At 55.0% G+C, this 46,571-nt stretch carries 42 protein-coding genes and 1 tRNA gene (1 of these 43 running past the window's edge); 23 read left to right on the forward strand and 20 right to left on the reverse strand.

What is annotated here, in order from left to right:
• The 4 genes from ACUN8H_RS15565 to ACUN8H_RS15580 all read right to left on the reverse strand — a co-directional run.
• Positions 1-621, reverse strand: the 5' portion of a protein-coding gene (locus tag ACUN8H_RS15565) for a response regulator transcription factor (protein ID WP_445532973.1). Its footprint begins 45 nt before the window's first position; the window shows 621 of its 666 coding nt (coding positions 1-621); its start codon is at positions 619-621; the stop codon falls past the left edge of the window.
• 14 nt (positions 622-635) lie between these two features.
• The gene (locus tag ACUN8H_RS15570) at positions 636-1,169 is read right to left on the reverse strand and encodes a cupredoxin domain-containing protein (RefSeq protein ID WP_445532974.1); all 534 of its coding nucleotides are present in this window, start codon (positions 1,167-1,169) and stop codon (positions 636-638) included.
• 281 nt (positions 1,170-1,450) lie between these two features.
• Positions 1,451-2,308, reverse strand: a complete 858-nt coding sequence (locus tag ACUN8H_RS15575) for a copper resistance D family protein (RefSeq protein ID WP_445532975.1) — start codon at positions 2,306-2,308, stop codon at positions 1,451-1,453.
• Between the two features lie 51 nt (positions 2,309-2,359).
• Positions 2,360-2,731, reverse strand: a complete 372-nt coding sequence (locus ACUN8H_RS15580; RefSeq protein ID WP_445532976.1) for a copper resistance CopC family protein — start codon at positions 2,729-2,731, stop codon at positions 2,360-2,362.
• Positions 2,732-3,307: 576 nt separating this feature from the next.
• Between ACUN8H_RS15580 and ACUN8H_RS15585 the strand changes: the two genes are divergently transcribed.
• Complete coding sequence (locus ACUN8H_RS15585; RefSeq protein ID WP_445533018.1) at positions 3,308-3,457, forward strand: hypothetical protein; 150 nt, start codon at positions 3,308-3,310, stop codon at positions 3,455-3,457.
• A gap of 401 nt (positions 3,458-3,858) precedes the next feature.
• On the opposite strand, the gene ACUN8H_RS15590 is transcribed toward ACUN8H_RS15585, so the two are convergent.
• On the reverse strand, positions 3,859-4,770 hold the full coding sequence (locus tag ACUN8H_RS15590) for a LysR family transcriptional regulator (protein WP_445532977.1): 912 nt from the start codon (positions 4,768-4,770) through the stop codon (positions 3,859-3,861).
• Positions 4,771-4,889: 119 nt separating this feature from the next.
• Here ACUN8H_RS15590 and ACUN8H_RS15595 point away from each other — a divergent pair, with 119 nt between their 5' ends.
• Genes ACUN8H_RS15595 through ACUN8H_RS15605 form a run of 3 tightly spaced genes read left to right on the forward strand, consistent with a single transcriptional unit; the run spans position 4,890 to position 7,675 of the window.
• Positions 4,890-5,876, forward strand: coding sequence for a zinc-dependent alcohol dehydrogenase family protein (locus tag ACUN8H_RS15595; RefSeq protein ID WP_445532978.1), 987 nt, complete (start codon positions 4,890-4,892; stop codon positions 5,874-5,876).
• Between the two features lie 3 nt (positions 5,877-5,879).
• Positions 5,880-6,851 carry an LLM class oxidoreductase gene (locus ACUN8H_RS15600; protein WP_445532979.1) on the forward strand — a complete coding sequence of 324 codons (972 nt, stop codon included), beginning with the start codon at positions 5,880-5,882 and terminating at the stop codon, positions 6,849-6,851.
• An 11-nt stretch (positions 6,852-6,862) separates the two neighbouring features.
• Complete coding sequence (locus ACUN8H_RS15605) at positions 6,863-7,675, forward strand: SDR family NAD(P)-dependent oxidoreductase (protein WP_445532980.1); 813 nt, start codon at positions 6,863-6,865, stop codon at positions 7,673-7,675.
• A gap of 617 nt (positions 7,676-8,292) precedes the next feature.
• Here ACUN8H_RS15605 and ACUN8H_RS15610 read toward each other — a convergent pair.
• A tRNA-Ser gene (locus ACUN8H_RS15610) sits at positions 8,293-8,383 on the reverse strand.
• Positions 8,384-8,432: 49 nt separating this feature from the next.
• A complete protein-coding gene (locus ACUN8H_RS15615; protein ID WP_445532981.1) occupies positions 8,433-10,139 on the reverse strand; it encodes a potassium/proton antiporter in 1,707 nt (568 codons plus the stop codon).
• 151 nt (positions 10,140-10,290) lie between these two features.
• On the opposite strand from ACUN8H_RS15615, the gene ACUN8H_RS15620 reads away from it, so the two are divergent.
• Together ACUN8H_RS15620 and ACUN8H_RS15625 are read left to right on the forward strand one after the other, a co-directional pair.
• Positions 10,291-11,421, forward strand: a complete 1,131-nt coding sequence (locus ACUN8H_RS15620) for an ABC transporter substrate-binding protein (RefSeq protein WP_445532982.1) — start codon at positions 10,291-10,293, stop codon at positions 11,419-11,421.
• A 97-nt stretch (positions 11,422-11,518) separates the two neighbouring features.
• The gene (locus ACUN8H_RS15625) at positions 11,519-12,922 is read left to right on the forward strand and encodes an exonuclease domain-containing protein (protein ID WP_445532983.1); all 1,404 of its coding nucleotides are present in this window, start codon (positions 11,519-11,521) and stop codon (positions 12,920-12,922) included.
• 4 nt (positions 12,923-12,926) lie between these two features.
• On the opposite strand, the gene ACUN8H_RS15630 is transcribed toward ACUN8H_RS15625, so the two are convergent.
• The 3 genes from ACUN8H_RS15630 to ACUN8H_RS15640 all read right to left on the reverse strand — a co-directional run bounded on the left by ACUN8H_RS15630 (position 12,927) and on the right by ACUN8H_RS15640 (position 16,639).
• On the reverse strand, positions 12,927-13,730 hold the full coding sequence (locus ACUN8H_RS15630) for an alpha/beta fold hydrolase (RefSeq protein WP_445532984.1): 804 nt from the start codon (positions 13,728-13,730) through the stop codon (positions 12,927-12,929).
• 39 nt (positions 13,731-13,769) lie between these two features.
• Positions 13,770-14,438, reverse strand: coding sequence for a 7-cyano-7-deazaguanine/7-aminomethyl-7-deazaguanine transporter (locus tag ACUN8H_RS15635; protein ID WP_445532985.1), 669 nt, complete (start codon positions 14,436-14,438; stop codon positions 13,770-13,772).
• A gap of 227 nt (positions 14,439-14,665) precedes the next feature.
• The gene (locus ACUN8H_RS15640) at positions 14,666-16,639 is read right to left on the reverse strand and encodes a propionyl-CoA synthetase (protein ID WP_445532986.1); all 1,974 of its coding nucleotides are present in this window, start codon (positions 16,637-16,639) and stop codon (positions 14,666-14,668) included.
• A gap of 256 nt (positions 16,640-16,895) precedes the next feature.
• Between ACUN8H_RS15640 and ACUN8H_RS15645 the strand changes: the two genes are divergently transcribed.
• On the forward strand, positions 16,896-17,216 hold the full coding sequence (locus tag ACUN8H_RS15645) for an ArsR/SmtB family transcription factor (RefSeq protein WP_445532987.1): 321 nt from the start codon (positions 16,896-16,898) through the stop codon (positions 17,214-17,216).
• 49 nt (positions 17,217-17,265) lie between these two features.
• On the opposite strand, the gene sohB is transcribed toward ACUN8H_RS15645, so the two are convergent.
• Positions 17,266-18,309, reverse strand: a complete 1,044-nt coding sequence (gene sohB, locus ACUN8H_RS15650) for a protease SohB (protein WP_445532988.1) — start codon at positions 18,307-18,309, stop codon at positions 17,266-17,268.
• Between the two features lie 184 nt (positions 18,310-18,493).
• On the opposite strand from sohB, the gene ACUN8H_RS15655 reads away from it, so the two are divergent.
• Positions 18,494-18,805, forward strand: a complete 312-nt coding sequence (locus ACUN8H_RS15655) for an SCP2 sterol-binding domain-containing protein (RefSeq protein WP_445532989.1) — start codon at positions 18,494-18,496, stop codon at positions 18,803-18,805.
• Between the two features lie 25 nt (positions 18,806-18,830).
• On the opposite strand, the gene nudC is transcribed toward ACUN8H_RS15655, so the two are convergent.
• From nudC to ACUN8H_RS15675, 4 genes are read right to left on the reverse strand one after another with little or no spacing between them, the layout of a single operon-like run.
• Complete coding sequence (nudC, locus tag ACUN8H_RS15660) at positions 18,831-19,610, reverse strand: NAD(+) diphosphatase (protein WP_445532990.1); 780 nt, start codon at positions 19,608-19,610, stop codon at positions 18,831-18,833.
• A complete protein-coding gene (dnaQ, locus tag ACUN8H_RS15665; RefSeq protein ID WP_445532991.1) occupies positions 19,603-20,340 on the reverse strand; it encodes a DNA polymerase III subunit epsilon in 738 nt (245 codons plus the stop codon). Before dnaQ ends, nudC begins: the two co-directional genes overlap by 8 nt.
• On the reverse strand, positions 20,340-20,810 hold the full coding sequence (rnhA, locus tag ACUN8H_RS15670; RefSeq protein ID WP_445532992.1) for a ribonuclease HI: 471 nt from the start codon (positions 20,808-20,810) through the stop codon (positions 20,340-20,342). Before rnhA ends, dnaQ begins: the two co-directional genes overlap by 1 nt.
• Positions 20,803-21,621, reverse strand: coding sequence for a class I SAM-dependent methyltransferase (locus tag ACUN8H_RS15675; protein ID WP_445532993.1), 819 nt, complete (start codon positions 21,619-21,621; stop codon positions 20,803-20,805). Before ACUN8H_RS15675 ends, rnhA begins: the two co-directional genes overlap by 8 nt.
• Before the next feature lie 154 nt (positions 21,622-21,775).
• Here ACUN8H_RS15675 and gloB point away from each other — a divergent pair, with 154 nt between their 5' ends.
• The 6 genes from gloB to ACUN8H_RS15705 all read left to right on the forward strand — a co-directional run bounded on the left by gloB (position 21,776) and on the right by ACUN8H_RS15705 (position 29,651).
• Positions 21,776-22,543: a hydroxyacylglutathione hydrolase gene (gene gloB / locus ACUN8H_RS15680; RefSeq protein ID WP_445532994.1), complete on the forward strand. Its 768-nt coding sequence runs from the start codon at positions 21,776-21,778 to the stop codon at positions 22,541-22,543.
• A gap of 30 nt (positions 22,544-22,573) precedes the next feature.
• Positions 22,574-23,803 (forward strand): transglycosylase SLT domain-containing protein, encoded by a 1,230-nt coding sequence (locus ACUN8H_RS15685; RefSeq protein ID WP_445532995.1) that lies wholly within the window; start codon positions 22,574-22,576, stop codon positions 23,801-23,803.
• 159 nt (positions 23,804-23,962) lie between these two features.
• Positions 23,963-25,897 (forward strand): extracellular solute-binding protein, encoded by a 1,935-nt coding sequence (locus ACUN8H_RS15690; RefSeq protein WP_445532996.1) that lies wholly within the window; start codon positions 23,963-23,965, stop codon positions 25,895-25,897.
• Positions 25,898-25,922: 25 nt separating this feature from the next.
• A complete protein-coding gene (locus tag ACUN8H_RS15695; protein WP_445532997.1) occupies positions 25,923-26,996 on the forward strand; it encodes a microcin C ABC transporter permease YejB in 1,074 nt (357 codons plus the stop codon).
• A 2-nt stretch (positions 26,997-26,998) separates the two neighbouring features.
• Positions 26,999-28,075 carry an ABC transporter permease gene (locus ACUN8H_RS15700; protein ID WP_445532998.1) on the forward strand — a complete coding sequence of 359 codons (1,077 nt, stop codon included), beginning with the start codon at positions 26,999-27,001 and terminating at the stop codon, positions 28,073-28,075.
• Positions 28,068-29,651 (forward strand): ABC transporter ATP-binding protein, encoded by a 1,584-nt coding sequence (locus ACUN8H_RS15705; protein WP_445532999.1) that lies wholly within the window; start codon positions 28,068-28,070, stop codon positions 29,649-29,651. Before ACUN8H_RS15700 ends, ACUN8H_RS15705 begins: the two co-directional genes overlap by 8 nt.
• Positions 29,652-29,893: 242 nt before the next feature.
• Here ACUN8H_RS15705 and ACUN8H_RS15710 read toward each other — a convergent pair whose 3' ends face one another.
• A complete protein-coding gene (locus ACUN8H_RS15710) occupies positions 29,894-30,598 on the reverse strand; it encodes a pseudouridine synthase (protein ID WP_445533019.1) in 705 nt (234 codons plus the stop codon).
• Positions 30,598-31,428, reverse strand: coding sequence for an amidohydrolase (locus tag ACUN8H_RS15715; protein ID WP_445533000.1), 831 nt, complete (start codon positions 31,426-31,428; stop codon positions 30,598-30,600). The genes ACUN8H_RS15710 and ACUN8H_RS15715 overlap by 1 nt, the downstream gene beginning before the upstream one ends.
• 72 nt (positions 31,429-31,500) lie before the next feature.
• Between ACUN8H_RS15715 and rarD the strand changes: the two genes are divergently transcribed.
• Entirely contained in the window at positions 31,501-32,409 is a 909-nt protein-coding gene (rarD, locus tag ACUN8H_RS15720; protein WP_445533001.1) for an EamA family transporter RarD, read from the forward strand.
• Here the strand turns inward: rarD and ACUN8H_RS15725 are convergent.
• Positions 32,380-34,041 carry a methyl-accepting chemotaxis protein gene (locus ACUN8H_RS15725; protein ID WP_445533002.1) on the reverse strand — a complete coding sequence of 554 codons (1,662 nt, stop codon included), beginning with the start codon at positions 34,039-34,041 and terminating at the stop codon, positions 32,380-32,382. The two genes, rarD and ACUN8H_RS15725, sit on opposite strands and share 30 nt — an antisense overlap.
• A gap of 242 nt (positions 34,042-34,283) precedes the next feature.
• Between ACUN8H_RS15725 and ACUN8H_RS15730 the strand changes: the two genes are divergently transcribed.
• The 8 genes from ACUN8H_RS15730 to ACUN8H_RS15765 all read left to right on the forward strand — a co-directional run bounded on the left by ACUN8H_RS15730 (position 34,284) and on the right by ACUN8H_RS15765 (position 45,324).
• Positions 34,284-35,984: a SulP family inorganic anion transporter gene (locus ACUN8H_RS15730; RefSeq protein WP_445533003.1), complete on the forward strand. Its 1,701-nt coding sequence runs from the start codon at positions 34,284-34,286 to the stop codon at positions 35,982-35,984.
• Positions 35,985-36,206: 222 nt separating this feature from the next.
• Positions 36,207-37,367, forward strand: coding sequence for a TAXI family TRAP transporter solute-binding subunit (locus ACUN8H_RS15735; protein ID WP_445533004.1), 1,161 nt, complete (start codon positions 36,207-36,209; stop codon positions 37,365-37,367).
• 49 nt (positions 37,368-37,416) lie between these two features.
• On the forward strand, positions 37,417-39,423 hold the full coding sequence (locus tag ACUN8H_RS15740; RefSeq protein WP_445533005.1) for a TRAP transporter permease: 2,007 nt from the start codon (positions 37,417-37,419) through the stop codon (positions 39,421-39,423).
• Positions 39,424-39,442: 19 nt separating this feature from the next.
• Positions 39,443-40,588, forward strand: a complete 1,146-nt coding sequence (locus ACUN8H_RS15745) for a TAXI family TRAP transporter solute-binding subunit (protein WP_445533006.1) — start codon at positions 39,443-39,445, stop codon at positions 40,586-40,588.
• 187 nt (positions 40,589-40,775) lie between these two features.
• A complete protein-coding gene (locus ACUN8H_RS15750; RefSeq protein WP_445533007.1) occupies positions 40,776-42,215 on the forward strand; it encodes an enoyl-CoA hydratase/isomerase family protein in 1,440 nt (479 codons plus the stop codon).
• Positions 42,212-43,405 (forward strand): acyl-CoA dehydrogenase family protein, encoded by a 1,194-nt coding sequence (locus ACUN8H_RS15755; protein WP_445533008.1) that lies wholly within the window; start codon positions 42,212-42,214, stop codon positions 43,403-43,405. Before ACUN8H_RS15750 ends, ACUN8H_RS15755 begins: the two co-directional genes overlap by 4 nt.
• Positions 43,406-43,415: 10 nt before the next feature.
• Positions 43,416-44,534, forward strand: a complete 1,119-nt coding sequence (locus ACUN8H_RS15760) for an acyl-CoA dehydrogenase family protein (protein ID WP_445533009.1) — start codon at positions 43,416-43,418, stop codon at positions 44,532-44,534.
• A gap of 10 nt (positions 44,535-44,544) precedes the next feature.
• The gene (locus ACUN8H_RS15765; protein WP_445533010.1) at positions 44,545-45,324 is read left to right on the forward strand and encodes an enoyl-CoA hydratase/isomerase family protein; all 780 of its coding nucleotides are present in this window, start codon (positions 44,545-44,547) and stop codon (positions 45,322-45,324) included.
• Here ACUN8H_RS15765 and ACUN8H_RS15770 read toward each other — a convergent pair.
• Both ACUN8H_RS15770 and ACUN8H_RS15775 read right to left on the reverse strand, forming a co-directional pair.
• Complete coding sequence (locus tag ACUN8H_RS15770; protein ID WP_445533011.1) at positions 45,306-46,265, reverse strand: NAD(P)H-dependent flavin oxidoreductase; 960 nt, start codon at positions 46,263-46,265, stop codon at positions 45,306-45,308. The two genes, ACUN8H_RS15765 and ACUN8H_RS15770, sit on opposite strands and share 19 nt — an antisense overlap.
• Positions 46,266-46,335: 70 nt before the next feature.
• The coding region (locus ACUN8H_RS15775; protein WP_445533012.1) for an FAD-binding protein at positions 46,336-46,571 on the reverse strand (236 nt) is incomplete at its 5' end.

Below are 46,571 nucleotides of genomic sequence, written 5' to 3' on the forward strand. Positions count from 1 at the left end.
CACCGATTTGCCGAGATAACGGCGCAGACGAGCGACATAGACTTCGACCAAGTTGGGAGCGGCGGCATCCTGCTCCAATGCGTAGAGCTGCTCTAGTAACTGCTCTTTCGAGTGAATGCGGTCTGGATGAAGCATTAAGTAGCGCAGTAACCGAAACTCCGTTGCCGTTAGCGAACGCCACGTTTCCCCTTCTAAGCACACTCGTTGACTCGCTTCATCCAACGAGACGCCGTTTAGCGCAATCACCTGCGATAATTGACCAGACTGCCTACGCAGCAAGGCCTTCAGCCGGGCCATCAGTTCGGCTTCGTGGAAGGGCTTGGTGAGATAGTCATCGGCCCCTGTTTCCAGGCCGACAACTTTATCCTCCCAGGTATCGCGGGCCGTCAGGATCAAAATAGGCGTGTCGCGTTTTTGCCTGCGCCACTGGGCGAGCAAATCCAGCCCCGACCCATCTGGCAAACCGACATCTAAGATCGCCAGCTCGTAATGCTCGGTTGCCATAAGCGACTTGGCCGCTTTTAATGAAGCGGCCAAATCAACCAGGTAACCGTTGTCTTTGAGACTTTCTGCCAAGCTTTCCGCTAGCAAATCATCATCTTCGAGTAGCAACAGTTTCATGGATATAGGTCAGATTAGAGAGAAAAATTGCCGTACATGCCGGATTCGTAATGGCCGGGAATGTTACATGCATACTCTAGCTCGTTAACATTATCAGGGACACTCCATAATAGAGTCCCGGTCTCGCCAGGCGCAATGGTGACGCCTGCCATGCTCATATTGGCCATATCGTGACCATCGCCGTTTGACATATTGGACATATCGTGGCCATCACCGTGTGCCATATTCGACATGTCATGGCCTCCGCCATTGGCCATGTTTAGCATCATCTGGCGATGTTCTTCTTGGGCTTCTTTGCTACCAATCACAAATTCGTGTTCTAGATTGCCGGTGTTAGTAATTTCAAATTTAACCACCTCCCCTGCCGCCATTTCTAGCGCTTCAGGGTCGAACCACATATCGCCAGCTTCAAGGCTGATCGTGCGGTCAACGTCAGCCTCGATTAGGCCATTGTCACCACTGCCTTGGCCGGGCGAAGCCCATGCCGCACTCGTTATCAAGCTTAGTGAAAGGGCAAACAAAGATGTTGTTAAGGAGATTTTGCGCATGGTCATTTACCTCAGAGGTTATTGTCACTTGTTCTTTATACGGTGTTAACCTGAAACGAGCCTGAACCTAACGTAAAAATATGACCTGCTGCACAAAAGCATTGCTAACATGATGATGGATCCTGACCCCCTGATTAGAGTCAACGCTGCAGCAATGACTTTTCGTCTTTTTGGTGCAATGCCTATGGCAGCCTCCGCCTATACCTCAGCGTAAGGCCCATAAGAAGGCGACCGTTAATTTCGAGCTCTGGAACGGCTCAACAAGGTGGTTGCCCTATTAGTCACCCATTCGGTGATGACACTCTTGTCAGCACTGCCGTGATCAACAAGATAACCGCGACCAGCACCATCTCCAGTGCAATACTTCTCTGTAACCGTCGTGGGGCTGTTGCGTCGCCGCTCTCAAAGGCCGGAACAAGCCGCCACTTGTTCGCGGCAGCAAATAACAGTAGTACCGCCACAATCAACACCTTGCCGATCAAGAACTGTCCATATGCCGTGGTGAGCAGTGGCGTGAGACCGCCTGTTAGTAGCGTGGCCAACGTAACACCCGCCAGTACCAACAAGCCAACTACGCCCATCGCGAGTTTTCCGAAACGGGTCAGAATGCGGGCGGTATTGTCCTGGTTGTGACCCCGTCCCACTAAATGGAATAGCGGCCACAGCGAGGCCACCCAAAATGCTGCCGCCATCAGGTGAACGATCAGCAAGCCAGCCAGAATGAGGCGTGGGGTGTTTACTGTATGCCCCACCTGTACGAATGCCAGCATCACCAATAACACGCCTATTAGGCTCAAGCTGTTGGCTGTTTTCGAGAGCGCTAAGTTATTAAGCTGAATCGCCTGGACTAGCAGCAAACCAGCTACCGCCAGTATTAGTCGGCCCCCGGACGCGCCATCGAACACGATCCCGAGCAACATTGGGTTGGTTGCAGCCGCTATATTGCCGCCCCCAAGGTAACCAGCTTCTAAAGACCACTGGAACAGAATCAGGGTGACCACCGCCCAGGCAGCAAGGACACCCATGCGGACGACGCCTCTCCGGTCTTGATCAGGGAGTTGGGGAAACGCTAGACGAAACAACACGGCCCCCGTCGCGACTAGGGCGTTAAGGTAAATCCCGGCCGCCACGAGAATCATCGCGACGGTCCAGACATCGAGGCTATTTACGGAGAACCACCATGCCACGGGTCAGGGGTCGACCGAGAAGTTAAAACCGTCGGACATCATGTGCCCGTCATCCGATAGGCCGCGCCAACTCACCTGGTACTCCCCAGCCGAAAGAATGTCACTGGGCTTTACGAAGTAGCGTTCGACCTGATCACCTTCTGGCTGACCACCAAGAGGAACGGGGCCGTCCGGGCCTGTCACTTCAAACTGGGTAATGCGCATCATGCCATTAAACTCGATGCCAATCTCTGCTGGGGAATCCTGAATGGTGACGTTATCCTTAGGCGAAGTGCTTGTACCCCCTTCATGTGCCAGCACTGGGATTGCGAGCGACAGCAACAGCGTTGCTAAGGTAGCGTGAATGATAGGGAGCGAAGTCGTCTTCTTTTGCATACCGAATCGCCCCAGGTTTACCGGAGACTCCATGTCTTAAGATGATGGGGTCATGGGGGTCATGAACTCACCAAAACGATATTGCCCGGAAATCCGGGAGCGGGCTTTTCGATTAGTCATTAAAAAGCAAGGCGGATAGCCGTCCAAGTGGGCGGCGATCTGCTCCATTGTCAGCAAGTAGGGCTGTACACCAGAGACCCTGAGAGCATGATAAAAACCTAGAGAAGGCTCGTAGGAAGACACCTTAGTTAACCTTTCAGAACGTGAACGATTCAAGCAGCCAGAGCGTGAAAATACCGAATTGAATCGCGCTAATGAAATTTTCAGTCAGGCAGCTGCATTTTTCGCTCAGTCGGAGCCCGAACGTAAACTCAATTGATGGTGTCGTCCATTGACGAGCATCGTGCTCAGCACAGGGTCGAGTTGAAGTATAGCCAGCTACCGGCGTATTACCGCTACAAGGCACTTGAGGCAAATCCTGAACGGGGGCCAGATCAATATTGGAAGGATGCTTTTCTTACGGCTGAGATTTAGCGGGTATAGGGGGGAAACTTCTGCGTTTAAGGTGCTCGTAAGATCTGGCGGCAACTCCGCCGTGGGTGCGTTAATGTTGTTCGTTGCACCGTAGAACGACTCATGCGCCGCCTGGGATTCGCGGCGTGGTGCGAGGCCAACGCCCTTCCACGACCCTCAGCGACCCCTCCCAGAAAAGGGCACCTGATCTAATGAAGTGTGATTTTACAGCCATGCGTCCTAACTAGCTTTGGATGTCCGATTTTATCTATGTCGCTACCTGAGCTGGCTTCTTCTACGCCGCATTTGTTATCGATGTTTATGCATGCTGTATCGCGGCGACGTCGATGAAATGTGACTGATCCTGGACGCCTTAGAGCAAGCTTTTGGGGCACGAAAACACAGATAAGAGTTGATCCACTATTAGTGATAACGTCAGCCAGTATGCTTCAGACAACTTCCAGCAGCTCATGATGCAACATGGCTATCGTTGCACCATGAGTCGTAAAGGAGACTGCTAGGACAATGCCCCGTCAGAAAGTTTCTCCCATAAGCTAAAGACGGAGCAGGTTCACCATTAAGACTTAAAAATACAATAAGAATCAATTAAATAGCTAACCCGCATTCAGCCAAGGTGGCTCCCGGCCTATTCTTGCCACTAGAAAATCAATGTACACCCGGACCTTTGCGGTTAAGACATTGGATTTCGGGTACACCAGCCATACTGCCGGCTCCGCGTCCATCCGGTAGTCGGGAAGCACCTGAACCAGTGAACCCACCTCAAGCTCTTGATGGACGCTCCACAGCGCATGCAAAGCAACTCCTGCCCCCTCCATGGTCGCAATCTTGTAACTCAAGCCGTCATCAATGATCAGTCTGTTTTGCGAGCTGCGAAGGTTTAACTGCTCTTTTTCTCCCTTGGGACCGACCAACGCAATCGTGGCCTGGGATTTGAAGGCGACCAACTGATGAGAATGCAAATCGTCCAGGTGTTTTGGCGTTCCCCATTTCGCGAGGTACTCGGGGGAGGCACAGAATATGCGTCGATCATCGGCGAGTTTCCGTGCTTTCAGATTGCTGTCCGGCAACACGGCATCCCTCAGAGCCAGGTCAAAACTGCCCTGAATGAGGTCCAGTTCCATATCGGATAATCGCAAGTCCAGATTGATACCTGGATACATCTCCAGAAACTCTGGTACCAAAGGCACGATATATTGTTGGGCGAAGGTGCTGGATGCGGTAAATCTCAGAGTGCCAGACACATGCTCATTGCCAAACCCCATCGCGGCCATCGCCGCGTTCTCTTGGGCCAGAATTTCCTTGGCAAAAGGCAGAAACTCCGCGCCTTCAGTAGACAGCGCCACTTTACGAGTTGAACGGCGCAGCAAGTCTGCCCCAACCGCTCTTTCAAGCTTGGCCAACCTGGCGCTGGCAACGGCTGGCGGCAGCCCCAGTTCCCGTCCGGCGGCGCTAATGTTGAGTTTTTCAGCAGCCAGCACAAACAGCTTTATTCCCTCGGTGTCCATGAATTTATATCCATTTTACGAATTCTGAATACCATTATTGGTCATTTATTCCGTTTTCTCGACCCTTTAATCTGTTCTTAGTCGCTTGGACAAATCAACTGCAAGATTGGAGTTACACAATGAAAGCAATGGTCCTTAATCAGTACGGCCCTGAGGCAGCGTTTGAGCAGGTCGACATGGCTGCACCTTCGGCACAGCCCGGCCAAGTCATCGTCCGCGTTGCGGCAACGAGCATCAACACCGTCGACACCATGATTCGCCAGATGGGCAAGAATCTCCCGTTGTCCCCGGACTTGCCGGCCGTGCTTGGCATGGACTTCGCTGGCACCATTGAAACCGTTGGTGAAGGTGTGACCGGTTTCGCGCCCGGTGACGAAGTATACGGATGTGCTGGTGGCCTAGCCGATCTGCAGGGAGCGCTCGCAAAGTTGATGCCCGCCGACGCACGGCTGATTGCGCACAAACCGAAGAGTCTGACGATGCGTGAAGCCGCCGCATTGCCTCTGGTTGGTATTACTGCGTTTGAGGGCCTGCAAAGAGCTGACGTGAAGGCCGGACAGAAAGTGCTGGTGCACGGTGGTACCGGGGGTGTGGGCCATGTTGCGGTTCAGCTGGCCAAGCACTTTGGTGCCGCTGTTTATTCAACGGCCTCCGGTGAACAGGCATTCGACATCCTCAAAGGCTACGGCGCTACGCCGATTGACTACAAGACTGAAACCGTCGCGGACTATGTTGAGGCCCATACAGGAGGTGTCGGGTTCGATGTGGTTTTCGATACGGTTGGCGGCGAAAATATGACCAACAGCTTTGACGCAGCTGCCCTAAATGGCCATGTGACGACCACTGTCGCCATGGTTGAACTTGATCTGACCACCGCTCACTTCAAAGGGCTTTCGATGCATGTGGTGTTCATGTTAATTCCCATGCTGCACAACCATCATCGGGAAGCGCACGGCGACATTCTGGGGCAACTGGCGCAGATTGTGGACCAGGGTAGCGTCACGCCGCTTCTGGATGAGCAGACATTCAGCCTTTCCGAAGCGGGCAAAGCCCATGATCGTCTGACCAGTGGCCAGGCCATCGGTAAGGTTGTCGTGGAGGTTTAAATAATGCCAGCACTGAACGAGAGCACAAAGACATTTGCCCGGATCAATCGTGGCTACAATCAGGTGTTTCAGCCAAACCGGTTGAGTATTGGTCTGGTTGCTCCGCTGGAGAGTTATACCAGGGGCCCTGTGCCGACGATGGAGCGCTACCTTGAACGCGTACGATTGGCGGAGAAGGCCGGTTTTTCTGCGGTATGGTTACGAGATGTCCCGTTTAATGTGCCCTCGTTTGGTGATGCCGGCCAAGTATTCGATCCGTTCGTTTACCTCGGTTTTCTGGCCGGGCAAACCGAACGGATCGCCCTGGGTGTCGCGAGTCTGATCTTACCGCTTCGGCACCCTGCTCACGTTGCGAAGGCCGCAGCAAGTGTCGATCAACTGTCGGGTAGTCGTTTGATACTCGGAATCGCATCCGGCGACCGGCCTGATGAATACCCCGCCCTCAACGAAAACTACGAAAACCGGGGTGAGCGGTTTCGGGACAGTTTCGACTACATCCGCAGGATGGCCGATAGCGCGCCAGCGTTCGAAAACCGTTATGGCCAGACCAACGGTGAGATGGACCTGCTGCCAAAGCCAATGGCAGGAAAGATTCCTATGCTGATTACCGGAGGTAGCCAACAGGCCCCTCAATGGGGCGCTCGCCATAGTGACGGGTTGATTACGTACCCGAGGAACATCGACGATCAGGCAAACGCTGTCAGATCCTGGCGTAACGGTATTCCTAGTGAAACAGGGTATTCAAAGCCCGTGATGCAATCCCTCTATATTGACCTTCTGACAGAGCCCAATGCACCGCCGCAGCCGATTCATCTGGGCTTCAGATCGGGCATAAAGTTCCTGAAGGCTTACCTGCAATCACTGGAAGAAATCGGCGTAAACCATGTAGCGCTGAACCTACGACTCAATCAGGCGAATATTGAAGAAACGCTCCTGTACCTCGCAGAAGACCTCCTCCCTGAATTTCCGGCATAAGGACACAAACTATGATCAAGAAAATTCTGATCACCGGCGCCACGGATGGCATCGGGCTAGAAACCGCGAAGCGTCTCTATTCCGAGGGCCACACATTGCTGTTGCATGGAAGGAGCGCAGAGAAGCTGGCGGCGACAGAGCAAATGTTGGCAAACGGTACGGGCGCCGGACGGATCTACACCTATATAGCCGATCTGTCGCGTCTGGCTGAAGTAGGTCCATTGGCAGACACGATCACCAGAGAACATGACCAGTTGGACGTGATCATCAACAACGCGGGTGTCCTGCGTGCTCCTGAAAACATCACCGGGGACAGACTGGATGTGCGGTTTGCGGTCAATACGGTCGCTCCCTATTTGCTGACCAAACGCCTTTTGCCACTCACGAGGCCAACTTCACGGGTGGTTAATCTGTCATCTGCGGTACAGGCTCCGGTAGAACTTGCCGCCCTGCGCGGGGAAAAGCGCCTTCTGGATGACATGTCGGCCTACGCCCAAAGCAAGCTGGCTTTGACGATGTGGAACAATGCACTGGCTGCGTCACTTGGCAGCCAAGGGCCCGTATTTGTTGCAGTTAATCCTGGCTCGTTATTGGCATCAAAGATGGTCAAGGAAGGCTTTGGCATTGCAGGTAAAAGCCTTTCTATTGGTGTGGAAGTACTCGTGCGTGCGGCACTATCGTCGGACTTCTCCGACGCTTCCGGCAGGTATTTCGATAATGATGAGGGGAACTTTGGGGCGCCACATCCTGATGCCATGGACTCGAAAAAACGCAAGGCTGTCGTGGATGCAATCGAAGAAGTAATTACATCCCACCGAGCCTGATGAATTGACTCAGGCAACAGTGGAGACAAATTTACTTCACCTCCTAATTGCTAGTCGAAAGGTTATGTACTGTCCTCTCTTCATCACTATCGAGCCTAATTTCGTGGTTAAACTGGCATATAACTTCCGGCGGTTATCTTGGCCAAAACTGAACAATAAGTGAGGGACACGAACGTTCGCTTTTGTTTAGGCCCGGATATTTTATTTTACTCGTAGCTGTCATTTGATGGCTCTAGCAGACAGTGCCTGTAGACCGCAATAGTGGCTACGTTTTTGGTGTACGAAATACCAATCCATCAATGTGAATCAACCCTATTTTCGTAGGCACTCAATGGCCGCTTTGGGTCGCAATCTGTCTATGGCAAATACTCATAATTCTTAAGACCACAATAACGATGTATGCCATCTGTGTCATCTTTGGAATAGCAGCTTAGGTCTTTCATGCGGGTAAAGCTTTGGGAGAGGATGCTCAGTGGCAAGCCTGTAGATGCTTGCTTGGATTGAAAAACTGTCCATAGGCGCCCCAGTCGTTTCGAAGAGAGCCAATTGCAAGGTGTGGGGTAAAAACCTTCATCCAACAAAAAAGCCGCTGAAATCAGCGGCTTATTCGTAATACGTGGCGGAGGGACAGGGATTCGAACCCTGGATAGGCTATTAACCTATGCCGGTTTTCAAGACCGGTGCATTCAACCGCTCTGCCATCCCTCCGGCTTATGGGTGCGTATACTAACAGCTTTCCCTTGGAAGTCAACGCCTTTTAGTACAAACGTAACCCGATGCGGGTAATATTCCCGCCTTCCATATCGCTGACGACCCAATGAATGCCGTGCCAGTCGACGTCGTCCCCGACGACTGGGTGCCCGCCCACGCGGAGGGCAATAAATTCCGCCAGCGTCATGTTTTGCTCACCTGGGCTTAGCGTCAGGCCATAGGCTTGTGCGACATCCTGCATTTGGGCACTGCCATCCAGGGTAAAAGTACCGAAGAAGGCCCGCTCCTGCTTAAGCTTCGCATCGCCATTAAACAGCCGATTAAGCGAATAAAGATCCTCCGAGCGTCCGATCACACAAATCACGTCGCCAAGCTTTAAGCGTGTGCTGCCCTTCGGGTGAAGCATGGTGTGATCGCGAAACAGCGCCGAGATAAGCGCCCCTGACGGAAAGCGCAGCAGCCGAATGGGCACGTCCTCCAGGTCCTGGTTCTCTACACCGTAAACGAACAGCTCAAAATCGTTCTCTGGCAAAATGCCTAGCGGGCCACGCCGGTTAGGCACGGTGCCTACCGGCACTTCCACCTTCAGCCACTTGGCCATTAGCGTCAGCGAGCCACCCTGGATAAGCAGCGACATCAACACCACGGCGAAAGCGACGTTAAAGTAGAGCGAGGCATTTTCGACCCCACCAATCACCGGGAAGATAGCCAGCACAATAGGTACCGCCCCTCTCAAGCCGACCCAGGCAATAAAGAAAGTCTCCCGCCAGCGAAATTTAAAAAACGGCTTGATGGTAATCAGCACAGCCAATGGGCGTGCAATAAAGATCAGCGCCAGCGCCACTAACCCTGCCGGGAGTGCCACCTCCCAAAGTTCACTCGGTGTGACCAGTAACCCAAGCACCAGGAACAAGCCAATTTGGCTAAGCCATGCGAGGCCATCGTGCACAGGGAGAATAAAGTTGAGGTGGCGGCCGGGCTGATTGCCAATCATCAAACCGGCCAAGTAAATAGCCAGGAAGCCACTGCCGCCCAGCACGCTGGTCAGGCCAAACACACTGAAACCAAGCGCCAATGCGAGCATGGCGTAAAGCCCCGGCGCCAAGTCCAGCCAGCGCAACAGTTTAGCGCTCAGCCAGCCGCCGCCTATACCGATAATTAAACCAATACCAAACTGAGCAATAAAAAACAGAAGGGTTTCGGTGGGGCCACCAATATCGCCAACGAGGAGTTCAACCAGCATCAGCGTTAGGAAAATCGCCATCGGGTCGTTGGTACCCGACTCAATTTCAAGCGTGGCGCCTACCCGCTCGTTAAGATTGACTCCGCGGCCGCTGAGCATGGAAAAAACCGCGGCGGCATCGGTGGAACCTACAATAGCGCCCACCAGCAGGCCCTGCACGATGGTGAGATCAAAAATCCACATCGCGATGACGCCAACGATGGCGCTGGTAATAAACACCCCAAAGGTCGCGAGAGAGAGTGCAGGTTTGAAACCAACCCGGAAGGTTTTGAGTCGAGTACGTAAGCCGCCATCTAACAGAATCATGGCCAGCGCAAAATGGCCGATGGCGAAAGCCATGGAGTAGTCATCAAATACGACGCCCAGCACGCCCTCTTCACCTGCCAGCATGCCTAGCCCGAGGAAAATCAGCAGCAGCGGCACACCCATCATTGACGATAGGCGGCTGGCCAGAATGCTCAGCGCCATCAGCGAACCGCCTACCAAAAAGAACGTATAAATTGCGTCCATGACTCTCCGTCTCTACATCAATACATCGCCATTATTACATGTAACCGTTGAATTTACTGTGTCTTCTCCGCACCTCCTTGTGCTTAAAGGGCTAGTCAGATGCTTTCATGGGCGGCTACACTTCGCCGTTACAACATTTGGAGTTCTGGCTATGTTGCGCTGCCTATCACGCTATCGGCACCTTGTTTTTCTTAGTCTTATTTTCATCTTATTAGTTTTTAATTCAGTCAGTTATGCAAATGAAGAAAACAGTCAAGAAAGCGCGCCCTTAACGCTGGATAGCGATGTAGAGGTGCCCACTGGCCTGTGGCGACCCGTTGAAAGTGAAAGCGATACCGAAGCAGCGCCCACCATGGCGCTTACTCCAGCACCGCCCCTTGAACCGCCACCGGTGAAACACCTAACACTGATGCTGGATTGGTACCTAAGCCCCCAGCACGCGGCATTAGTCATAGCGAAAGAGCGGAACTTGTATGCACGTCAGGGGCTCGAGGTTGATATTCAAACCCCGGCTGACCCTTCGATTGCCATTAAGCTGCTTACGGCAGGCGAAGTTGACCTGGCGCTAACACGCCAACCTCTGCTGCATCTTCAGGTGCATAGCGGCGCAGCCATTACCCGGATCGCGACCCTGATCGAAACATCGCTAACCGCGGTCATCGTCACGGGCGCAGAGCAGCCGGAAACCGAAAATACCTTGGCGGGATTGCATTATGGTTATACCACTGGAGAGGGTCGCTACCTGAGCATCCCGCGATTGCTGCCGCGCTCAGTGCAGCAAACCGATGATTTCGCAGCGCCGATTAACCTGCACTTCGACCCGATTCGAGCCATGCGAGAGGGTCAAATCGACGCCATTGCAGACGGCTTTTACCACTATCTGCCACAACAACTCGCAACCGAAGGCATCAATACACACGTCATCCGTTTCGATGAGCTGGATATCCCCCGTAATGACGGCTTAGTGGTGCTGGCGAATAGCGACACCCTTGCCCGCCGCGGTGATACCTGGTCACGCTTTGTGCTGGCCGTTGAACAAGCAAGCCATTGGATTATCGACAATCCTGATGCGGCCTGGGAAATGCTCATTAGCACTCACCCGGTACTCGACAATGAAATTAATGCAAGCGCCTGGGAGGATATCCTGCGCCGCATGGCACTCAACCCTGGGGCGCTGGACAACCGACGTTACGCGGCCTTTGAAGCCTTTTTACAGCAAGCTGGCATTACGAACGAGGTACTGCCCGTATCGCGTCTAGCGGTTGACCCGCACACTTTATAAGCTGATGGCGTTTGAAAGGGCATGTTGGATTTACTGCCCTTTGTTATATGAATTGATAGCCCTTTATCAATAGTTTTCCTCACTACCTTGGCGCTGAATGAACGAAACCACTTTAATTTTTGTCGACGTTGAAACGACGGGCACCCGCGCAACCCGTGACCGAATTACCGAAATAGCGGCCCTTAAAGTCGTCAATGGCCAACTGATCGATCGTTGGTCGAGCTTGATTTACCCCGATTGCAAAGTACCGGCACAAATCACCCAGCTCACTGGAATCCGTGACGATATGCTGGTAGCTGCGCCCCGTTTCTCGCAAATAGCTGAATCACTGCGCGAGTGGCTGGGCGACGGTCAATTAGTGGCCCACAACGCACGCTTTGACTACAGCTTTTTGCGTAACGAGTTTAAGCGCGCGGGGCTGGATTTTCGCGCCTCGTTAATCTGCACGCTGCGTTTATCGCGGCGAATAGCGCCCCAGGAGCGTCAGCACAACCTGAAAGCGCTCCTGAGCCGCTACGGCATTTCGCCTATTCGCCACCACCGCGCGGGTGACGATGTGGATGCCCTGTGGTCACTTTGGCAAACGTGGCAGGTCGAGCATAGCGACGAGGCTTGGCAAGGTCTTCTAAACGATGAGCAACGTCACAGGACACTGCCCGCCCATTTGGACAGCGCTCAGCTTGAAGGGCTGCCCGCCTGTCCCGGGGTGTATTTGTTTTACGGCCATAATCGATTGCCCTTGTATGTGGGCAAAAGCGTTAATCTACGCAGCCGCGTATTAGGTCACTTCCAGCGTGATCACCAGGACGATAAAGAGATGCGCCTTGCTCAGCAGGTGCAACATATCGAATGGGAAGAAACCGCGGGCGACTTAGGTGCCCAGTTGCGTGAAGCGCAGCTGGTGAAGTCGCTCATGCCGATTATGAACCGTCAACTACGCAAACAGCGCAAGCTGACCACCTGGTGGTGGGCGGAAGGTGCCAGCCAGCCGGAGCTGGTTAGCGGCGACGCGCTAGGCCAATCCTTGAGCCAGCCACTCGCTGTCACACTCTATGGTTTATTCCGCAATGCGCGCGAGGCTAAGAACACATTAAGCGCAATGGCTGAAGAGCAACAGCTGTGCCCACGCGTGCTGGGGCTCGAAAAGGGTAAGGGCCGCTGCTTTGGCAATCAGGTAGGTAAGTGCCGCGGTGCCTGCAATGGGCAGGAAACGATAGCACAGCACACACAACGGGCGCAGGCAACGCTTGCGCAGTTGCAGGTTAATGTGTGGCCGTGGCCAAGCAGTATTGCGATTGAAGAGCAGGCCGCGAACAGCACCGCGTCTGCTTGGCACGTGGTTCGCCAATGGTGCTACTTGGGCAGCGCGGCAAGCCTTGAAAAAGCCAAAACCCTTGCCGACACGCCCGCTAGTTTTGATATCGACAGCTACCGTATATTGAACCGTTTTTTGCGCTACCCCGACCAGCATGGTCTAACGGTCACACCGCTCTGCCAGTGACGCATTACTGCGCGGCAATAAACGCCATGACCGCCTGCTGGAAAGCGTCTGGTTGGTCGGCATGTAGCCAATGGCCAGCATTCTTTAAGGTGACCACACGAGCACGCGGCAACACTTCGCGCAACGTAGGCAGCATATCGTCGGCCACGTAATGGGAGTCGCTGCCGCGCAGCACGAGCGTCGGGCCCTCGTAGGGCTGCTCACCATCCGGCACGCCAATAATATCGTTATAACCCCGTTTGATGTGATCCAGTCCGACGCGAAGCGCCATCACGTTGTCTTCATTACGCACCAAGTTGGTGGCCAGAAATAAGCGCGTGGGGCGGGAATCGACATGTTCGCTCAAGAGGTCATCGGCTTCACGACGATTTTTAGGTTGCCCTTGCCGCACGTTGTCGAGTGCCGCAAATACGTCATCATGGCCATGCTCGTAAGCCACCGGGGCGATGTCGGCCACCATCAGCGATGCCACGCGCTCAGGCGCCAGCCGCGCCAGGCTGATGGCTACCTTGCCGCCCATTGAGTGGCCAAGCACATGGGCGCGTTCAATCGAGAGCTTATCGAGCAGCGCGATAACGTCTTCCACCATCGTCGCATAGCGCATCCCTTCGGCATGGGGCGAACGTCCATGATTGCGTAAATCAAGCGCAATCACTCGGCGGCCGCGCTGCCATACTTTCAAGTGCGAGCGCCAATTATCCGCACTCCCCAGCAAACCATGGATCACGACGAGCGGCATGGCGTCTGCCGCGCCATCGTCGGCGGGCATATCGATAAAGTGCAGATCTACCGTGGCAACGTTCGTCATGCTGGCTCCTGAGCCTGGGCAATTAAAGGGTGATAAACATTACGCCGTGCTCGGGGCGGCATCCACTTGGCCCGTCCACACCACCAAACGGCGCGTGAGCCAAGCGAGTAACAATCCATACAGCGGCAGAAAGAACAACAGGCTGATGGCGAGTTTGATGGCATAGTCGACGGCGGCAATTTCCATCCAATTGGCGGCCATAAACGGGTCAGGGCTGTTATAGAACGCCGCTGAAAAGAATGCAAAGGTGTCGGCCAGATTACCCAGCACGGTCGAGCAGACCGGCGCTACCCACCAGGCCCACTGGCGCAGGCGGTCAAATACCTGAACATCCAGCAGTTGGCCAATCACATAGGCCAAGAAACTCGCCAGTGCGATACGCGCGACAAACAAATTCCACTCAGAAAGTGCCTCGATACCTGCAAAGCTGCCACGGGGAAATACTACCGAGACCGCATAGGAGACCACGAGTGCAGGCAGCATAACGCGTAGGATGATCGATCGTGCCGGCCCTTTACCAAACAGGCGAACCGTTAGGTCGGTGGCGAGAAATATAAACGGAAAGCTAAACGCACCCCAGGTGGTGTGAAAACCCAACAGGGTGAACGGAAGCTGAACAAGGTAGTTACTGGCGGCAATAATGCCAATATGAAAAGCCACCATCACCAGTAGGCAACGGCGGTGCTGAGTCTCACTCAATGCAAACATGCGGGTCGGCCTTTTTTTAAAAGATAAGAGGGGTTAGGGAACCCTCAGGGTAGTCAGCAGATGGCTAAACCAGTTCTATCCAGCGGTCGCTAGTATGAGGACGGCATTATACGGCTTTTGTAGGGTATTTAAAGTCAGGGTATTTAAAGCCAGGGTATTAACATCAGCGCTCTAAAAACAGGTATTGAGGCCGCCCGCAAGGGTGGGCGGCCTGAGCTCACCAATCGTCAATCCAGCGGCGTCGCTTTGTCTGCAGCGCCTATCGAGCGCTCGCGCATGGCGGCATGCACATCCGCCAGGCTGGTGGGGTCATCAATGGTGGAAGGAATGCCATACGCTTTGCCATCAGCAATCGTGCGCAGCAGCTTGCGTAGAATTTTGCCCGAGCGGGTTTTGGGCAAGCGGTCGACGACTAACACCTGCTTGAAGCAGGCAATCGGGCCAATCTGCTCACGCACACGTGCAATCAACTCGGCTTCCAGAGTCGCTTCATCACCATCAAAACCATCTTTGGGAATCACCAAGCCTATTGGCAACTGTCCTTTCAGGTCATCATGGATACCAATGACCGCACACTCGGCAACGGCAGGGTGAGCGCCAACGACCTCTTCCATTTCACCGGTGGAAAGCCGGTGCCCTGCCACGTTAATCACATCATCAGTGCGGCCCATGATGAAGAGATAGCCCTGCTCATCGAAATAGCCGCCATCTCCGGTTAAGTAATAGCCGGGAAAGGCGGCCATATAAGCGCTATGGAAACGCTGAGGGTCACTCCACACACCCGTTAAACAACCGGGCGGCATGGGTTGTTTGATGACGACACTGCCCTGCTCCATGGCGCTGGCCTGCTCTCCATCGCGATCGAGTACCTGCACATTGAAGCCCGGCACCGGAAACGTCGCCGAACCCGCTTTGGTCGCCATGGGTTCGATACCTGGCAAGTTAGCCGCAATCGGCCAGCCGGTTTCCGTTTGCCACCAGTGATCGATCACCGGCACGTCGAGCAGATCATCCAACCAGTGAAACGTTGGCGGGTCCAACCGCTCCCCGGCCACATAAAGATGCTTGAGGCTGCTGATATCGTATTTCTGCAGCAACTTGGCGTCAGGATCCTCTTTCTTGATTGCCCGAAAAGCAGTAGGCGCAGTGAAGAAACTCGTTACCTGATACTCCTCTATCAAGCGCCAGAAGCTACCCGCATCGGGTGTTTTCACCGGTTTACCTTCGTATACCACGCTGGTGCAGCCCATTAGTAACGGGGCATAAACAATATAAGAGTGCCCAACCACCCAGCCCACATCCGAGGCAGTAAAGAACACCTCACCCGGCTCCATGGCGTAGATCACCTGCATTGAATAAGCCAGCGCCACCGCATAACCGCCGGTGTCTCGCATGACGCCTTTAGGCTTTCCGGTAGTGCCAGAGGTATAGAGGATATACAGCGGATCGGTGCCTTTTACCGGTACACAGTCGGCAAAAGGCGCCTTGGCGACGAGCGCCTCCCAATCATAGTCCGAGGTACCGTCATGAGTGTCCAGCTCAGCCCGGTGCGCTTCACGCTGGTAAACGATACAGGAAGCCGGCTTATAGGCGCTCAGTGCAATGGCTTGATCCACCATGGGCTTATACGGCAACACCTTGCCCAGTTCGATACCGCAGGAAGCCGCCACCACTACTTTGGGTTCGGCGTCTTCAATACGGGCTGCCAGTTCGTAAGGCGCAAAACCGCCAAACACCACGGAGTGGATGGCGCCTAGCCGAGCGCAGGCGTACATGGCCACCAGCGCCTCAGGAATCATGGGCATGTAGATCACCACGCGATCGCCCTTCTCAACCCCTAACTGCGTCAACGCTCCCGCAAAGTAAGCGACGCGGTCGCGCAGTTCACGGTAGCTGATGGTTCGTTTGGCCTGGGCAGCGGGCGAATCCCAGTAAATAGCCGCTTGGTCGCCGCGGCCATTGTCAACGTGGTAATCCAGGGCGGCATAGCAGAGGTTCATTTCACCGTCGCTAAACCATCGAGCATGCTGCTGCTCATCGTAACGGAGGATGGTTTTAGGCGGTGTGTACCAAGGAATGCGTTTGGCTTGCTCTGCCCAGAATGCTTCTGGGTGCTCTATCGACTGCTGAAAAGTAGATGGGTAGCGGCTCATGATGTCTCTTTCTTTATTGTAATGGCGGTACGACAAGATTGTTGACACTGTATTAAGTAAAGCGCCTCTTTGCCCTCATACTATGGGCTAAAAATCGACCAAAGCAGCAGCCTGCCCAGTAACATTGTCGACAAGGGAATGGCCACCTGCCTACCATTGATTAATCGTTAAACGAAGACTTGGACAAAACACGCTAAATTACTGATCATTAAACAACTTGATCCTCGCGACGCGACGATGCCACGACAACTTATAACAATGCTCATAAAAACGCTGAAGTTACAGTGTAGGCAAGGAGATCATTATGTCTGCTTCTACAAGCGCCGCTACACGCCTGCTTGAACATAACTGTCGCGCGATCGAGGCAGGGACTAACCTGCTAAAGGCGCTAGCCAATGAGAAACGGCTGCAAATACTCTGCCTTTTGGCCGAGAAAGAGCTATCTGTGACACAGATTAATCAGCAACTTGCCTTAAGCCAATCGGCACTATCCCAACATTTAGCCATTTTAAGGCGTGATGAGCTCGTCGATACCCGGCGCGAGTCACAAACCATCTACTACTCGCTAAGCAGTGAGAGTGCCAAGGCTGTGATTAATACCCTGGCGCACCACTACGCAGCTTGAGCGTGCTAAAGCGAAAATCCTCGCTTCTAGCGCTTGTTCACATCGTTACTCAGCGCCGCTGCCATCCAGCGGCGTCAATCAATCCAAGTGCTTTGAGCGCTGCTTTTTCAACGCCTTCAGATACAGCCAAACCCAGCTTGCGAGTCACGGTTTTGGGTGGTTCCAGCTTGACAGTAAACACACGTGCTTCGGCCATTCGCTCGACTAGATAAGCTTCGCTAGTACCCACACTGTCAATGAGCAACTGGGGCAAGGCTTCGCTGCCGTACCAAATTTCACCTGTCGCAATCGTTTCAATGTCCATGGCGGGACGCCGTTCAGCCACGTAGTTTTTGAACAAGTGGTGCGTGTTCTCTAAATCTTCCAAGAACTTGGCTTTACCCTCTTCGGTATTTTCACCCAATACGGTCAAGGTGCGCTTGTATTTACCGGCGGTCAAAAGCTCTACATCGATGTCGTGGCGTTTTAACAAACGATGGATATTAGGCACTTGCGCAACGACACCGATAGAGCCGATCACCGCGAAGGGTGCCGCCTTGATATGCTGGGCCGTGCAAGCCATCAGGTAGCCACCGCTAGCCGCCACTTTATCAATGCATACGGTAGTGGTTAGCCCTGCCGTACGCAAACGGTCTAACTGTGCAGCCGCCAAACCATAGGCGTGCACTAGCCCGCCGGCGGATTCCAGGCGCACCACCACTTCGTCATTTTCGGCGGCAACATCAATGATGGCAGACACTTCCTGACCAAACCGCTCCGTCTGCGACGCCTTGAGATCTCCATGAAAATCAAGTACCCATACACTTGCCCCGTCAGCCGTTTCTTGGCTAGATTTTTGCGCTTTGTGACGTTTTTTATCCTCGTGACGAAATGCTTTTAGCAGCTTTTTCCGGGCACCTGGCAAGGTAGCCACCAACCGTAAGCGGCGAGCACGCCGCTTACGCTGATCATTGAGCGGCTCAATATAAAGTTTTAAATCGCTCTGTTTGTCTTGCTTCGTACGCGCTATCAGAATCAAACCAAGACCTATCAGTGACATAACGATAGTGGTTTGCACAACAAACGTACCTATTTCCGCTATCCATTCATTCATCGACGTTCTCCATTGGGAATTGGGCTCTTTTAGGGCGAGGCTCTGCCCAGCGTTAAGGGTAGCGAGGTATGACCAAGGCGCTTGATTGAAACGCTTGTATGAAATAACCTCGCTTACCTTATGTTTGTTTCTTTGGGCTATTATCGCTAGCCTGGGTCTGATTTACCTAATTGAGAGAAATTCTATGTCGAACAATACCCTTGAGAAGCTGAAAGCGCGCTTCAATCCTGAAGCGGCCGAGGGCATGAACGAAGTTTTCCAGTTCCACTTCTCGGATGCGGGGAATTACTACTTGCACATTCAGGATGGCACGCTGGATGTGCAAGAGGGCGAGCACGATGACCCATCTGTCAGCTTGAGCCTAACGACGGACACCCTAAAAGGCATCATGAGTGGTGAGATCAATGGCATGACGGCCTTTATGACCGGCAAGCTTAAAGCAACTGGCAATGTCATGCTGGCGACCAAGCTGACCAGCTTGTTTCCTAGCGAGTAATCCATAGGTCGGCACGCGGCGTTGATTAGCGCCAGCGTGCCAAATGGGTTTCGATGAGTTCGCGAGAAATTGAGTAAGGGGGCGGTAGTGATGGCAGTTGGCGGGGTGAAAACCAGGCAGCATCACTGATCTCAACGCCATCGATACGGATTCGCCGGGTGGTCGCTTCAGCAAAGTAGCCAAACATTAGCGAATGAGGAAATGGCCACGCCTGGCTCTGGTGGTAACGTAACTGGTCAATATGCACGCCCACTTCTTCAAACACTTCCCGGTGTACCGCCTCTTCTGCTGACTCGCCTGGCTCGATAAAGCCAGCCAAGGTCGAGTAACGGCCTGGCGGAAAACGTGGGCTACGCGCTAGCAGCATCGCCTCCCCGCTCGTCACCAGCGTAATGATACAGGGCGAAATACGTGGATAGTTGCGATGCCCGCAAGCGTCGCAATGCATGGCAAACTCCGCGGTCAGCTTGGTGGCGGGTGAGCCACAACGACCACAGAATCGATGGTTTTCTAACCAAGCGCCCACCTGCAACGCTGTTGAAAGCAGACTAAACCAAGCGGTTGAGAGCTCGCTCATCCATTGGCGGCCATCGATCCAACCACTCTCCGCCTGCGGCTCGACCAGCAACGCGACCGGCTCATCATCCCAGTAACACAGCGGCTGCATCTGCTCTGTCCAGGGCTGAAAGGGTTGCAGTGGGTTTAGCTCTTCGCTACCGCTTAACGGTGCTGGCGCCAACATGCTGCGCGACAGCCGAATAACCCGCCCAGCCTGTTCATGGTGGGGAATTTCTCGCCTAAGCATCGCTAGCTGCACCTTCAAACCAATTCAACTGATTCGCTTCACACTTGGCTTTATGAGCCACCTGCTCTTCTTCGGTGGGACGCACGACACGCAGCTGGCCGGGCGTAAGCGACAGGCGTAGTACCGACAAGCCTTCATTCGACGTGTCCGCTTTTTCTTGTTCTGAAGCGGAGGTGGCATCCAGCGTTAGCGCGGTTTGCCCGCCGGTCATCGCCAAATACACTTCAGCGAGAATTTCAGAGTCTAATAACGCCCCATGAAGTACCCGGTGGCCGTTATCGATATCATAACGTTTGCACAAGGCATCAAGGCTATTGCGCTGACCGGGATGCATGGCCCGCGCCATCGTTAAAGTATCCAATACGGCGCAGTGATCACGCACAGGACCCAACATCGGCGTTTTACGTCGCTGGTTGAGCATGCCCAATTCGTGGTCAATAAAGCCCACATCGAACGGTGCGTTATGAATGACCAGCTCGGCACCTTCGATAAAGGCCCAGAACTCATCGGCTATTTGAGCGAATACTGGTTCATTGGCGACGCGAGCGTCATCAATTCCGTGAACGGCCACGACTTCCGCATCAATATGGCGTTCGGGATTGATATATTGGTGGTAAGTGCGGCCAGTGAAGCGACGGTTGACCATTTCAATCGCGCCTATTTCGACGAGACGATGGCCATCTTTAGGGTCGATACCCGTGGTTTCAGTATCTAGGATTACCTGGCGCATCACGCCCTCCTTTTCTGGTGCTCGTCGATGGCTTCATTCGCCAAGGCGTCGGCCCGTTCGTTGCCGGGGTGACCGCTATGCCCTTTCACCCAATGCCACTCTATTTGGTGCCGCTGGGACTCTTCGTGGAGGGTTTTCCATAGCTCAGCGTTTTTCACCGGCTGCTTGGCGGCGGTTTTCCAGCCGCGCTTCAACCAATTATGAATCCACTGGGTGATGCCCTGGCGAACATACTGTGAGTCGGTCCAAAGCGCCACTTCACACGGGGTGTTCAAGGTACGCAGTGCCATGATGGCCGCCATCAACTCCATACGATTATTCGTTGTATCCGACTCATAACCTTTCAAGGTCTTTTCATGCTGGCCGCTCGCCAGCACCACACCCCATCCGCCGGGGCCTGGGTTGCCCCGGCAAGCCCCATCGGTATACACCGTTACTCGAGGCAGATGCCCGACAGCCTCTTTAGTCACTCTCTTGATCCTTTGGTTGTTGTGCCTGAGCTTGTCTTGAGCGCTCTTGATAAGACTGGTAGTGAGCCGATGAGCCTGAGCGGGTGACGCCTAACGAAGCCGGCGAAACAGGTGCTTCCAATCCAAACTTCAAGCGCTGAACAGGTGCGTGGCGTTGCCGCCGACGGGCTTGAATCATATAACTCTCGCCTAACGGCAGGTTGTGCCGACGCCCCAGCGACTCCCAGTATTCACCACACTTGGCATTCATTCGGCCACGAAAACAGCAATAGTCTACGCGTTCCACCTCAAAGTCGACAAACGCTAACCAGTCGCGCAGACGACTGGCTGAACGCCAGGTGCCATTCCAAGGAAATTGCTGCTGGCGTTTGCGCCACTGGCGGGTAAGGCCACTCAAACCAATAGGGTTAAAGCCAAACAGTACCAAAATGCCGTTATCAGCGGTCACTCGTGCGGCTTCCTGAAGCGTGAAGTGGGCGTCCGGCAAATACTCCAGCCAGTGGTGGATCACCATCACATCCAGGCAGCGATCCGGCAGCGCTAATTGATCCGGCGGGCATACCAACGTGCTATCGCTCTCCGCCAGCTGGCGAGTGGGAGACCAGCGGATGGGATGCGGAATCGCCGACATGGTCATTAGTGGTGGGCCCATGCCCAATTCCAAGCTGTGACCGCCCACTCGGGTTTCAACCACCGGCCCTAAACAGGCCCGCTGAGTTTCCCAAAGCGAACGTCCCGCTTCTGACTGCCAATACGGCTGGCTACTTGTCAAGCGCTTGGCGAGTGTCGTGGCCGTGGTCGAATTTGACATGAACAGCGCTTCCCTCCACAGTAACGGCTTTTAAAAGCCTTGTTTACACTGATTTAGTGCCACTTAATTTCTAAAATTAAGAAGCGCGTTGTTTAGCGTGCTTATGCATATTGGTTAGTCAATTCTGTATCTTCGAAATTAAAGGATCTCGCCGATGATGAGCGTGACACCGATCCCAGCGCTAAGCGACAACTATATTTGGCTATTGAGACAAGATACCAGCCAAAGCGTTTGCGTTGTGGATCCCGGTGAAGCGGCCCCCGTAATCGAGTTTCTTGAGCGTGAGTCGCTAAGCCTCGAAAGCATACTGATTACGCATCACCATCACGATCATACGGGTGGTGTAGCAGAATTAATTAAACGCTACTCCCCTCACGTCATTGGCCCCGCCAATCCCACTATCGAAGGGATTGACGAAACTGTGGGTGACGGCGATGAAGTCCGTATTATGGGCCGCTTGTTTGATGTCATGGCGACACCGGGTCATACGCTGGATCATATTAGCTATTTCACCGCAGGTATCCCCGCGCTTCTATTTTGTGGCGATACGCTTTTTTGCGCCGGTTGTGGCCGTTTATTTGAAGGCACACCAGAGCAGATGTTCAACGCGTTGAACAAATTTGCGGAACTACCTGAAGATACACTGGTCTTTGCAGCTCATGAGTATACACATGCGAACCTTGAGTTTGCTCGTGCTGCGGACCCTGAAAATGAAGACGTTAAACACGCCTTGCAGGAGTGTGAAAAGGCGCGGGCATTGGATCGCCCCACCTTACCCAGCACGATAGGACGCGAGCTGAAAATTAATCCCTACCTTCGCGTGGGCACAGATAGCGTGCGCCAAGCAGCAGGTACTCAAGGTATTAATGATAATGATCTCGCTACGTTCACCACTCTACGCGAGTGGAAGAACCGTTTCTAAGAACGCTATCGAAACCAAACGAATGTAACTATGACCTATAGAACGATTCGCCAGCGTTTGTTGCTGAGCGCTGGCAGTACCGTAATAATGGGCCTAATGTTAGCCGCTGCGGCAAACTCGCAAGCCTCTGCTCCAGCCTATGAAACCTCCGCAGGTACGACTACAACGTCGTCTAACGCAGGTCAAACGGCGTCGCCAATCGACAAAATGCCCTATCCTACACCTTTCCAGACCCATTTTTGGGAGGCGCTAGAGCTTGAACCCCAGGATGCCTGGACGACACTACGTAATAGTTTTCAGTGGCAAGAGAAAACATTGCCAGCAGAAGCTCAGGCGCGTGTGGATGAATGGATTGAGCATTACCGTTCAAGCCCTGAAAACATTGCCACGATCACCGAGCGCGCCACTCCCTGGCTTGCCTGGATTACTCAGCAAGTAAGCGAGCGTGGGCTACCGGGAGAGGTTGCGTTAATTCCTTTTGTTGAGAGCTCTTTTGATCCCGGTGCACGAAGCCACCGCGGCGCGGCAGGTTTGTGGCAGTTTATGCCCGGCACCGGCGATGCCTTGGGTCTGGTACGTAACGGTAATTATGATGGCCGTTTAGATGTGGTGACCTCTACCGAGGCCGCGCTGGACTACCTGGAAATGCAGGCTGACCAGTGGTACGAAGGCGATCTCATGCTGTCACTCGCCGCCTACAATGCTGGCGCGGGAACGGTTAACAACGCTCAGCGCCAGGTGCAAAGCCAGGGCTTGAGCGGCGAATACTGGGATCTCTCCCTTCCCTATGAAACCATGCAATACGTGCCTAAATTAAAAGCGATCGCCACGATCATTAACGACCCGGAACAATACGGCGTGAGTCTACCCGAGATTCATATCGACCCCGCTTTCGCGAAAGTTCAGTTGGCTCATGCCGTGAGCCTGACAGAAGCGTCGCAAATGCTGGATGTCAGCAAAACGGCGTTAGCGGAACTTAACCCAGGCCTGCTAAACGGCAGCATCGACCCACGCAGCGCTCAGACCCTGTTGGTGCCTGAAGAAGTAGATAAACAGGTACTGGCGCAACTGTCACAAGGCAATAGCCAGGCACTTGCGCAAAATAACGGCGCCGATACGCATCGCGTTGAAAGGGGTGATAGCCTCTCAGCGATTGCAGCCCGTTATAATATCAATCAGCAAGACCTAATACGCTGGAATGCCATCGACCGCCCCAGTGCTTTACAGCCAGGTCAGCTACTGACGCTGTCAGGTCGCTGAACTCTAACTGGCCGTTAGCGCATTGTGGCAATTTTGCTAGAACAGTGTGGCTAGCAGCGATATCGATAGAGGCAGATGTTTTTAAAAGGGTATTAATAACCGGATCATCGAAATTTTGATGGGTTAACGAGTTGGCTTTGTTTACATGGGATGTCACCAATGCCGCGTGGTGTGTTATTTGCAAAAGTGCTTCTACTCATTAGTGGCCTATTAGTAACCGTATCGATATTGGCTTCACAAGCAACGATTACGCCTGACGCGTCCAATCGCCCTTCCGGCAATGATGTGGTAGGCGATTTAAATACCGACGCAAACAATGTGGTGCCTGTCGAAACGGTTCACGGGCTATCGCTTTATGATAGCCCTGAACTACCGGCAGATTTTCCTTACTTCCCTCACGTCAACCCACAAGCCCCCAAGGGCGGTACGATTACCCATACCGCCGTGGGTGGTAGTTTTGACTCCACCAACCCCTTTATTATCCGCGGCACGCCGGCCACCGGCATTTCACAAATTTACGATACCTTGATGGCAAGTAATCCCAATGAGCCCTTTAGCCTCTATGGCTTATTGGCGGAAGGCGTGCGGCTGGACCCTGACCGGGAATGGATCGAGTTTGACCTTCGCCCTGAGGCGCGCTTTCAAGACGGCGAACCGGTCACTGCCTATGACGTGGTGTTCTCGCTAGATCTGCTGCGCGAAGAGGGCAATCCTTTTTACGCGAGTTACTACGCAGGCGTCGAAGAAGCTATCGCGCTTAATGAGCAGCAAGTGCGCTTTACCTTCAATGACACTAACTCCCGAGAACTCCCGCTCATCGTTGCCCAGTTGCCTATACTCCCCCGCCACTACTGGGAACCACGCGAGTTCACATCGCCCACCCTGGCGGCGCATCCCGGCTCGGGGCCGTATCGCATTAGCGAGGTTGACCCTGGCAGGCGCATCGTTTACCAGCGTGATGACGACTACTGGGGCAAAGATTTACCCGTCAATGTCGGGCGCTATAACATCGATCGCGTCGTTTACGACTACTACCGCGATCGCGATATTGCCTGGGAAGCCTTTAAAGCAGGCCTAACCGATTTCCGCACTGATGCCCGTGCGGCTACTTGGGCGATTGGCTATGATTTTCCGGCCTATGAAGAGGGCTTGGTGAAGCGACTGACCGTGCCCGATGTCAACCCTTCAATGATGCAGGCGTTTGTTTTCAACCTGCGTAAAGAGAAGTTTCAAGATCCCCGTGTTCGCGAAGCCCTGAGCCTTATGTTCGACTTCCCCTGGCTCAATACCAATATTTTTTATGATACCTACCGCCGCACCGAAAGCTTCTTCCAAAACTCTGAGATGGAGGCCACCGGGCTGCCTTCAGAGGAAGAGTTGGCGCTGCTTGAGCCATTTAGAGACGAGTTAATCGCCTCCCACGGCTCTGATCGGCTGTTCACCGAACCGCTTCCCATTGACCAGCCCACCGACCTGCGTGAGCGGCTGCGTAAAGCGCTGGATCTTTTGCGCGAAGCGGGCTATCGCGTTGAGGACGGCGTACTGGTTAATCAACAAACTGGACGGCCTTTAAGCCTGGAAGTATTACTCTACGATTCAGGTCTTGAAAGGGTAGTACAGCCCATGTTGCGCAACATGGCCCGCTTGGGGGTGCAAACCTCGCTGCGCATCGTTGATATCAATCAGTATTTAAACCGGCAGCGTAATTACGACTATGACATAGTGATTAGTCATTTCCCCCAGTCGAACAACCCGGGGAATGAGCAGCGCGACTTCTGGACCAGCGCCGCCGCTGAAGCACCACAGAGTCGTAACCGCATGTCGCTCGCCCACCCAGCGGTAGATGCCCTGGTCGAAGCCATCATCCGTGCCAATGGCCGTGAAGCGTTGGATACCGCCACGCGGGCACTGGATCGGGTGCTGCGCTGGGGATTTTATGTCATTCCCCACTACCACTCTGGGGAAACCCGAATTGCGATCTGGGACAAGTTTGGCTATCCCGAACCCTTTCCTCAATATGCAATGGATCTGGATGCGTGGTGGGTAGATACCGAGCGAGAAGCAGAATTGCAGCGCCGTCAACGACGTCGCTGATCCTTTAAGAACGATGGAGTGCTCTGTGGCACGCTATACTCTACGCCGACTGCTGCTAATGATTCCCACCCTTTTCGGGATCATGCTACTCAATTTCATCATTGTTCAGGCGGCGCCGGGTGGGCCGATTGATCAGATGCTGGCACGCTTTGAAGGCGCCGATGCCATGGCCAGTACTCGCCTGGACATGGGCGGTGCCGACGTCCAAGTAAGCGACGATTCGCGCGGCGCCCGGGGCATTGATCCCCGCTTCATCGAACAGCTCGAAGCACAATTTGGTTTTGACAAACCTGCTCATGAGCGATTTATCGGCATGATGGCGGATTACCTCACGCTCGATTTCGGTACCAGTTTCTTTCGCGACCGGCCAGTGACCGAACTGATGATCGAACGACTGCCTGTTTCCATTTCGCTGGGGCTTTGGACCACGCTGCTGGTCTATCTGATTTCGATTCCACTGGGTATAAAAAAAGCACTTCGCCACGGTTCCCGCTTCGATGTCTGGTCGTCGGGGTTGGTTATCGTTGGCTACGCCATTCCGGGCTTTCTGTTTGCGATACTGCTGATCGTGCTATTTGCCGGTGGCACCTACTGGGACCTATTTCCCCTGCGTGGCCTGACCTCGCCCGACTTTGAGCAATTATCGGCCTGGGGGAAGGTCAAGGACTATTTTTGGCATATCACGCTGCCGGTCATTGCAGCTTCTATTGGCAGCTTTGCTACTCTTACGATGCTGACCAAAAACAGCTTTCTGGATGAAATTCACAAGCAGTATGTCATTACCGCTCGCGCTAAAGGCGCCGATGAGGGGCGCGTGCTTTATGGCCATGTGTTTCGTAATGCCATGCTGATTATTATCGCTGGCCTGCCTGCCGCTATGATCGGCATTTTCTTTACCGGCGCACTGCTGATCGAAGTCATTTTCTCTTTGGATGGCCTGGGCCTGCTCGGGTTCGAAGCGGTCATGCAGCGCGATTACCCGGTTATTTTTGGCACGCTATTTCTGTATACCGTGATCGGGCTGATCCTCAAGCTGATTTCCGATTTGACCTACGTGTGGGTTGACCCGCGTATCGACTTTTCGACCCGGGAGTCCTGAAAATGGCCACGCCAACCTCCCGCTTATCGCCCATTACCCGGCGTCGATTGGCGGCCTTCAAGGCCAACCGCCGCGCCCGTGTATCGCTTTGGCTATTTACCGCACTGTTTGTGTTGAGTCTGTTTGCCGAACTGATCGCCAACGACAAGCCTATCGTTATGCAGTATGACGGGCAGTGGTATGTGCCGCTGCTGGTGGATTACCCAGAAACCGAGTTTGACGGCTTTTTACCGACGCGCACCGATTACCTCGATCCGTTCATTCAGCAACAGATAAAGGATCACGGCTGGGCGTTGTGGCCTGCCATTCCTTACTCTTACCAAACCCTGGACATGAACATGACGCGCCCTTCTCCGGCACCACCGGACAGCCGCCACTGGCTGGGCACCGATGATCAGGGCCGCGATGTATTGGCCCGAGTCATTTATGGCTTTCGTCTGTCGGTTGCGTTTGCATTGGTGCTAACCGTGGGCTCGTTGGTCATTGGCGTCGTGGTTGGCGGCGTACAAGGCTACTTTGGCGGCAAGATAGATTTGATTGGCCAGCGTGTGACTGAAATCTGGTCGGGCCTGCCGGTGCTGTTTCTGCTGATCATTCTGGCCAGTTTCGTCCAGCCGGGCTTCTGGTGGCTGCTGGGGATCATGCTGCTGTTTTCATGGCTGGGGCTGGTGGATATCGTCCGCGCGGAATTTTTGCGCGCGCGTAATCTTGAGTATGTGCGTGCTGCCAAAGCGATGGGCTTACCCTCGCGCCTGATCATGTGGCGCCATGTGCTGCCTAACGCGATGGTCGCGACGCTGACGTTTATTCCGTTTCTGTTTACCGGGGCTATCGGCACCTTGACCGCGCTGGATTTTCTCGGCTTTGGCCTCCCCCCAGGCGCCCCTTCACTTGGCGAATTGGCAGCGCAAGGTAAAAATAACCTTCATGCCCCTTGGCTGGGCATCACGGCATTCATGACACTCGCGATCATGCTTTCGCTACTGGTCTTTATTGGCGAAGGCCTACGCGACGCCTTCGACCCCCGCCACGTTCAGCAGCGCCAGACCTCACCTGCCCAAGAGACACACCATGCCTAACCCGCTCCTGCGCATTGAAAAATTAAACGTCGCCTTTGATGACGTTTCTGTAGTGCACGCGCTGTCGCTCACTCTCAATGCGGGTGAGACCCTGGCCATTGTTGGCGAGTCCGGGTCGGGGAAATCGGTGTCCGCGCTCGGCATGGTCAACCTGCTGCCCAGCAACGCCACTGTTCAGGGCGAACGTTGGTTGGGCGATACCGACCTCTCGACCTTGACCCAGGCGCAGTGGAACGGGGTACGCGGCAATCGGATCGGGTTCATTTTTCAAGAACCAATGACCTCGCTCAACCCGCTCCACCGAATTGGCAAGCAGATTGGCGAAGCGTTACGCTTGCACCAGGGCTTACGCGGCCAGGCTGCCCGCCAGCGCAGCAAAGCACTACTCGAACAGGTGCAGCTACCGCGCCCCGAAGAGCTGCTGGATGCCTGGCCCCACCAACTTTCCGGTGGTCAGCGTCAGCGGGTGATGATTGCCATGGCGATTGCCAACAACCCCGCGCTGCTGATTGCCGATGAGCCCACTACCGCGCTGGATGTGACGGTTCAGCAGGAGATACTGACCCTGCTGCGCGAGCTGCGTGACAATCATGGCATGGGCATGCTGTTTATCAGCCATGACTTGAACCTAGTGCGCCGCCATGCTGACCGCATTTGTGTCATGTACCAGGGGCGTATTCAGGAGATCGGGCCAGTCGAGCAAGTCTTTCAACACCCGCAAAGCGATTACACCAAAGCATTACTTGCCGCCGAACCGGAAGGCCGGCCTCAGCCAATTGAGCCATCGCCTCCTTTGTTGTCTGCTCACCAACTGAGCGTGAGCTTCAAACGCCCCAAAACCGGTTTATTCAAGCGCCAGCCCCCTGCTTTCGTTGCGGTTCATCCGACCGATTTCCATATCGCGCCCGGCGAAACGTTAGGCATCGTAGGAGAGTCCGGGTCAGGCAAAACCACGCTAGCCTCGGCAGTAATGCGGCTGGTCAGCAGTCAGGGGGATATCACCCTGGGCGACGACCAACTAAGCAGCCTCACCGGCAATGACTTGCGGCGTCAACGCCATCGTTTACAGATGGTATTTCAGGACCCCTATGGCGCCCTTTCGCCACGCATGCCGGTATTCGATATTGTCAGCGAGGGGTTACGCTTTCATTACCCGCACTTGAGCCACGAAGAAGTCACCCAACGGGTGAACCAAACCCTTCAAGAAGTGGGTTTGCCCGAGAGCTGTGCAGCGCGCTACCCCCACGAGTTTTCCGGCGGCCAGCGCCAGCGCATTGCCGTGGCTCGGGCGATCATTTTGGAGCCAGAACTACTGGTGCTCGATGAACCCACTTCTGCGTTAGACCGCACGGTGCAGAAACAGCTCGTCACCTTGCTGCGCGATCTGCAGGCCCGCAGGCAGTTGAGCTACCTGTTCATTAGCCATGATTTAGCCGTTATTCGTGCCATGGCACACCGCATCATGGTGCTCAAAGATGGCGAAGTGGTCGAACAAGGCCCCTGTCTAGACGTGCTTTCTGCACCACAACACGCCTACACCCAAGCACTGATTGCGGCTGCTCACTTAGCACTTTAAAGCCTGATATTTTAAATACATAGCCTCTTAAAACTTGGCACTTTAAAACTAGCGCCTTGAAATTCGGCAACCGCTAACCGCACGCGCGGACGGCCGTTCCAACTGGCAGCCTTCTATTTGGTAGGCACAAAATTTCGGAGTTTTATTGTGTATGAGCACATGAGATAACGGTATAAATATTCATACAAAATAAAGCCGCTCAACCCTTGTGGGGAGCGGCTAAAGAGTACTTACCGGAGTATTCAGAACAGCGCAATTTCGTCGTCAGTCAGCTCACGCCACTCGCCGGGAGCAAGCTTGGCATCCAAGGCTAAATCGCCGATGGCGCTACGATGCAGTGAATTCACATGATTACCCAAGGCGGCAAACATGCGTTTTACCTGATGGTAGCGCCCTTCGGTAATGGTTAGCTCCGCCTGGGTGGGCGACAGCAGCCTTAGCGTGGCGGGCTGAGTCGGGGTCTCTTCACCATCTAGCATCAGGCCATCCGCCACTTGGCCAATCGCCCACTCTGCCGTAGCGCCTTCCATGGGTTCGGCAAGCTCAGCGATATAGACCTTGGCGCAGCGGTGGCGCGGTGAAGTAACCCGGTGCGACCACTGGCCGTCATCGGTCAACAGCAGCAGACCTGTGGTATCCACATCTAAGCGCCCCACCGGCTGTAAGCGGTCTGCTTTGGGTAGATCGATCAAGTCAATCGCTCGCTGGTACAGGCCGCGGCGGGCATTGCACTCAACGTCGACGGGCTTATGCAGCATAATGTAGCGCACGCCTACCAGCGCCAGCCGCTCGCCATTAAGGACAACCGCATCGTTATCGGTATCGATTTGGATAGCCGATTGCTTGATCGGCTCACCATTCAGGGTGACTTCGCCATTTTTCAGCGCCCGCTTGGCCAAGCTACGGGTTAACGGTGTGGTTTCACTCAGGAAACGATCAAGACGCATCATTGACCGACTCCAGGCAGCAGTTCGAAACGGTCGGCATCTTGCCAGGCAGGAAATTTTTCACGAAAAGCATCAAGGGCAGTTTTATCCAGCGTGCCCGTTTCTATGAACGGGGTATGGGCAGGTTGATCAATCAGCGGTTCGCCTTTGAAGTCGACCAATAAGGAGTCGCCGCTGTAGGCAAGCCCTTTAGCATCTTCTCCAACGCGGTTAACGCCAATGACATAGCTTAGGTTTTCTACCGCACGGGCCTGCAGCAACGTGCGCCATGGTTGGCGCCGCGGTGCTGGCCAATTGGCGATACATAGCAGCGCATCATACTCGAAATGCTCGCCCTTTGCTGGCTGCTGGCGCATCCAGACCGGAAAGCGCAGATCGTAGCAAACGCTCAGCAGCAGTTTAAATCCATTAAGCTCGACCACCTTACGCTCACTGCCCATGCCGTAGCGTTCATGCTCACCGGCCATACGAAAAAGATGGCGTTTGTCGTAGTGGGTTAAATCACCCTCAGGCGTCGCCCAAATCAAGCGGTTAAAATATTCTCCGTCCTCTTTGATCGCGACACTGCCGGTTATTACACAGTCGCGCGCTTTTGCTTGGGCCTGTAACCAGGCAACGCTCTGGCTGTCAGCCATTGGCTGGGCCATTTCACGCGAGTTCATCGTGAACCCGGTGGCGAACATTTCAGGCAGCACAATCAGATCTGTAGCGCGGCTGTCCAGCTCACCAAGAAGTTGTTCGAGGTACGCATGGTTGGCTTGTGGATCTTCCCAACGCAAATCGCACTGCACGAGACTGGCTCTTAGGCTGCTGCTTTTCGGTTCGCTCATTGAACACCTCCTTTCTGCCAGTGTTATCGCAACGTTTATGCTAGATTAGCATCTTTAAATAATGAGGCGGCTATGCTTCCTACTTCAACACGCGATCCTGAAGCCGTCAAAGGCGTTATGTTTGGGCTGACCGCCTATACCATGTGGGGCTGTTTTCCGCTTTTTTTTGCCTTATTCGAGGGTGTTCCCGCCTTCGAAATATTGATTCACCGCATCATTTGGGCTTGTCTTTTTCTGGTCGGCCTAATCACGTTGCTTCGTCGCTGGTCACCGGTTGCCGCAGCCCTGGGTGAACCCAAAAAGCTTGGCCGCGTGCTGGCCTGCGCACTGTTGATCGCTTTCAATTGGGGTATCTACATTTATGCGGTGGAGTCCAAGCAGGTATTGCAGGCGAGCCTGGGCTATTTCCTGACGCCCTTGGTCAACGTTGCACTGGGCATGCTGGTATTACGTGAAGTGATGGCAAAGTTGCAGCTAGTGGCATTGGGGCTGGCAAGTGTCGCGATCGCCATCCAGTTTATAATGCTCGGCGAATTGCCCTGGATCAGCTTGCTGCTGGCATTGAGTTTCGGCAGTTACGGCCTGTTTCGCAAGCAAGTGCCATTGGATGGTTTGTCTGGGCTGTTTGTGGAAACACTGCTGCTGTTCCCCCTCGCCCTGATAGCCCTGTCGTGGCTCAGCTGGAACGGCAGTTCACATTTTTCACAGGCCCCTTCAACGACCAGCCTGCTGATCGCCAGCGGTGCATTGACGGCACTGCCCCTGATGGCCTTTGCGGGCGCCGCCCGGCGGCTGCGATTAGCGACACTGGGCTTTCTGATGTACATCAACCCCAGTATTCAGTTCCTAATCGCGCTGACCGTATTCGGTGAGCCCCTAGGGCTTATTCAATTGGCGACGTTTGTGCTTATCTGGATTGGGCTTGCGCTCTACTCCTGGTCAGCATGGCAGTCACGCCCGCGCTACGCCGCGGCGGGTTAACGCAAGGGGTGCCGATGAGCTTGCAGCAGCTTCCAGTTTGGGGGGTGAGGCGCTCTCGCGCTCAGGTTGGTAGCCAACGCGGAAGCCTCCCCAATGTTTACCCTTAACATACACCGGCACTGACAGGTCGTGCATGATTTCTCCGGTATCACGCTTGTAGGTTTGTAGCAGTAGCGGTTTTTCGTGAGCACCGCAGCGGCGTCCCGTTGGGTCATCAAAAATTCGCTTACTGCGGCAGAACTTCAAATCGTGAGCATAGTCGCCTGTCGGCTCAAGACTCACCGCCTGATTATGGGTGGGCACATAGCCTTTGCGGTCGCAGGCAATGGCGTAACTCAGCCCTAGCTGTTTAAGCAGCGGTTCCTGCAAGTTGGCGAGATGCTTGTCGGTGAAGGCATCAAAGCCGGTTTTATAAAGCGGCGGCTGGGTACCGGGAACCTGCTCATAATGGGGTTGGAAAAGCGTGGCTTCTGCTACCTCTCCGCTGGCAATCGCTTTTTCGAGCAGCTTGCCTATCGTATCCGCCGTTGACCGCGCCGCGTGGAACACTGCTTGATGGCGTCCCTTCAGGTGCTGCTGAGCGAGCTCTCCATCGACCCCTTCCGCTGCCTCCATCAACGCCCTTGCCTGCTCGGCCAGGTCATGCATGTTGCGATTGCCTTCATCAACATCATCTTCCAATTGCTGCAGGCTGTCTGCGACGGTTTGACTGTGTTGGCGTGTGTTCTCCATGGCATCGGCAACGCGGTTGATTTCACTTTGCACCCGATCAAACTCCTGGGTCATCGTTCCCAGGCTGCTGCCGACCCCTTGTAACCCCTTAGACCGTTCGCTGATACGCGTCATTAAGTGGCCTATCGTCGCGACGACCGATTGCCCGCTTTCGTGCATGTCTTTGACCAACTCGTCGATACTTTGCGTCGCGGTGGAGGTTTTCAATGCCAGATTGCGTACCTCGCCAGCGACCACGGCAAAGCCGCGTCCGTGCTCTCCTGCCCGGGCTGCCTCGATGGAGGCATTGAGCGAAAGTAGGTGGGTCTGTTCGGCGATACCTTCAATCATCGAAGTAACGCTGCGAACACGCTCGATTTTGTCGTTGAGTGCGGTGAGCATTTCCAGCGCCTGGTGGGAGCGTTCCGACACATCGTTCATATCCTGGATGATATCGTCCAGTTCGGCATGGTTATGATGGCTGGCATCCCTGGCGCTCGCGGCTAATGTTGCCACTTGGCTAGCGCTCTCGCTGACCTGCATAATAGCCGCGTTTATGGATGTCATGCTGGAGGAGGCCTCTCGTGCCATCGTCTCTTGCTGGTTAAGACGTTGATCCATTAGATCGGCGTAGTGGGAGACTTCCGCCGAGGCAATCGCCGTGCTGCTGGCCCGGTTCATCAACCGGTAAGCCATGGCGCGCAGAGCGCGGTAATCCCGCTGGGGCTTGAAGCCGTAGTGACGCTGTTCAAGATGATGTTGCTCGGCGCGATAGATCATCGCAAACATCCCTAGCAGCAAGGCTGCGCCAGCAAACGCCGCCAAAATGACGGCTGCATAAACCCAACTTCCGCCGTGAGTGGCAGCCCCTACAGATAATGCCATCAACAGCACTGGAACCAGCAATTGCAGTACACGCATGAGTAGTACTCTTTTATTGGTGTTATTGAGTCACAAACAACCAAGCAACAAGGCTTAATTCACCTTTGCGTCTAATCTTAACGGTTTACACAATCGAAGGAAGTAGCACTTTGGGGGCAGACAGCAGGCGCTAATGTTCTACGCAGCATGTTTTAGTGAAGAACTAATGAATATAAGCGCTGAAACTGAATGGAATATCCCTTACCCTTTCTCTTCGGCAATCCCCTCGACACCAGGAACTCATGCTCAAGCGCTATTTGCCTATCCTGACATGGCTCCCCCATTACCATAAACGCCTATTGGGAGCTGATTTACTGGCAGGGCTGATCGTCACCGTGATGGTCATACCCCAGTCACTCGCCTATGCGCTGCTGGCCGGGCTGCCCGCAGTAGTAGGCTTATATGCCAGCATACTGCCACAGCTGGTTTACACGCTGTTTGGCACTAGCAAAACCCTGGCGGTCGGGCCAGTGGCCATTATCGCCTTGATGACGGGGGCGGCACTATCGTCGGTCGCAGCAACCGGAACGGAGACGTATTTACAGGCTGCCTTAATACTCTCACTGATTTCCGGCGGGATGCTGGTTGTCATGGGTCTATTGAAAATGGGCTTTTTCAGTAACTTCTTAAGCCACCCGGTCATCTCAGGCTTTTTAACGGCCTCAGGCATTCTGATTGCCGCCAGTCAACTGGGTAGTTTGCTTGGCGTCGACAGCAGTGGTTTTACGCTGGTGGAACGTTTGATCACCCTGGTGCCCAACTTACCCACCTACCATTTACACACAGTGCTGATAGGGGCCGGTACGCTGGTGTTCCTGATTACTTTGCGGCGTCACGGCAAAGCATTTCTGCATAAAACAGGCATGCCGCTCTTTCTAGCTGACTTGATCGCTAAAGCCGGGCCTGTCTTTGCAGTGGTCGTCACCACCGGGGCGACTTGGTACTGGCAGTTGGCGGAAAAAGGCGTCAACGTGGTTGGCCGGGTACCCGGCGGCCTGCCCGCGCTGAGTTTTCCCTGGGGCGATTACTCGTTATGGCGCTCACTTCTGGTTCCTGCGCTACTCATCAGCCTGGTCGGGTTTGTAGAGTCGGTTTCGATGGGGCAGATGCTGGCCGCTAAACGGCGCCAGCGCATTTCCCCCAATCAGGAGTTGGTGGGGCTGGGCGCCAGCAACTTGGCCGCCGGTTTTTCCAGCGGCATGCCGGTCACCGGGGGTCTATCGCGTACCGTTATTAATTTCGACGCGGGCGCCCAGACACCTGCCGCAGGCACTTTTGCGGCCCTGGGTATCGCACTGGTAACGCTCTCCTTCACCGGCTGGCTTTACTACCTGCCGATTGCCACCCTGGCCGCCACCATCACGGTATCTATTCTGACGTTGGTGGATATCCCTATGCTGAGGCAAACCTGGCGCTACTCGCGTAGCGACTTTGCCGCGATGGCAGTGACGATTTTACTTACACTATGCGAAGGGGTGGAAGCAGGCATCATCAGCGGTGTTACGCTATCGATTGCACTGTTTTTGTACCGAACCAGCCGCCCTCACAGCGCCTTGGTAGGTCGTGTTCCAGGCACCGAACACTTTCGCAATACTACCCGTCATGATGTAGAGACGGTTTCCAATGTAGCTCTGCTGCGCATTGATGAAAGCCTCTATTTTGCCAATGCTCGCTATTTGGAAGACACCGTTTATAACTTGGTGGCGAGCCATCCAGAACTAGAGCATGTGGTGTTGATTTGTTCGGCAGTCAATCTGATCGATGCATCAGCTCTGGAGAGTCTAGACGCCATCAACGCGCGCTTAAAGGACTCCGAAGTCAAACTACACTTGTCCGAAGTAAAGGGACCCGTCATGGACCAACTCAAAAAGAGTGATTTTTTGGAGGCATTAACGGGACGTGTTTTTCTCAGCACTTACGCCGCTTGGCGTGAATTTTCCTAGCCAACTAAATCAGCAACTCATTGATAAACCAGGCCATTGCCTGGTTTTTTTGTGTCTGTCGCTCACTAAAGAGAGCAGGCTCTAACAACAACATTGACAGCTACCCAGCGGCTTCTCTACTATCAATCGACCACTTAGCAAAACAAGATACCGCATAGCAAAACACAAAGTAACGAAACGTAACTGCCAGCATCATCACAACCACAACAAAGGAGCATCAAAATGCGCCCATTTGCTCATCGACTACTTATTGCCGCTCTCCCGCTAACCCTACTTGGCGCCGCGGTCAGTCACGCCAGTGAGATTGAATTACCCGGCACGATGGCCTGGACAGCCTATGGCACCAACTCGAGCGGCTACGCTCAGGCCGTGGCCATCGGCAACATGCTGCAAAACAAATACGATTCATCGGTACGCATCCTGCCGGGCGACAACGATGTCTCGCGCATGACACCGCTGAAACAAGGCCGTGTCGATCTTTGCGCCTGCGGTATTGCCAGCTACTACGGTGCGGAAGGCGTGTTGATGTTCGCTGACCGTGACTGGGGCCCACAGCCGCTGCGTGTCATCACTACATCGACTGCTTCGTTTGGGCTTTCACTGGCCGTTGCGGGTGATCTAGGCGTTGAAACGCCAGCGGACTTGGCAGGCAAGCGCATCGCCTATATCCGCGGCGACGACGCACTGAATAAGGGCACCGAGGCCTATCTCGCGTTCGGTGGGTTAACCTGGGATGACGTGGAGCGGGTTGATTACCCCGGCTATGGCCGCTCATTCGACGGCATTATCGCTGGTGATGTAGATGCCTCCTTCACCACTACCGTGACTCCACCCGCCCAGCAGTTAGCGAGTAGCCCACGGGGTATCAGTTGGCCAGTGCTAGACCCCAACGATGAAGCGGGCTGGGAGCGGATGGCGGCAGTTGCACCCTACTTCCGCCCCCATGAAGTGACCGCCGGCGCAGGTGACATAAGCGCTGAAAACCCGGTTCCCAGTGCCAGCTACCCCTACCCGATCGTGGTCGCCAATCAAGACCTAGCGGATAACGTCGCTTACGGCTTGATCAAAGCCATGCAAGAAAATTTCGATGACTATAAAGATAATGCACCGGGTGCATCAGGTTACGCATTGGAACAACAGGATCTCCAGTGGGTCGTCCCGTTCCACGATGCGGTGGTGGAGTACTACAAAGAGATCAATGTATGGACCGATGAAATGCAATCGCATCAGGACAAACTCGTCGAGCGCCAGAACGTGCTGATGAGTGCCTGGGAGGGCTTTATGCAGGATGCCCCCAGTGATGACGAGGCATTCACTACCCAATGGATGGAAGCCCGTGCCTCTGCACTGAACGATGCCGGCTTCGAACCGATCTTCGAGTAACACGCCACGGGGCGGCGCTCGCCGCCCCTGCTGATTGACGGAACGCCCAATGAACACCGAAACCTCGCCTGCCAATAAAAAGCAGGTTAAAGAAAAAATTAGCCAAATTCGTGAGTTACCTTCCGCGTTACGCTGGGTGCCAGCCACTGTCACTGTCATTTTGATGCTGATGACACTGGATTACCTGTTTAATTTAGGGCTGCTCACTTTTGTCACCGGGCTCGAGACGCAATTCTATTACGCCGTGGTCGCGTTGTTGCTGCCGCTAGTATTCTTGCTCTGGCCCATGCGCGACAGCCAGCAAGAGCAGCCTATTCCCTGGTATGACTACCTGCTCAGCGCGACCACCTTGCTGGTGGGCGGTTACTTCGTCTATAACGCCGTGCCTATTCTGGAGCGCGGCTGGGCATTTTCTGCCCCGGAAATGGCTATTTACGCCAGCTATGCCTACTGGGTGTTGATTATCGAAGCCGCGCGCCGGGCAGGCGGTTTACCGATTGCGATTATTGCCGGTTTATTTTCTCTTTACCCGCTTGTGGCGGATATCGTCCCCGGCCCTATCCAGGCGTTCCCTTCTACCCTGGAACAGACCGCCATGTATCATACGATGAGCACCGAGAGCATCATGGGCGTGCCCTTGCAGGCTTTTGCGGGTCTGGTCATAGGCTTCTTGGTATTCGGCGTGGTGCTACAGAAAAGTGGTGGCGGCAAGTTTTTCATTAATCTCGCCTTTGCGCTGCTGGGTCATGTACGCGGCGGCCCCGCCAAGGTAGCGATATTCTCAAGTGGGCTGATGGGGTCAATGAGCGGCAGTGTCATTAGTAACGTATTGACTACCGGTGTTTTATCTATCCCTGCCATGCGTCGTATCGGCATGAGCCGTTCCTTTGCGGGCGGCGTGGAGGCCTGTGCTTCTACCGGGGGTGTATTGATGCCCCCCGTGATGGGTGCTACCGCCTTCGTCATGGCAATGTTTCTAGACATTCCCTATTCTGCGGTTGCTCTTGCCGCTGTCATCCCCTCTGTCTTGTATTTCCTTGGCCTATTCATCCAAATCGATGCTTACGCCGCTCGTAATGATATCAAGGGCTTACCGGCTATAGAGCTGCCCTCTATTAAGCAAACGCTTAAGGAAGGCTGGTACTTTATTTTTGTCTTCGGCCTGCTGGTGTGGATGCTGCTGGTCATGCAGCGCGAAGCGGTGGCTCCCTTCTACGCCACCGCCCTGCTGCTGGTACTCAACCAGCTCTCCAAACACAACCGCTGGGGCTGGAAGGACGTTACCGAGACGCTGTCATCAGCGGCCAAGCTGTTTGCTGAACTCATCGCCATTCTGGCGGGTGTGGGCATGCTGGTAGGCGCGCTCTCCATGACTGGCCTATCGGGCACTATTGCCAACGACTTTATCAATATTGCCGGTGGCAGCGTGCCGTTGCTGCTGATTATGGGCGCGGTAACAAGCTTTGTACTAGGTATTGGCATGACCGTAACGGCCGCTTATATCTTTCTGGCGGTGGCGCTAGCCCCTGCGTTGATTCAAGGCGGTGGCCTGGACCCCATGGCGGTGCACATGTTCATTCTCTACTGGGGCATGCTGAGCTTCATTACCCCGCCCGTGGCGCTAGGTGCCTTTGCGGCAGCCACTGTGGCCGGTGCCCGTCCCATGGAAACCGGCCTCCAGGCCATGCGTTTGGGCAGCGTGATTTACTTTATTCCGTTTCTGTTCGTTCTTAACCCGGCGCTCATTATGCAGGGCGCGCCGCTGATGATTATCGCCGTGTTTATTCAGGCGATCATTGGCATCATCCTGTTTGCCTCGGCGATGCAAGGCTACTTAATGGGTGTGGGGCGGCTAGGCTATGGCGCGCTACAAGAGATCGTGATTCGCGCCCTCGTCTTGATCGCCGGTCTACTGCTAGCACTGCCTGGCGGTGGCATGGTGCCATTCAGTCAGTGGGAGTTGATCGGCCTCGCTGCAGTAGCACTGGTGCCGGGCGTGTTAATGGCGCGTTTAAGCCAACGTCACCATCGGCGTTCGCTAACGGCCAACACTTAATTCAAATACCGAGGAATTCATGCGCACAAAAACAACACTCTCCCTCGTCATAAGCAGCTTAGCGGCTGGCCTGCTCATCACCAGTCAGACCAGCGCTATGCCACCCACCCTGAATTGGACCGCTTACGGCACCGGCACCAGCGGCAATGCGCAAATCATGGCGATCAGCCAATTGCTACAAGCCGAGCATGGCACGCAGTCCAGGGTCATCCCGGGTGAAAATGACACCATGCGCATGACGCCCCTTAAGACAGGCCGCGTGGACCTATGCGCCTGCGGCATCGCCAGCTACTACGGCTCAGAGGGTGTGATGATGTTTGCCCGCCCTGATTGGGGGCCGCAACCGATTCGCGTTATTTCAACCTCCTTGGCCAGCTTTGGCTTGGGCATGGCCGTGGCGGGGGATGTCGAACTTGACGGCATCGCCGACCTGGAAGGCAAACGACTGGCCTACCTGCGTGGCGACGACGCGCTGAATAAAGCCGCCGAAGCCTACCTGGCATTTGCAGGCTTGACCTGGGATGACGTGGAGCGTGTCGATTTCCCCGGCTACAACGCCGCCTTCGACGGGATTATCAGCGGCCGCGCCGACGCAGCGATTACCACCACGGTCACACCCGCCGCCCAACGATTGGCCGCCAGCCCCCGCGGTCTGCAGTGGCCAGAGCTGCCCACCGATGATGAAGCAGGCTGGGCACGCATGCTTGAAACAGCCCCCTACTTTCAGCCTCATGCCGTCACGTCCGGGGCGGGGGTTGACGCAGACCAGCCGCTTGCCAGCGCTAGCTACCCTTACCCCATCATGGTCAGCAACGCTGACTTGGCACCCGAAACCGTGCGCGGATTAATCACCACATTGGTCGAGTCCTTCGATGCTTATAAGGACAACGCACCAGGAGCCAAGGGGTATGCTCTGGAAAATCAGGACATGACCTGGGTCGTCCCTTTCCATGATGAAGTCGTCGACTACTACCGCGACAAAGGAATTTGGACTGAGGCCATGGACGCGCATCAAAGCGCCCTGGTTGAGCGCCAGGCCCTGCTAAAGGCTACCTGGGACGCCTATGAAGCAGATGCGCCAGATGAGGAAGCAGCGTTTATCGACGGCTGGATGGAGGCGCGACGGGCCGCGCTGGACGACGCGGGGTTTAACCCCGTTTTTTAATCCACTAGGCCAAACGGTAGAGAGCCGAACTGGTTAAGGTCGCCTTAGTGCGGCCTTTTGTTTAGCCAATCAGTTTCGCATTGCAGAACATCATTTTGCTTTATTGACTCTATGGGCAACTTTCGCCATCATCGGCCTATTCCAAATAACAAATTGCTATTTCACACTGCGAAACACGGGAGCCACTATGAGTGTTCACTACCAGCGACATGGCGAAGTCGGCGTCATCAGCATCGCTAACCCGCCCGTCAACGCCTTGGGCCAAGCGGTGCGAAGTGGTTTGATCGGCGCCCTTGAAGAGGGGTTGGCCGACCAACAGGCCAAAGCGCTGGTGGTGATGGCAGAGGGACGCACCTTTATCGCCGGGGCCGATATACGGGAATTTGGCAAGCCACCCCAAGTGCCGCTACTGCCCGACGTGATTGTACAGCTGGAAGCGTGCTCTAAACCGTTAATTGCATCGCTACACGGCACCGCGCTTGGAGGCGGCCTGGAAGTTGCGCTGGGCTGCCACTATCGCGTCGCCCTGACAGGCACCCGCGTTGGCTTACCGGAAGTGAAGCTTGGCTTACTGCCCGGCGCAGGCGGCACCCAGCGACTACCCCGTTTGGTAGGTTTAGAAAGATCTTTAGAAATCATTACCAGCGGGCGCTTTGTAGAAGCCGATGAAGCGCTTGAGATCGGCATTATCGATGCGATCAGCGATGAGCAAACGCCCCTGGAGGCAGGGTTAGCAGCGGCTCAAGCGGTCTTAGCGGGACAACAGCAGACACGTATCACCGGACGAATACCTGCCCCAGAGTCTAATCCCCAAGCCATTGCCTTCATGCAAGAACAGCTTGAAACCAACGCACCCGAACTCTTTTCACCGTTTCGCATTGTGGAAGCAATCGATTTCTGCACGAAAGCGGCGTCGCTTGAAGAGGGTTTGCGCCGCGAGCGGGAGTTGTTTCTTGCCTGCATGGACTCCCCGCAGCGCGCTGGACTGATTCACCTCTTTTTTGCCGCCAGAAATCCGCACGTGGTGCCCGGCGTAGACAACGCTGAGCCTTTTAAGAATATCGCCCTCATCGGTGAACACCCGCTATTCGACAAGTGGCAGCATGCTACCCAGCGCGCCGAACTAACGCTGACCCAAACGCCGGACGCTAACACCGAGCTGTGCCTGCTCGCCCCTGGCGAAGATGCCAGCGCCAGTCCAACTCAAGCGATGACCGTAGCGCTTCAGACATTGACCGCAAGCGCGCCAGCCACGCCCCTAAGCCTCGTGCTTGCCGAACGCGGTCCCGTCCATGAGTTGGTCAATCACGGTGCAAGCGCGTCTGATCAACAGCGAGTGGCATTAACGCTCAAAGCCCTGCGGGCCAACGTAGTGGTGAGCAAGTCGCCTAGCGTACTGGGCACGCTTTATAACGCCGCACAGCAAACGACCGCCAACGACGTTCAGTCAGCGCTGGAGCAGGCGAGCCTGACGCTAGCACAGCAAGGCGCCTGCTACCGCGAGAGCGATATTGATCTGCTGGCGGTTGAAGCACTGGGCTACCCCCGCCACCTGGGCGGGCCGCACCGCCAAGCCACCCTGTCATCCACTCACGAAACGACGCCCTCCAAGGATGCCCATTCATGAACCTGACGTTTAGCCCTGAAGAGCAGGCATTCCGCGAGGAAGTCCGCCGATTTTTAGCCGACGCCTTGCCCAGCGATATCCGTGAGCGAGTGCGTTTTGGCCGACATCTACGCGCCGATGACCACCTGCGCTGGCAGAATATTCTCAGCGAACAAGGGTGGCTTGCCGCCAACTGGCCTACCGAGCATGGTGGCCCAGGCTGGGGGCCCGTGCAGCGACATATCTTCGATGAAGAGTGCGCTGCCGCTCACGCCCCCACGGTAGTGCCCTTTGGCGTGAATATGGTCGCGCCGGTCATCATGAAATTTGGCAGTGTAGAGCAACAACAGCACTACCTGCCGCGTATCCTCAGCAATCAGGATTGGTGGTGCCAAGGCTACTCCGAACCGGGCGCCGGCTCGGATCTGGCAGGCTTGTCCACCCGCGCCGTGCGCGACGGGGACCATTACATCGTCAACGGGCAGAAAACCTGGACCACCTTAGGTCAGCACGCCAACATGATGTTCTGTTTGGTGCGCACCGACCCGCACGCGAAAAAACAGGCGGGTATCAGCTTTTTGTTGATTGATATGCAGACCCCCGGCATTACCGTGCGGCCGATTATCACTCTCGACGGTGCCCATGAAGTTAACGAGGTGTTTCTTGATAATGTCCGCGTGCCGGTGGAGAACCGCGTAGGAGAAGAGGGCCAAGGGTGGACCTGCGCCAAATTCTTGCTAACCCACGAGCGCACCGGTATTGCCGGGCTTGGCCACGCCAAACAGGCACTGCGCCATTTGAAGTCCCTCGCTTCCCGCGTCCAGCATCGCGGCAAACCGCTTTTATCGCTACCCAGCTTTCGCCAACGGGTGGTCAAAGCCGAGCTTGAGCTGATGGCGCTGGAGGTCACCAACCTGCGTGTGATTGCCGCAGCGCGGGATGGCGGTGTACCAGGCGCTGAAAGCTCTCTGCTGAAAGTGCGTGGCTCAGAGCTTCGCCAGGAAATTAGCGAGCTCACCCGCCGCGCATTAGGGCCCGCTGCTCTGCCATTTTTCCCTGAGTTTCTCCATGGTGATGAATCACTGGATGACGACTACGCCCAAGGCGCTGCCGCCAGCGTCCAATATTTTAATCGTCGTAAGCTGTCGATTTATGGCGGCGCCAACGAAATCCAAAAGAGCATCGTCGCCAAAACTATTTTAGGTATGTAAGGGAGTCACCATGGATTTTGCACTCACCGACGAGCAGCGCATGCTCGAAGAGACACTGACACGCTTAGTGGCCGACCAGGTAACGCCCGAGCTGCGCCGCGCTATGCTGGAAGCGGCAGCCCAAGAGGCCAGCCCGCTATGGCGCACGTTCGCCGAGCTGGGCCTGCTGCATATGCCGTTTAGCGAAGACGTAGGCGGACTAGGCGGCGACGGCACCGATATAATGATTATCATGCAGGCGTTAGGGCGCGGCTTGGTGCCAGAGGCGTACCTGTTTGGATTGGTCATGCCGGGGCAGCTGCTTGCGCTATGCGCCAACCCCGCACAGCAAGAACGCTGGCTGGCTCCGCTGTTGGAAGGTGAACACCAGCTCGCCCTGGCTTGGCAAGAACACGGCGCCCGCTATGACGCTTTCGATATTTCGACCCAGGCGATCCAGCAGAATGGCCAGTGGCAACTTAACGGCCGCAAAGATGTAGTGATGAACCTGGGCAGTGCCGCTGCCACGCTAGTGACCGCTCAACTGCCTACCGGCAAGTTAGGGCTGTTTATAGTGCCTGCGGACACTCAAGGCGTAACCTTACATACCTACCGCACCATGGATGACCAGCCCGCCGGTGACCTAACGTTGGACAGTGTGGCACTACCGCTAGACAACTGCCTAAGCGAAGATGTAAGTGACGCGCTGGCAGAGGTGCTGGCCCTGGGCCGCGCGGCGCTGTGCGCCGAGGCCATCGGTGCTATGGAAACCGCCTGCGACCAAACCCTAGCCTATTTAAAAGAGCGCAAGCAGTTTGGCCTGCCGCTGGCTTCGTTTCAGTCATTACAGCACCGCATGGTGGATATGCACCTTCACCTAGAGCAGTCGCGATCCATGGCGATTCTCGCCGCGACCAGCCTCTCGCTACCCGCTGACGAGCGGGACTATAAAATCGCCGCGGCCAAGGCTTATTGCGGTGAGTCCGCGCGTTTTATCGCGGAGCAGGCCATTCAGCTGCACGGCGGCATGGGCATGACCGAAGAGTGCTACGTGGCCCACTACGCCAAACACTTGGTGATGTTCGATCACTACCTGGGCGACAGCGACTATCACCTTGAAACGGTGAGCGAGCAGCTAGACGCCGCCTAGGGAGCAGGGTATGTACAGTGAAGAAGCCCCTTTAGTTCGGATTGACGTCACCGAGGGCGGTATTGCCGAAATCACCATTGCGCGCCCAGCGGTGCGCAATGCGCTCAACGAGCCTACGGCCCTGGCACTTAATGAAGCCCTCGCCAAGGTGGCGGCTGACCCGCAGGTTCGCTGCGTGATCCTCAGCGGTGATGGCAGCGCCTTTTGTGCCGGCGCCGATTTAGCGGAATTTGAAAAGGCCTCCACGCAGCCCGCCAGCGAACGACTGGCAATGCTTTTTCTCCCCGCGCTGCGCATCATGATGGCGATGGAAAAGCCTGTGATCGCCGCCGTCAGCGGTGCTGCAGCGGGGATTGGCGTTTCTTATGTGCTGGCCAGCGATATGGTGGTGATGGGCCACTCTGCTTACCTAAAACTGGCCTTTATCAATATTGGCTTGATTCCCGATGGCGGCGCTTGCTGGCATTTGGTGCGCAAGCTGGGTCATGCCCAGGCCTTTGAGATGGCGGCACTGGCCACCCCCATCGACGCCGAGCGCTGCTTGGCGCTGGGTCTGGCCAACCGAGCGGTGGAAGATGATCAGGTGTTAGCCGAAGCACGAGCGCTGGCACAGGCCCTGGTGGCTCAGTCACCCCAGGCGCTGGGGGTGACGAAACGGGCCATGCGGCAAGCGGCTAACCTGTCGCTTGAAGACACCCTAACGCTTGAAGGCGCGCTGCAGGATGAGTGCAAGGCCACGGATGATTTTCACGCTCGCGTAGCCGCCTTCCGTCACCGCCGCCGTAACTGATCCAATGATTTTTGATAATCGGCGCGCAGCGTGGCGACTTCATCGGCCACTCTGTTGAGCGTGGTAATGCCACCGACTCCCTGCCCTGCACCCCAAATATCCCGCCATGCTTTTGCCTTGCTGCTACCCCCGGAGCCATAGCGCATGGCGGTTTTGTCACCCTCTGGCAGTGCGTCTGGATCTAACCCGGCAAGCTCAATACTCTGGCGAAGGTAGTTACCGTGGACCCCGGTAAAGAGGTTGGTATAGACGATATCCCCCGCAGCGGCTTCCAGCACCATCTGCTTGTAAGCAGTCTGGGCATTGGCTTCCTGGGTGGCAATAAAGCGCGTGCCCATATACACCATGTCTGCGCCCAGCGCCTGAGCGGCGGCGATCTGCTCGCCTTTGGTAATTGCCCCTGCTAGCACCAGCGGGCCATCGTAAAATTGCCGAACCTCTGCCACAAACGCAAAGGGGTTGAGCCGCCCTGCATGGCCGCCCGCCCCTTGGCACACCAAAATCAGCCCATCCACTCCGGCATCGATGGCCTTTTTAGCGTGCCTTAGCGTGGTCACGTCGTGAAACACTAGGCCGCCATAGGCGTGTACCTGCTCGACCACCCGGTTGGGCGCGTGCAAGCTGGTGATGATCAACGGCACCTCGAATTCGGCGCATAGCGCCACATCGTGATCCAGGCGGTCATTGGTGGGATGCACGATCTGATTCACCGCAAACGGGGCGGCGGGTTGTTGCGGGTTCTGGGTATTGTAGTCGGCCAAGGTGTCGGTAATCTGCTGCAGCCACTCCCGAAGCACTTCCGCCGGCCTAGCGTTCAGCGCGGGAAACGCGCCAATAATGCCCGCCTGACATTGGGCAATCACCAGCTCAGGCCCAGAGACAATAAACATTGGAGAGCCGATAACCGGCAGCGTCGTTGAGGCAGTCAGTTGGGTTTGCATAAGTGGCTCGCTATTTATTTTTAAAAGCTATAAGCGAAAAAAGCCCCTTGCGGGGCTTTTTAGGATTCAGCTACAGCTTGCTTTCAAGCTCCGGCAGGATCTCAAACAAGTCCCCCACCAGGCCGTAATCGGCCACCTGGAAGATGGGCGCTTCGTCGTCTTTGTTGATGGCGACGATCACCTTGGAGTCTTTCATGCCCGCCAGGTGCTGAATCGCCCCGCTGATGCCTACCGCAATGTACAGGTCGGGCGCGACGATCTTACCGGTCTGACCGACCTGCATGTCGTTAGGCACAAAGCCTGCGT

The organism is Vreelandella sp. V005, assembly GCF_052645115.1.

Bases quoted from the DNA above. Each gene is read 5' to 3' on its own strand.
- ACUN8H_RS15600 (WP_445532979.1), top strand. From the start codon at position 5,880: ATGCCAGCACTGAACGAGAGCACAAAGACATTTGCCCGGATCAATCGT.
- ACUN8H_RS15685 (WP_445532995.1), top strand. From the start codon at position 22,574: ATGACCTATAGAACGATTCGCCAGCGTTTGTTGCTGAGCGCTGGCAGT.
- sohB (WP_445532988.1), bottom strand. From the start codon at position 18,309: ATGAATGAATGGATAGCGGAAATAGGTACGTTTGTTGTGCAAACCACT.
- ACUN8H_RS15710 (WP_445533019.1), bottom strand. From the start codon at position 30,598: ATGCGTCTTGATCGTTTCCTGAGTGAAACCACACCGTTAACCCGTAGC.
- ACUN8H_RS15705 (WP_445532999.1), top strand. From the start codon at position 28,068: ATGCCTAACCCGCTCCTGCGCATTGAAAAATTAAACGTCGCCTTTGAT.
- ACUN8H_RS15700 (WP_445532998.1), top strand. From the start codon at position 26,999: ATGGCCACGCCAACCTCCCGCTTATCGCCCATTACCCGGCGTCGATTG.
- ACUN8H_RS15715 (WP_445533000.1), bottom strand. From the start codon at position 31,428: ATGAGCGAACCGAAAAGCAGCAGCCTAAGAGCCAGTCTCGTGCAGTGC.
- ACUN8H_RS15655 (WP_445532989.1), top strand. From the start codon at position 18,494: ATGTCGAACAATACCCTTGAGAAGCTGAAAGCGCGCTTCAATCCTGAA.
- ACUN8H_RS15615 (WP_445532981.1), bottom strand. From the start codon at position 10,139: ATGGACGCAATTTATACGTTCTTTTTGGTAGGCGGTTCGCTGATGGCG.
- ACUN8H_RS15580 (WP_445532976.1), bottom strand. From the start codon at position 2,731: ATGCAAAAGAAGACGACTTCGCTCCCTATCATTCACGCTACCTTAGCA.
- ACUN8H_RS15625 (WP_445532983.1), top strand. From the start codon at position 11,519: ATGAACGAAACCACTTTAATTTTTGTCGACGTTGAAACGACGGGCACC.
- ACUN8H_RS15635 (WP_445532985.1), bottom strand. From the start codon at position 14,438: ATGTTTGCATTGAGTGAGACTCAGCACCGCCGTTGCCTACTGGTGATG.
- ACUN8H_RS15745 (WP_445533006.1), top strand. From the start codon at position 39,443: ATGCGCACAAAAACAACACTCTCCCTCGTCATAAGCAGCTTAGCGGCT.
- ACUN8H_RS15760 (WP_445533009.1), top strand. From the start codon at position 43,416: ATGGATTTTGCACTCACCGACGAGCAGCGCATGCTCGAAGAGACACTG.
- ACUN8H_RS15725 (WP_445533002.1), bottom strand. From the start codon at position 34,041: ATGCGTGTACTGCAATTGCTGGTTCCAGTGCTGTTGATGGCATTATCT.
- rarD (WP_445533001.1), top strand. From the start codon at position 31,501: ATGCTTCCTACTTCAACACGCGATCCTGAAGCCGTCAAAGGCGTTATG.
- ACUN8H_RS15630 (WP_445532984.1), bottom strand. From the start codon at position 13,730: ATGACGAACGTTGCCACGGTAGATCTGCACTTTATCGATATGCCCGCC.
- ACUN8H_RS15595 (WP_445532978.1), top strand. From the start codon at position 4,890: ATGAAAGCAATGGTCCTTAATCAGTACGGCCCTGAGGCAGCGTTTGAG.
- ACUN8H_RS15590 (WP_445532977.1), bottom strand. From the start codon at position 4,770: ATGGACACCGAGGGAATAAAGCTGTTTGTGCTGGCTGCTGAAAAACTC.
- ACUN8H_RS15755 (WP_445533008.1), top strand. From the start codon at position 42,212: ATGAACCTGACGTTTAGCCCTGAAGAGCAGGCATTCCGCGAGGAAGTC.
- ACUN8H_RS15730 (WP_445533003.1), top strand. From the start codon at position 34,284: ATGCTCAAGCGCTATTTGCCTATCCTGACATGGCTCCCCCATTACCAT.
- ACUN8H_RS15770 (WP_445533011.1), bottom strand. From the start codon at position 46,265: ATGCAAACCCAACTGACTGCCTCAACGACGCTGCCGGTTATCGGCTCT.
- ACUN8H_RS15620 (WP_445532982.1), top strand. From the start codon at position 10,291: ATGTTGCGCTGCCTATCACGCTATCGGCACCTTGTTTTTCTTAGTCTT.
- ACUN8H_RS15605 (WP_445532980.1), top strand. From the start codon at position 6,863: ATGATCAAGAAAATTCTGATCACCGGCGCCACGGATGGCATCGGGCTA.
- ACUN8H_RS15765 (WP_445533010.1), top strand. From the start codon at position 44,545: ATGTACAGTGAAGAAGCCCCTTTAGTTCGGATTGACGTCACCGAGGGC.
- nudC (WP_445532990.1), bottom strand. From the start codon at position 19,610: ATGCTTAGGCGAGAAATTCCCCACCATGAACAGGCTGGGCGGGTTATT.
- gloB (WP_445532994.1), top strand. From the start codon at position 21,776: ATGATGAGCGTGACACCGATCCCAGCGCTAAGCGACAACTATATTTGG.
- ACUN8H_RS15645 (WP_445532987.1), top strand. From the start codon at position 16,896: ATGTCTGCTTCTACAAGCGCCGCTACACGCCTGCTTGAACATAACTGT.
- ACUN8H_RS15575 (WP_445532975.1), bottom strand. From the start codon at position 2,308: ATGATTCTCGTGGCGGCCGGGATTTACCTTAACGCCCTAGTCGCGACG.
- ACUN8H_RS15675 (WP_445532993.1), bottom strand. From the start codon at position 21,621: ATGTCAAATTCGACCACGGCCACGACACTCGCCAAGCGCTTGACAAGT.
- ACUN8H_RS15735 (WP_445533004.1), top strand. From the start codon at position 36,207: ATGCGCCCATTTGCTCATCGACTACTTATTGCCGCTCTCCCGCTAACC.
- ACUN8H_RS15750 (WP_445533007.1), top strand. From the start codon at position 40,776: ATGAGTGTTCACTACCAGCGACATGGCGAAGTCGGCGTCATCAGCATC.
- ACUN8H_RS15570 (WP_445532974.1), bottom strand. From the start codon at position 1,169: ATGCGCAAAATCTCCTTAACAACATCTTTGTTTGCCCTTTCACTAAGC.
- ACUN8H_RS15690 (WP_445532996.1), top strand. From the start codon at position 23,963: ATGCCGCGTGGTGTGTTATTTGCAAAAGTGCTTCTACTCATTAGTGGC.
- dnaQ (WP_445532991.1), bottom strand. From the start codon at position 20,340: ATGCGCCAGGTAATCCTAGATACTGAAACCACGGGTATCGACCCTAAA.
- ACUN8H_RS15740 (WP_445533005.1), top strand. From the start codon at position 37,417: ATGAACACCGAAACCTCGCCTGCCAATAAAAAGCAGGTTAAAGAAAAA.